Annotated in this window: 56 protein-coding genes and 2 pseudogenes; 48 read left to right on the plus strand and 10 right to left on the minus strand. The window is 34.6% G+C overall.

Annotated features, from left to right (window positions below; genetic code table 11):
• Nucleotides 1-52: 52 nt before the first annotated feature.
• From MHB74_RS11025 to adhP, 13 genes and pseudogenes are all read left to right on the plus strand, one after another.
• On the plus strand, nucleotides 53-1,408 hold the full coding sequence (locus tag MHB74_RS11025) for a transposase (protein WP_340844049.1): 1,356 nt from the start codon (nucleotides 53-55) through the stop codon (nucleotides 1,406-1,408).
• Nucleotides 1,409-1,696: 288 nt separating this feature from the next.
• Nucleotides 1,697-2,029: pseudogene (locus MHB74_RS11030) on the plus strand (phosphatase PAP2 family protein); the annotation flags it as partial.
• Nucleotides 2,030-2,162: 133 nt separating this feature from the next.
• Nucleotides 2,163-3,128, plus strand: coding sequence for an ABC transporter substrate-binding protein (locus MHB74_RS11035; protein ID WP_061678460.1), 966 nt, complete (start codon nucleotides 2,163-2,165; stop codon nucleotides 3,126-3,128).
• Between the two features lie 130 nt (nucleotides 3,129-3,258).
• Nucleotides 3,259-4,134: a D-amino-acid transaminase gene (gene dat, locus MHB74_RS11040; protein WP_061678459.1), complete on the plus strand. Its 876-nt coding sequence runs from the start codon at nucleotides 3,259-3,261 to the stop codon at nucleotides 4,132-4,134.
• A 98-nt stretch (nucleotides 4,135-4,232) separates the two neighbouring features.
• On the plus strand, nucleotides 4,233-4,880 hold the full coding sequence (locus tag MHB74_RS11045; RefSeq protein WP_061678458.1) for a nitroreductase family protein: 648 nt from the start codon (nucleotides 4,233-4,235) through the stop codon (nucleotides 4,878-4,880).
• Nucleotides 4,881-5,139: 259 nt separating this feature from the next.
• Nucleotides 5,140-5,628 carry a hypothetical protein gene (locus MHB74_RS11050; protein WP_061678457.1) on the plus strand — a complete coding sequence of 163 codons (489 nt, stop codon included), beginning with the start codon at nucleotides 5,140-5,142 and terminating at the stop codon, nucleotides 5,626-5,628.
• A 66-nt stretch (nucleotides 5,629-5,694) separates the two neighbouring features.
• Complete coding sequence (locus MHB74_RS11055) at nucleotides 5,695-5,949, plus strand: hypothetical protein (protein WP_270401656.1); 255 nt, start codon at nucleotides 5,695-5,697, stop codon at nucleotides 5,947-5,949.
• A gap of 114 nt (nucleotides 5,950-6,063) precedes the next feature.
• Nucleotides 6,064-6,612, plus strand: coding sequence for a cysteine hydrolase family protein (locus MHB74_RS11060; protein ID WP_061678455.1), 549 nt, complete (start codon nucleotides 6,064-6,066; stop codon nucleotides 6,610-6,612).
• A 296-nt stretch (nucleotides 6,613-6,908) separates the two neighbouring features.
• The gene (locus MHB74_RS11065; protein ID WP_061678454.1) at nucleotides 6,909-7,811 is read left to right on the plus strand and encodes a mechanosensitive ion channel family protein; all 903 of its coding nucleotides are present in this window, start codon (nucleotides 6,909-6,911) and stop codon (nucleotides 7,809-7,811) included.
• A gap of 321 nt (nucleotides 7,812-8,132) precedes the next feature.
• Entirely contained in the window at nucleotides 8,133-9,230 is a 1,098-nt protein-coding gene (locus MHB74_RS11070; protein WP_179885539.1) for a sensor histidine kinase, read from the plus strand.
• 14 nt (nucleotides 9,231-9,244) lie between these two features.
• The gene (locus MHB74_RS11075) at nucleotides 9,245-9,880 is read left to right on the plus strand and encodes a response regulator (protein ID WP_061678452.1); all 636 of its coding nucleotides are present in this window, start codon (nucleotides 9,245-9,247) and stop codon (nucleotides 9,878-9,880) included.
• A gap of 212 nt (nucleotides 9,881-10,092) precedes the next feature.
• Nucleotides 10,093-10,947 (plus strand): MurR/RpiR family transcriptional regulator, encoded by an 855-nt coding sequence (locus MHB74_RS11080; protein ID WP_061678451.1) that lies wholly within the window; start codon nucleotides 10,093-10,095, stop codon nucleotides 10,945-10,947.
• 352 nt (nucleotides 10,948-11,299) lie between these two features.
• A complete protein-coding gene (gene adhP / locus MHB74_RS11085; RefSeq protein WP_061678450.1) occupies nucleotides 11,300-12,337 on the plus strand; it encodes an alcohol dehydrogenase AdhP in 1,038 nt (345 codons plus the stop codon).
• Between the two features lie 129 nt (nucleotides 12,338-12,466).
• Here adhP and MHB74_RS11090 read toward each other — a convergent pair whose 3' ends face one another.
• Together MHB74_RS11090 and MHB74_RS11095 are read right to left on the minus strand one after the other, a co-directional pair.
• A complete protein-coding gene (locus MHB74_RS11090; RefSeq protein WP_061678449.1) occupies nucleotides 12,467-13,486 on the minus strand; it encodes an ABC transporter permease in 1,020 nt (339 codons plus the stop codon).
• The gene (locus MHB74_RS11095) at nucleotides 13,483-14,385 is read right to left on the minus strand and encodes an ABC transporter permease subunit (protein ID WP_061678448.1); all 903 of its coding nucleotides are present in this window, start codon (nucleotides 14,383-14,385) and stop codon (nucleotides 13,483-13,485) included. Before MHB74_RS11095 ends, MHB74_RS11090 begins: the two co-directional genes overlap by 4 nt.
• Nucleotides 14,386-14,895: 510 nt before the next feature.
• On the opposite strand from MHB74_RS11095, the gene gntK reads away from it, so the two are divergent.
• The 15 genes from gntK to MHB74_RS11170 all read left to right on the plus strand — a co-directional run bounded on the left by gntK (nucleotide 14,896) and on the right by MHB74_RS11170 (nucleotide 33,111).
• Nucleotides 14,896-16,434: a gluconokinase gene (gene gntK, locus MHB74_RS11100; RefSeq protein ID WP_061678447.1), complete on the plus strand. Its 1,539-nt coding sequence runs from the start codon at nucleotides 14,896-14,898 to the stop codon at nucleotides 16,432-16,434.
• Between the two features lie 14 nt (nucleotides 16,435-16,448).
• The gene (locus MHB74_RS11105; protein ID WP_061678446.1) at nucleotides 16,449-17,798 is read left to right on the plus strand and encodes a GntP family permease; all 1,350 of its coding nucleotides are present in this window, start codon (nucleotides 16,449-16,451) and stop codon (nucleotides 17,796-17,798) included.
• A gap of 18 nt (nucleotides 17,799-17,816) precedes the next feature.
• Nucleotides 17,817-18,713 carry a phosphogluconate dehydrogenase (NAD(+)-dependent, decarboxylating) gene (gene gnd, locus MHB74_RS11110; protein WP_061678445.1) on the plus strand — a complete coding sequence of 299 codons (897 nt, stop codon included), beginning with the start codon at nucleotides 17,817-17,819 and terminating at the stop codon, nucleotides 18,711-18,713.
• A gap of 272 nt (nucleotides 18,714-18,985) precedes the next feature.
• Nucleotides 18,986-20,206, plus strand: a complete 1,221-nt coding sequence (locus MHB74_RS11115) for a tetratricopeptide repeat-containing glycosyltransferase (protein WP_061678444.1) — start codon at nucleotides 18,986-18,988, stop codon at nucleotides 20,204-20,206.
• A gap of 34 nt (nucleotides 20,207-20,240) precedes the next feature.
• A complete protein-coding gene (locus tag MHB74_RS11120) occupies nucleotides 20,241-21,395 on the plus strand; it encodes a hypothetical protein (protein ID WP_061678443.1) in 1,155 nt (384 codons plus the stop codon).
• 146 nt (nucleotides 21,396-21,541) lie between these two features.
• Nucleotides 21,542-22,078, plus strand: coding sequence for an NADPH-dependent FMN reductase (locus MHB74_RS11125; RefSeq protein WP_000780350.1), 537 nt, complete (start codon nucleotides 21,542-21,544; stop codon nucleotides 22,076-22,078).
• 1 nt (nucleotide 22,079) lies between these two features.
• Nucleotides 22,080-23,309 carry an MFS transporter gene (locus tag MHB74_RS11130; RefSeq protein ID WP_061678442.1) on the plus strand — a complete coding sequence of 410 codons (1,230 nt, stop codon included), beginning with the start codon at nucleotides 22,080-22,082 and terminating at the stop codon, nucleotides 23,307-23,309.
• 63 nt (nucleotides 23,310-23,372) lie between these two features.
• On the plus strand, nucleotides 23,373-23,930 hold the full coding sequence (locus MHB74_RS11135) for a YdcF family protein (protein WP_061678441.1): 558 nt from the start codon (nucleotides 23,373-23,375) through the stop codon (nucleotides 23,928-23,930).
• Between the two features lie 102 nt (nucleotides 23,931-24,032).
• Nucleotides 24,033-24,980 (plus strand): ABC transporter ATP-binding protein, encoded by a 948-nt coding sequence (locus tag MHB74_RS11140; protein WP_061678440.1) that lies wholly within the window; start codon nucleotides 24,033-24,035, stop codon nucleotides 24,978-24,980.
• A 3-nt stretch (nucleotides 24,981-24,983) separates the two neighbouring features.
• The gene (locus MHB74_RS11145) at nucleotides 24,984-26,495 is read left to right on the plus strand and encodes an ABC transporter permease/substrate-binding protein (protein ID WP_061678439.1); all 1,512 of its coding nucleotides are present in this window, start codon (nucleotides 24,984-24,986) and stop codon (nucleotides 26,493-26,495) included.
• A 213-nt stretch (nucleotides 26,496-26,708) separates the two neighbouring features.
• Complete coding sequence (locus tag MHB74_RS11150; protein WP_061678438.1) at nucleotides 26,709-28,136, plus strand: basic amino acid/polyamine antiporter; 1,428 nt, start codon at nucleotides 26,709-26,711, stop codon at nucleotides 28,134-28,136.
• 75 nt (nucleotides 28,137-28,211) lie between these two features.
• Nucleotides 28,212-28,472: a hypothetical protein gene (locus MHB74_RS11155; protein ID WP_000391452.1), complete on the plus strand. Its 261-nt coding sequence runs from the start codon at nucleotides 28,212-28,214 to the stop codon at nucleotides 28,470-28,472.
• Between the two features lie 106 nt (nucleotides 28,473-28,578).
• Entirely contained in the window at nucleotides 28,579-30,399 is a 1,821-nt protein-coding gene (locus MHB74_RS11160; protein ID WP_061678437.1) for an AAA family ATPase, read from the plus strand.
• Nucleotides 30,389-32,239: a hypothetical protein gene (locus MHB74_RS11165; RefSeq protein ID WP_061678436.1), complete on the plus strand. Its 1,851-nt coding sequence runs from the start codon at nucleotides 30,389-30,391 to the stop codon at nucleotides 32,237-32,239. Before MHB74_RS11160 ends, MHB74_RS11165 begins: the two co-directional genes overlap by 11 nt.
• Before the next feature lie 275 nt (nucleotides 32,240-32,514).
• Nucleotides 32,515-33,111: a hypothetical protein gene (locus MHB74_RS11170; RefSeq protein ID WP_061678435.1), complete on the plus strand. Its 597-nt coding sequence runs from the start codon at nucleotides 32,515-32,517 to the stop codon at nucleotides 33,109-33,111.
• Between the two features lie 96 nt (nucleotides 33,112-33,207).
• Here MHB74_RS11170 and racA read toward each other — a convergent pair whose 3' ends face one another.
• On the minus strand, nucleotides 33,208-33,750 hold the full coding sequence (gene racA / locus MHB74_RS11175; RefSeq protein ID WP_061678434.1) for a chromosome-anchoring protein RacA: 543 nt from the start codon (nucleotides 33,748-33,750) through the stop codon (nucleotides 33,208-33,210).
• Nucleotides 33,751-34,104: 354 nt separating this feature from the next.
• On the opposite strand from racA, the gene MHB74_RS11180 reads away from it, so the two are divergent.
• The gene (locus MHB74_RS11180) at nucleotides 34,105-35,460 is read left to right on the plus strand and encodes a hemolysin family protein (protein ID WP_061678433.1); all 1,356 of its coding nucleotides are present in this window, start codon (nucleotides 34,105-34,107) and stop codon (nucleotides 35,458-35,460) included.
• A 132-nt stretch (nucleotides 35,461-35,592) separates the two neighbouring features.
• The gene (locus tag MHB74_RS11185) at nucleotides 35,593-37,017 is read left to right on the plus strand and encodes an aldehyde dehydrogenase family protein (protein WP_061678432.1); all 1,425 of its coding nucleotides are present in this window, start codon (nucleotides 35,593-35,595) and stop codon (nucleotides 37,015-37,017) included.
• A gap of 120 nt (nucleotides 37,018-37,137) precedes the next feature.
• Here the strand turns inward: MHB74_RS11185 and MHB74_RS11190 are convergent, their stop codons facing one another.
• Nucleotides 37,138-37,530 carry a YueI family protein gene (locus MHB74_RS11190; protein ID WP_000247570.1) on the minus strand — a complete coding sequence of 131 codons (393 nt, stop codon included), beginning with the start codon at nucleotides 37,528-37,530 and terminating at the stop codon, nucleotides 37,138-37,140.
• A gap of 232 nt (nucleotides 37,531-37,762) precedes the next feature.
• Between MHB74_RS11190 and MHB74_RS11195 the strand changes: the two genes are divergently transcribed.
• Entirely contained in the window at nucleotides 37,763-38,896 is a 1,134-nt protein-coding gene (locus tag MHB74_RS11195) for a BA2291 family sporulation histidine kinase (RefSeq protein ID WP_081110266.1), read from the plus strand.
• Between the two features lie 33 nt (nucleotides 38,897-38,929).
• Here the strand turns inward: MHB74_RS11195 and MHB74_RS11200 are convergent, their stop codons facing one another.
• Nucleotides 38,930-39,679: a DUF4397 domain-containing protein gene (locus tag MHB74_RS11200; RefSeq protein WP_061678431.1), complete on the minus strand. Its 750-nt coding sequence runs from the start codon at nucleotides 39,677-39,679 to the stop codon at nucleotides 38,930-38,932.
• Nucleotides 39,680-40,666: 987 nt separating this feature from the next.
• Here MHB74_RS11200 and MHB74_RS11205 point away from each other — a divergent pair.
• The 10 genes from MHB74_RS11205 to MHB74_RS11250 all read left to right on the plus strand — a co-directional run bounded on the left by MHB74_RS11205 (nucleotide 40,667) and on the right by MHB74_RS11250 (nucleotide 49,968).
• The gene (locus tag MHB74_RS11205) at nucleotides 40,667-41,977 is read left to right on the plus strand and encodes an aspartate aminotransferase family protein (RefSeq protein WP_001205889.1); all 1,311 of its coding nucleotides are present in this window, start codon (nucleotides 40,667-40,669) and stop codon (nucleotides 41,975-41,977) included.
• Entirely contained in the window at nucleotides 41,974-42,672 is a 699-nt protein-coding gene (atoD, locus tag MHB74_RS11210; protein ID WP_061678430.1) for an acetate CoA-transferase subunit alpha, read from the plus strand. Before MHB74_RS11205 ends, atoD begins: the two co-directional genes overlap by 4 nt.
• The gene (locus MHB74_RS11215; RefSeq protein WP_061678429.1) at nucleotides 42,657-43,319 is read left to right on the plus strand and encodes a CoA transferase subunit B; all 663 of its coding nucleotides are present in this window, start codon (nucleotides 42,657-42,659) and stop codon (nucleotides 43,317-43,319) included. The genes atoD and MHB74_RS11215 overlap by 16 nt, the downstream gene beginning before the upstream one ends.
• A 15-nt stretch (nucleotides 43,320-43,334) precedes the next feature.
• A complete protein-coding gene (locus MHB74_RS11220; protein ID WP_061678428.1) occupies nucleotides 43,335-44,603 on the plus strand; it encodes a peptidase in 1,269 nt (422 codons plus the stop codon).
• Nucleotides 44,600-45,445, plus strand: a complete 846-nt coding sequence (ablB, locus tag MHB74_RS11225) for a putative beta-lysine N-acetyltransferase (RefSeq protein ID WP_061678427.1) — start codon at nucleotides 44,600-44,602, stop codon at nucleotides 45,443-45,445. Before MHB74_RS11220 ends, ablB begins: the two co-directional genes overlap by 4 nt.
• Nucleotides 45,446-45,543: 98 nt before the next feature.
• Nucleotides 45,544-46,929 (plus strand): arginine utilization transcriptional regulator RocR, encoded by a 1,386-nt coding sequence (gene rocR, locus MHB74_RS11230; protein WP_081110265.1) that lies wholly within the window; start codon nucleotides 45,544-45,546, stop codon nucleotides 46,927-46,929.
• A gap of 210 nt (nucleotides 46,930-47,139) precedes the next feature.
• Complete coding sequence (gene ablA / locus MHB74_RS11235) at nucleotides 47,140-48,561, plus strand: lysine 2,3-aminomutase (protein WP_061678425.1); 1,422 nt, start codon at nucleotides 47,140-47,142, stop codon at nucleotides 48,559-48,561.
• Nucleotides 48,558-48,830 (plus strand): YokU family protein, encoded by a 273-nt coding sequence (locus tag MHB74_RS11240; protein ID WP_000995761.1) that lies wholly within the window; start codon nucleotides 48,558-48,560, stop codon nucleotides 48,828-48,830. The genes ablA and MHB74_RS11240 overlap by 4 nt, the downstream gene beginning before the upstream one ends.
• 72 nt (nucleotides 48,831-48,902) lie before the next feature.
• Nucleotides 48,903-49,118, plus strand: coding sequence for a YozE family protein (locus MHB74_RS11245; RefSeq protein WP_000750725.1), 216 nt, complete (start codon nucleotides 48,903-48,905; stop codon nucleotides 49,116-49,118).
• Nucleotides 49,119-49,305: 187 nt separating this feature from the next.
• Nucleotides 49,306-49,968: a hypothetical protein gene (locus MHB74_RS11250; RefSeq protein ID WP_000101496.1), complete on the plus strand. Its 663-nt coding sequence runs from the start codon at nucleotides 49,306-49,308 to the stop codon at nucleotides 49,966-49,968.
• A 4-nt stretch (nucleotides 49,969-49,972) separates the two neighbouring features.
• Here MHB74_RS11250 and MHB74_RS11255 read toward each other — a convergent pair whose 3' ends face one another.
• On the minus strand, nucleotides 49,973-50,140 hold the full coding sequence (locus tag MHB74_RS11255) for a DUF3930 family protein (RefSeq protein WP_000456535.1): 168 nt from the start codon (nucleotides 50,138-50,140) through the stop codon (nucleotides 49,973-49,975).
• A 149-nt stretch (nucleotides 50,141-50,289) separates the two neighbouring features.
• Here MHB74_RS11255 and MHB74_RS11260 point away from each other — a divergent pair, with 149 nt between their 5' ends.
• From MHB74_RS11260 to MHB74_RS11280, 5 genes are all read left to right on the plus strand, one after another.
• Nucleotides 50,290-50,469: a YozD family protein gene (locus tag MHB74_RS11260; RefSeq protein ID WP_000658451.1), complete on the plus strand. Its 180-nt coding sequence runs from the start codon at nucleotides 50,290-50,292 to the stop codon at nucleotides 50,467-50,469.
• Between the two features lie 110 nt (nucleotides 50,470-50,579).
• A complete protein-coding gene (locus MHB74_RS11265; protein WP_000473374.1) occupies nucleotides 50,580-50,762 on the plus strand; it encodes a hypothetical protein in 183 nt (60 codons plus the stop codon).
• Nucleotides 50,762-51,583: a serine/threonine protein kinase gene (locus tag MHB74_RS11270; protein ID WP_061678424.1), complete on the plus strand. Its 822-nt coding sequence runs from the start codon at nucleotides 50,762-50,764 to the stop codon at nucleotides 51,581-51,583. Before MHB74_RS11265 ends, MHB74_RS11270 begins: the two co-directional genes overlap by 1 nt.
• A complete protein-coding gene (locus MHB74_RS11275; RefSeq protein WP_061678423.1) occupies nucleotides 51,565-52,320 on the plus strand; it encodes a sporulation protein in 756 nt (251 codons plus the stop codon). Before MHB74_RS11270 ends, MHB74_RS11275 begins: the two co-directional genes overlap by 19 nt.
• A gap of 76 nt (nucleotides 52,321-52,396) precedes the next feature.
• Nucleotides 52,397-53,032 (plus strand): phosphatase PAP2 family protein, encoded by a 636-nt coding sequence (locus MHB74_RS11280; protein ID WP_061678422.1) that lies wholly within the window; start codon nucleotides 52,397-52,399, stop codon nucleotides 53,030-53,032.
• Here MHB74_RS11280 and MHB74_RS11285 read toward each other — a convergent pair.
• The 4 genes and pseudogenes from MHB74_RS11285 to MHB74_RS11295 all read right to left on the minus strand — a co-directional run bounded on the left by MHB74_RS11285 (nucleotide 53,022) and on the right by MHB74_RS11295 (nucleotide 55,908).
• Nucleotides 53,022-53,903, minus strand: coding sequence for a cation diffusion facilitator family transporter (locus MHB74_RS11285; protein ID WP_061678421.1), 882 nt, complete (start codon nucleotides 53,901-53,903; stop codon nucleotides 53,022-53,024). The two genes, MHB74_RS11280 and MHB74_RS11285, sit on opposite strands and share 11 nt — an antisense overlap.
• Before the next feature lie 295 nt (nucleotides 53,904-54,198).
• Nucleotides 54,199-54,513 carry a thioredoxin family protein gene (locus MHB74_RS11290; protein WP_000658777.1) on the minus strand — a complete coding sequence of 105 codons (315 nt, stop codon included), beginning with the start codon at nucleotides 54,511-54,513 and terminating at the stop codon, nucleotides 54,199-54,201.
• A 129-nt stretch (nucleotides 54,514-54,642) separates the two neighbouring features.
• Nucleotides 54,643-54,902: pseudogene (locus MHB74_RS29205) on the minus strand (site-specific integrase).
• Between the two features lie 397 nt (nucleotides 54,903-55,299).
• On the minus strand, nucleotides 55,300-55,908 hold the full coding sequence (locus MHB74_RS11295; RefSeq protein ID WP_061678420.1) for a hypothetical protein: 609 nt from the start codon (nucleotides 55,906-55,908) through the stop codon (nucleotides 55,300-55,302).
• 949 nt (nucleotides 55,909-56,857) lie between these two features.
• On the opposite strand from MHB74_RS11295, the gene MHB74_RS11300 reads away from it, so the two are divergent.
• On the plus strand, nucleotides 56,858-57,211 hold the full coding sequence (locus MHB74_RS11300; RefSeq protein ID WP_081110263.1) for a hypothetical protein: 354 nt from the start codon (nucleotides 56,858-56,860) through the stop codon (nucleotides 57,209-57,211).
• 58 nt (nucleotides 57,212-57,269) lie between these two features.
• Nucleotides 57,270-57,521 carry a DUF3947 family protein gene (locus tag MHB74_RS11305; RefSeq protein WP_061678419.1) on the plus strand — a complete coding sequence of 84 codons (252 nt, stop codon included), beginning with the start codon at nucleotides 57,270-57,272 and terminating at the stop codon, nucleotides 57,519-57,521.
• Nucleotides 57,522-57,671: the final 150 nt, after the last annotated feature.

Raw genomic sequence — 57,671 nt, forward strand, 5'->3', positions numbered from 1 at the left:
TTGCACCAAAAGGAATGAATAAGTTAATTCTTTAAGAAAGGTGGTGAAAACAATGGCTAAAAAGAAAGCAGTGAAAGTATTACGGAAACAAAAGAAAAGAGAAACGCTGCGACGTTTCACGCAGAAGCAAAATATCGGACGAGCTTGCCTAACTGCAAAAGAATTTCGCTTATTGCAACGCATGTCACATAGTTCAAAAGCATTACGAAATGTTGGATTGTACACGATTAAACAAAGTTATTTGAACCATAATAAAATGGCTACTGTAAAAGAAGTGGACACCGCCATGCAAGCTGATATGAACTACTGGGGCATTCAATCAAATTCTGTTCAAGCGATTCGTAGAGTCTTATTTACAGAAGTGAAGAGCTTTTTTAAAGCAATGGAACAGTGGAAGGGAAATCCTGAGAAGTTCACAGGGCGTCCGAAGTTTCCGAATTATTCTCGTTCAACGGACAAACGAATTATTGAAATCTATCAAGTACCCAAAGTGGATGAGAACGGGTATTGGATGATTCCGATGAGTGTTGTGTTTAGGCAAAAATTCGGTTCCATTAAAATACGTATGCCAAAAAACATAAGAAATAAAAAAATCTCTTACATTGAGATTGTACCGAAGCAAAAAGGTCGGTTCTTTGAGGTGCATTACACATATGAACTGCACGTTTCTCAAATGAAGAAACAATCCACGACTACGAGTAACGCTTTGAGTTGCGATTTAGGTGTAGATAGATTAGTAAGTTGCGTGACAAATACAGGTGATACATTTTTAATTGATGGGAAAAAATTAAAATCCATTAACCAGTACTTCAACAAAAAGATACGTAATTTACAGCAAAAAAATATTGAAAACGGAATTTCAAAACGCGTTGTAACGAATAAAATGGCTGCACTTTGGCATAAACGAGAAAAGCAAATAAATGGTTACATTTCACAAACGGTAGGCCTGTTGTTCAAAAAAGCGAAAGAATTCGATATAGATACGATTGTCGTAGGGTATAACGCTGGATGGAAACAAAAATCTGATATGGGAAAAAAGAATAATCAAACATTTGTACAAATCCCGTTTCATAAACTGATTGCAGCAATTGAGAATAAATGTATAAAAGAAGGCATCCGATTTTTCAAACAAGAAGAAAGCTATACTTCAAAAGCTAGTTTTCTTGATAAAGATCCGGTTCCAGTTTGGACTAAGGATGATAAGACATATTATCACTTTAGTGGCAAACGAATGACTCGTGGTCTGTACCAAAGTAAAGCTGGAAGATGTATTCATGCGGATATTAACGGTGCATTGAATACCTTGAAAAAATCAAAAGTTATAGAATTGGATGAAAATCTTAAAGTGAAAACGCCGATTCTATTAGAAGTGCAAAAACGTAAGGCTGTTGCTTCATGCATAGCTTAGTGGGTGCGTCAACCATCCATGTGTACTCGACTTGTCGGGGCTTGTAGCACACGCCAGATTCATCTGAGTGGTGGCTTCTTTCACAAGGAAGAACTGCTCTTTTTCGAAAGGGTGGTGCAAGTGGGAAAACAATCGTTCGTTGCCAGTACCAACCAAAAACATACTTGGGGTGTTACCATAAGGTGGCACGAATGCTAGAGCGTCAACTGTCTAGAGATAGACGAAAAGACCTAGCGTTCGAACTCAAGCCCCCACTGAAATGTTTCATCTCAGTGGGGGTAGTTGACATTGTTACAACGAATTGTAGTGGCTGCTTCACTCATTATGTATTTCATGACAGACCAAATAGATAATTTAAAGTTGCTTGGAGTTTTGACAGGTGCTACGATTGGTATCATATTATAGAATCGTTTTATCAAAATGAATAGAAATAATAATTTTAAAATACAAGTAGTAAAAACAGTAATAGGTTTTAGTTCTATGTTCATGATACAGCTCATACTAAAAAAAGTAATACCTGATATGTATTATTTACGTTATGTGCTCACTGGAATTACAATTACATTCTTATGTCCGTTTCTTTTTCATATGTTACGGTTAAAAAATATGGATAACAAATAAGTAATAGTTTGAATAAAAATAAGGTCTAAATTATATATATTGAAAAAGTTTTCTGATATATGTATTGACAATGTATGATATATACATTAGTCTTGTGAATGTAATTGAAAATCATTTTCAAATAGGGGGATTTATGACGCGCACTAAAAATATTCTTATGCTTGGCGTTATGTTACTAATGGTCATAATTGCAGGGTGCAGTAAAGAAGAAGAGAAGAAAAATAAAGGTACATCAGCTAAAGCAAAAGATTCATATACGATAAAACATGCAATGGGTGAAACGACAGTAAATGGTACGCCAAAAAGAGTTGTTGTTTTAACAAATGAGGGTGCTGAGGCACTTTTAACTGTTGGGGTAACGCCAGTTGGAACGACAAAACCACGTGCTGGTGATGAATGGTATCCTCATTTAGCGAAAGAATTAAAAAATACGAAAGTAGTAGGAACTGAGCGTGACATTAATTTAGAGGCGGTAATGAAGCTTCAACCGGATCTAATTATCGGAAATAAAATGCGTCACGAAAAAATATACGAGCAGTTAAAAGAAATCGCACCAACAGTATATACTGAAACATTGCGCGGTGATTGGAAAGAAAACTTTACGCTATATACAAAAGCTGTAAATAAAGAAAAAGAAGGGCAAAATGCTCTAAATGATTATAAAAAGCGTATTGCAGCAATAAAAGAACAATTAGGTGATAAAATTAACTCTAAAGTTTCCATTCTTCGCTTCGTACCAGGTGATGTTCGTATTTATCAAAAAAATTCATTCTCAGGCGTTGTATTAAATGATATTGGATTTAAACGACCACCACTACAAGATAAAGATGAATTTGCGATAAAAGGAATTACAAAAGAGCAAATTCCAAATATGGACGGGGACTATGTATTCTATTTCACATCTGATAAAGATGCGGATAAGAATAATGAAGGAAACACGTTAGCGAAAGAATGGACAGAAGATCCACTCTTTAAGCAGTTACAGGCTTCTAAAGATAATAAAGTATTCCAAGTAGATGAAGTGATTTGGAATACAGCAGGTGGTATTGTAGCTGCAAATCTTATGTTAGATGATATTGAAAAATATTTTCTAAAATAAATGAACGGTCGAGTACATCACTTTAAATGGGTGATGTGCTTTTTTATTTATAAAATACAGAAAATTCCTTCTTTTGAATGCGGATAAGTTGTACAATTAAACCAATCATGGAATAAAGGAGTGGGAATAAATGAAAGCTACTCATAAAGATTGGATTTTGTTTAACGGAAGAATGGTAAATACGAAGGAAGAACAGCCGATGATTCCATTAGAGGAGAGAGGCTTTCAATTTGGAGATGGTATATATGAGGTATTCAGACTATATGATGGGAAGCCACATTTATTAGATTTACATTTAGAACGATTCTTTAATTCTATGGAAGAAATAAAACTAATTCCGCCGTTTACTAAGGAAGAGTTAGTGGAAGAGTTACATCAAATGATTGAAAAAAATCAATTTCAAGAAGATGGGAATGTATATTTGCAAATATCAAGAGGTGCTCAAGCACGTAATCATGTGTATGAATCAAATATGGAGCCAACATATTTTGCAAATATAGTTTCGTTTCCAAGGCCAATTACTGCAATGGAACGAGGAATAAAAGTTACTGTAGAAGAGGATATACGCTGGAAGTTCTGTCATATAAAATCTTTAAACCTGCTACCTAATATTATGATTAAAAATAAAATAAACGAACAAGGCTATCAAGAAGCGATATTAGTACGAGATGGAATTGTAACGGAAGGGTGTCATTCAAATTTCTTTATGGTGAAAAAGAATAAATTAATTACACATCCGGCTGACAATTTCATTCTCCACGGCATTACACGTCAATTCGTTATTACATTAGCGAAAGAGTTACATATTGAAGTAGAAGAACGAGAATTTTCACTACAAGAAGTATTTGAAGCTGATGAGTGCTTCTTCACAGCGACACCACTTGAAATATTCCCAGTCGTTCAAATAGGTGATGAACAGTTTGGAACCGGGGGAAGAGGCCCAATTACAAAGAAACTCCAAGTTGCATATGAAGAAAGTATTCGTTTGTTTAAAGTTACGAACTAATATTGAAGAAAAAAGCTGGTATTCCTCCAGCTTTTTTTCATGATATAATTCAAGCATAGGACAAGATTTGAAAACGCTGTAAAAAGGGGATTTAATGTATGAATTATGAAGATTTTAAAGAAGTAATTCACGGTAGACGAAGTGTTAGGAAGTTCACAGAACAAGAAGTATCCACTAGTGATATAAAAGAAATTATTGATTGTGCTCGTTATGCACCGAGTGATACGAACTCACAAACTTGGGAGTTTTTGGTCATAATGAACCGAGAGAAAATTAAAGAAATTGAACAAATGACATGGGATGCATTACATAAACTTGCGGTAAAAGCGGCAGAAAACGGAGAAGAGAAAGCAGGGAAATTACTTACACGTTCTTTCGGACCATATGCGACAGCTTTCTCGGAGGCACCAGTATTAATCGTGTGTTTGGCAACACCATATGAATCAAAATTTCGCGAAAAGATATTTGATCCAATTGCTTTTGTTCCAGATTCAGTTTGGGAAGAAGAAGGGATTAAGAGTAGCTGTTTAGCAGCACAAAATTTAATGTTAGCTGCGCATGCGAAGGGGCTTGGTACTTGTCCGATGACAGGACCGGTATTGTTAGCTCAAGATGAACTACGACAATATTTACAAATTGAGTCTGAAAAACAAATAAATATGGTTATTTCACTCGGTTTCCCGAAAGATAAGCCGAAGAAACTTCCAAGAAAAGAAGTAGATGAGATTACAACATTTGTTTTTTAAAGCTCAAAATAAAAAGACATTGTATGAACAATGTCTTTTTATTTTGGACAGGTATGTAATTAATCTGTTGGGCTAAAATGATAGATAAGAGGGAATTACTATTTATTTCATAAAAAAAATTAATGTTCTATTAAGGAAAGTATGATACATTAATCGTGAGCAATATTCTATTTGTTCATGAAAGTGTTGAAAGTAGTCTTAAAATTTAAAAGTTATTTTTGTATAATAAATTATAATGAAATGACAGGGGGGATGAATTTTGAAAAAATTCATAATCACTGGATTGTCTGTATTGTTACTAGCTGGTTGCGGTACTCCACAGGAAAAAGAGGGTACACAATCAAAGCAGGAAGAAAAGGTTGTAAACGCGAGTAATGAGAATATAGTTTTATTTCCTGAGGGAGCAGTGCCAATTGGAGAAGGAAAAGTAAAAGTTATTACACCAGATGGCACGTCTGAGAATGGTAATATACCGGCTGTATTCATCAAAAAGGATACTTTAATTCAACATGTTGAATTAGAGCTTTCTAATTTTCAAAACGATAAAGAAACGTTTGTATTTGTAGATCAAGTATATGCAGATAAATATCAAGTCACTAGTACAACACAGACAACAGTACAATTAAAAGAAAAGATGCTTGAGACAGGTAGCCATACGATTACTGCAGTTCAGTATGAAAACAATGACCCGAAAGGAAAGGTTATTAGTTTTAATCAAGCAACATTTGAAACAAAACCTGCGACTTAAGTAAGGATAAAAAGCACATTACTCAAAAAGTAGTGTGCTTTTTTGTTTGGACTAGCGGATGTAATACTGAATAACTTGTTTCGTTTTCTAATAAGATTAAGTAGGAAGAACTCACTTGTTATTACTATGGCAGAGAAAGAGTTTGGAGGTGTGAATGGATGTATTCGTATCGCCTTGATTAGTATGATGATGTCAGTAATTTGGTTTTCGATACAAGGGGCTATTCAAATTACATTCAATTATCAAATTCATGATTTGTTAATAGGAGCTATTTGTTTTATCATTATTTATCCATTATATGATAAACTCGGATTAAGGTAAGTTTTAAAAGAGAAATGTAGGTATTTCATTTGAAATGTCGAATAGTACATACGATGTCGTAATAACAAATTTTCTATTGTTTACTGTGAAACAGAAGAAGGGGAGAGAGTAGTTATGAAACGAGCTCTTATTAATATTGATTATACATATGATTTTGTAGCTGAAAAAGGTGCTTTAACTTGCGGGAAACCAGGGCAAGAAATTGAGAAGGAAATTGTACATATAACGAAGCAATATATTGAAAATGGAGATTACGTTGTCTTTGCGATTGATAAACATGAAGAAAATGATGTATATCATCCAGAATCAAAGTTATTCCCGCCTCATAATATAGCAGGTACAAAGGGAAGAGATTTGTTTGGGGAATTACAAAATGTGTACGAAACATTTAAAAATGCAGAGAATGTATATTATATGGATAAAACACGATATAGTGCATTTGCAGGAACAGACTTAGAGATGAAGTTAAGAGAAAGAGGAATAGAAGAAGTTCATCTTGTTGGTGTTTGTACTGATATTTGTGTTCTTCACACAGCAGTAGACGCTTATAATAAAGGATTTAAAATTGTAGTTTATGAAAAAGCAGTTGCATCTTTTAATGCGCAAGGACATGAATTTGCACTTGGACATTTTAAGTCATGCTTACATGCAGAAGTAAAGTAAAAAAGAGGCCTTTAAAAAGGTCTCTTTTTACGTTATAGCCCATTGTAAGAAACCTCCGCGAGTCGAAATGTATTCAAATGAACAATTCGGCGTTGTGTTAATATTCCCCTTTTTGTTTAGGGAAGTATTGAAGTCTCAAAATAAAGTCACTTATAAAAAGTTGTATTGTTATCTCCCTTTAGTGGATGAAAAAGGGTATATTTATAGAAGAAAGTGTAACAAGTAATAAGGAAATCAAAAGGTATAACAATAAATTAGTTTTTCATGAAATTTTCATTAGTTAAGGGTGTGGATGGATGAGTTTATTAACGTATACTGAAGAATTTTTTAATTATGTAAGAGAGTTTTTACTTTTAAGATTTTTACTATTTGCTTTAGTTCTAATTATTATCTCATTTGTAATCAACCGTATTATTGATTGGTTTTTTAGGAAATCAAGCTTTTTTGATGAAGAGGTAGAGCAAACGATTCAAAGTGTGATTCGATCTATTTTTAGATATATCATTATCATCAGTCTAATCATATATTTAATTAGCCAATTTGTAGATATAAAAAGTATCATTGCAGGTGCAGGGATAGCGGGGGTTGTTATCGGTTTTGCTGCACAACAGATGCTAAAAGATGTTATATTAGGCTTTGCGCGATTAGCGGACAAAGAGTTTCGTGTTGGCGATTTTGTTACTTTTAATGGAACAAATTCAGGAACGATTGAGGAAATTAGTATTCGTTTTATGCAAATTCGTGAATGGTCAGGAAAACTCCTAACTATACCACATGGAGAGATTAGAACGATACAAAATTTTAATAAAGGATGGATGCGCGTAATTGAACGGATTACGGTAAGTTATCAGGAAGATCCTACAAGAGTTAAGGAATTGTTAGAAGAAGTTTGTGTAAATTGTAATGAAAAATTGGCTCCGAGTCTTTATAAAGTAGAGGATGAAGCTGTTGAGCCATTTAAATATGTTGGTGTTACAGATTTAAATCCGAATCTTAAATACGTTGGATATGAATTTTGTATTACAGGTTTAATAAAGCCAGAAGATTATTTTGAAACTTCTAGACAAGTAAGGTTTGAATTAATGTCTATGTTTCATAAGAATCAAGTGCAGATGCCAGCAGCAAATATGGTCATTACTGCTGAAAGCTTACAGCATGCTCGTGCTGGACAATCTTTATCCCACTTTAATGGGCAATAAGATCCCCACCTCAAAATTCAGCGAAAGCAAAGAATTTAGGTGGGGGATCAACTGCCCATAAAAGTCCGATTGGTGAGGGCTAATAATCAGTGGGGATGAAGAAAAACCCCACTGATTAAAGTTTCACTTTATCGGACAGTTAAAGTAGAACAGTTTGTTAACAAAAATTCTGCATCCAACATTGGATAGAAAAATATTAATAAAATGATTGAGATAAAGAAAGAGCCGAAGGAATTTGGCTCTTTTTAATTTGTAGAATTTAGAAATTTCTTAATGTTATAATGGTAGTTGGTGATGAGAATGAACTTTGAAGAAAAAGAGATGCATCGTTTAGAAGCATTAAAAGCAATTGCTGAATTATTAAATGAAGCAACAGACTTACAGGACATGTTAGAAAAAGTGTTACATACATTGTTACAAGTTATGAATTTAGAAACAGGGTGGATCTTTTTTATTGATGAAAGTGGAAAGCACCGTATGCTTGTAGATCAAAACTTACCTCCAGCTCTTACTTGGCAAGAGAAGAAGCCAATGTGTGAAGGAGACTGTTGGTGTGTAGAGCGTTTTGTGAATGGCAGATTGGAAAAAGCAACAAATATTATTGAATGTAAGCGAATAGAGGATGCGATTGAATGTAATTGGGGAGAGACAGAAGATGTAACGCATCATGCGACAATTCCTCTTAGGTCTGGATCGGAGAAATTTGGTCTATTAAATGTGGCTTCGCCTCAAAAAACACATTTTTCAGAAGAAGAATTAGCATTATTAGAATCGATTGCATTTCAAATAGGTACGACAATACAACGTATTCAGTTAGTAGAAAAAGAACGTAAATACGTAGTGGTAGCTGAAAGAAATCGATTAGCTCGTGATTTACATGATTCAGTAAAACAATTGTTATTTTCTATTATGCTAACAGCAAAAGGTACTCTAAACATGACGCAAGATAGAGACTTGCAAGAGATGTTAAGTTATATTGGAGAATTATCACAGGAAGCATTACAAGAAATGACACTTTTAATTTGGCAATTAAGACCGGAAGGGTTAGAGAAAGGTTTAGCAGAAGCAATTAAAAATTACGGGAAGTTGTTAGGGATTTTTGTGGAAGTTCGAATTGATGGAATGGTTTCAATTGGGGATGAAATAGAAGAAGTCTTATGGCGTATTAGTCAAGAAGCAATACATAATTGTAAAAAACATGCTTCATGTGAAAAGGTAAATGTTCTTTTAAAAATAGAAAATAACCAGCTATATTTTTACATAGAGGATAACGGAATAGGATTTATACAAGATAACGTAAGAGAGACAGCGCTCGGTTTAAAAAGTATGAAGGAACGTATTCAGTTAATGAAGGGATCGTTTCAAATAAAAACGGAGTTGAAAAAGGGTACGAAAATTGAAATTCAATTGCCGGTTTGAAGGGGAGAATAAGGTTGAAGATTAAATTACTTTTAGTTGAGGATCATCATATCGTTCGAAGAGGACTTGTATTCTTTTTGAAAACGAGAGAAGAATTTGAAATTATTGGGGAAGCAGAAAATGGGGAAGAGGCATTAACATTCGTCCAAACAAAAAGGCCAGATATAGTATTAATGGATCTATCAATGCCGAAGATGGATGGTATTGAAGCAACAAAACGAATAAAAAAGTATGATGAGACAATAAAGATACTTATATTAAGCAGTTTTTCAGAGCAAGATTATGTTTTACCAGCACTAGAAGCTGGAGCAGATGGTTATCAATTAAAAGAAGTACAACCTGAGCAACTTGTAGCTTCTATCATTGCAGTACAGGAAGGGAATGCGAATTTTCACCCGAAAGTAACACCAGCACTCTTAGGACGGTCAGCGGTTAAAAAAGAAAAAGAAAACCCTTTTTCCATGTTAACGAAAAGAGAGCAAGAAGTACTTCGTGAAATTGCGAAAGGGAGAAGCAATAAGGAAATTGCAGCAGAGCTTCATATTACAGAACAAACTGTAAAAACACATGTTTCAAATGTTTTAGCTAAGTTGGAAGTAGATGATCGTACGCAAGCTGCATTATATGCGGTGAAACATGAGAAGAAATAATATTAAGTATGAATAAAATAGTCATATGTTATGACAGAATACATAGAAGCAATTAAAAATGTATAGTGATTCTGAATAAAGGTTTTTCTTCTTTCAATAATTAGGTACAATAAGGTGAAACTTTAATCAGTGGGGGGCATTCCCACTGATTATTAGCCCGCAACAATTGGTTTTTTATGGGATAAGGATGCGATGGAAGGAGAAGATATGCTATGCCAGGTACAAGAAATGGGCTTGGAAAGATTCAGGCTTCGGTAAACGGTTTATCACCGAAATTGCGAAGTATTGCTGAACATATTTTGAAACATCCACAAGATGTTGTACATAAATCTATTACAGAATTAGCTGAAATTACGAATAGCTCCGAAGCTACGATATTCCGCTTATGTAAGCATCTTGGTTTTCAAGGGTTTCAAGATTTAAAGATTACATTAGCTCGTGAAATTGTACATACTCCAATGCAAAATATTCATGAAGAGGTATCGGCGGAAGATAGTATGGTAACTGTTGCTAAAAAAGTTTTTCATTCGCATATTACAGGACTGCAAGATACATTACATTTGCTAAACGATACAGCACTAGAGCAAGCGGTAAAAGTATTGCAAGATACAAGCCATATTGAGTTTTATGGAAATGGTGGTTCCGGAATTATTGCGATGGATGCATATCATAAATTTATGAGAACAGGTATTTCTTGTATTGCTCATACAGATTCACATTTTCAAATTATGGGTGCGGGTTTACTAACTAAAGAAGCAGTCGTCATTGCAATTTCTCATTCTGGTAGCAATAAAGGGTTACTGGAAGCGTTAGAAGTAGCAAAAGCAAGGGGAGCTCGCATTATTGCAATTACGAGCTATCAGAAATCAGCATTAAGTCAACTTGCTAATATTACTTTATATACTTCAACACGTGAGACGGAATTCCGCACAGAAGCAAGTTCATCAAGATTAGCACAGTTAAGTTTAATAGATACTTTGTACGTTGGATTATCGTTACAACGACAAGAAGAAACGTTGCAAAATTTACAAAGTATACGTGAAACAATTTCGATGAAACGAATATAAAAGGTCCTTCAATTGAAGGGCTTTTTATATTGGGCAATAGTCTTTTGTGAAAATTTGATGATTATAATTTCCTGTTTTAAAAAATCTGTATTAATGGAGTCTTATACTCCCACGTAGAGTTCTAATAAACTATAAATAAATGCAATTTCGGTTTTCCCCTCAAATAAACATTTGGTTAATAATTCAAATATTGTTCAATATTTAACAATATGCTTTTAAAATTACATGTTATGATGAACGTGTAATGATGATTGAACATTTAAATTTGGCATAATGATTAGCCAAATCAGTGAAGACAGAAGTTTTGAGATGTACTCATTAAAATTCTAAAACACTAAAGGGGAGATCACATATGAAAGCAGTAGTAGTTAATAAAAATAGTAAAGCAAACATTGAAGTTATTGAAAAGGAATTACGTCCGTTACACTCAGGTGAAGCGTTAGTAGATGTAGAGTATTGTGGAGTTTGTCATACTGATTTACACGTTGCAAATCATGATTTTGGAAACACAGATGGCCGTATTCTTGGTCATGAGGGTGTAGGTATTGTTACGAAACTTGCTGATGATGTTACTTCACTAAAGATAGGTGATCGTGTAAGTATTGCATGGATGTTCCAATCTTGTGGACGTTGTGAATATTGTGTAACTGGTAGAGAAACATTTTGCCGTGAAGTTAAGAATGCTGGTTATTCAGTAGATGGTGGTATGGCGGAGCAATGTATTGTTACAGCTGACTATGCGGTGAAAGTACCAGAAGGATTAGATCCTGCTCAAGCATCATCAATTACATGTGCGGGCGTAACTACATATAAAGCAATAAAAGTATCACATATTAAACCTGGTCAACCTATCGTCATCTATGGTTGTGGTGGATTAGGTAACCTAGCTATCCAATATGCTAAAAACGTATTTGGTGCTAAGGTAATTGCAGTAGATATTAATGATGATAAATTAGCCTTAGCAAAAGAGGTTGGCGCTGATATGACTATCAATCCAATTTCTCAAGGTCCTGCTGATAAGATTGTGCAAGACGAGTTTGGTGGTGCTTATGCTGCTGTAGTAACAGCTGTTTCTAAAGTAGCATTCAACTCAGCAGTTGATGCAGTACGTGCTTGTGGTAAAGTCGTTGCAGTCGGTTTACCAGTAGAAACTATGGATTTAAACATTCCGCGACTTGTATTAGATGGAATAGAAGTAGTTGGTTCTCTAGTCGGTACTCGTAAGGACTTAGAGGAGGCGTTCATGTTCGGTGCAGAAGGAAAAGTAGTGCCGGTTGTTCAAACTTGTTCTCTAGATAAAGTACAAAATGTATTCGAAGAAATGGAACAAGGTAGAATTCAAGGACGTATGGTAATCGATTTTAAACAGCATAATTGTGATTGTAAATAATTCACTTTAAATATAAAGAATATGAGTCTAGCAAAGGACATTAAAAAGTTAGATGGCATAAAGAAGCTGATCCCTGCATTCAACAAGGATCAGCTTTTTTTAATATCAATGCTGATTAATGAGAAATGATTAAAGGTTCACTTTATCTGCAAACGAAAAAGAATCTTTACTTTTAACAAATTTTTTATGATCTGGAACGGTTTGAATTGCTACTGCTTGCAAATCTCTTGCTTTCAGTGCATCTTGAATCCCGATTGTCATAAGTTTAATAAAAAGAATTGTAATAAAGAATGAAACGAGAGTATAAAAAATAATCCACCATGAAAGATTCATTTCATAACGATTTAATCCAATAAGGCCTGCCCAATCATTAGATAGAGAAACAGGTTTGAGCACTCCGTCATAGAGTTCTCGCATTTGAATCCCGCCAATTACAATGTCAAGCAACGCTAAATGGATAACGAGTATGAGTGCTTGGACGATATGCTCCATAAACAACACAAATAAGCGATCAAGTAATAAGACTCGTAAGTGTTTTTTGATAATATGAAAACGGCTAGCCCCTAGCAATTGGGAACTTAAAATGTAATCTTGTTTCATAAATTCATCAACCTCTGAGGATATATATAAAGAAAGTGTAGGCAGAGCGACGAAAATAAGTACGAGTACTTGATAAAACGCAAATGAAATATTTGGATCTAATCTATCAGCATTTGATACGATTACAATATTAACGGGCGTGATGAGTATAAATGCGATAAATAAAGTAGGAATGTAATAAAAAACTTCTGAGCATGACTGGAAAAATCTCTTGAATTTTGGAGCATATAAACTTAAGAGGATTCCTATACATGTTCCGAATAAAATGCGAAAGAAGCTAATTGCCACGGCTAATAAAATGGTGAATTTTGCTCCTTCTATAATTTGTAAGAAAACAGATTCTCCAAAACGATCCGATCCAAAAGGCGGTATTAACGATGGTGGAAAGGGGGCCTTTCCAAGTAATTCGTTATTGTCATTGTAAAGTAACTGAGGAGTTTTTGGGATGTTATCTTTAAAGAACCAGCTATAAATAAAACTCGCTGAAACAAGTATGAATAAATAAGTAAAGCCGATTAAAAAGCGTTTTGATTTCCAAATAGATTTCATAGAGCTGCTCCTTTCAATTGCTTTTGCCATCTATTCATGATGAGAGAGATTATTTGGAAAATGGCGTAAAACGGTAAAATAATCATGACAAGTATGATAAATGCAGCTGGAGGTGAAATAAACGCCTTTTTAAATAAAAATTGAATAATGCCTTGCATATTAAAAACGAATTCTAAAATGAATAAGTTAGAAAGTAAGAAAACAAAAATCGTTTTTAAATGGTGGAAGAAGTGGATAGATATATTTTTGAATAAATGAATACAAAGTATATAACTTGATGAAAGGCCTTTGCCATATGCAACCTCTACGTAATGTTTTCCATGTTCTTCTTTTATGTATAACACCATCATTCGAAACATTTGTAATGTAGGTAAAACAGATAAAGATAAAATAGGGAGTAAATAAGCTCGATTTTCATTATAGGAAATAATGGTGAAAGGAGCTTCTCCGAATTTCTGAAGTACCCATATGAAAAAGATTTGCAAACAAATCATCATCATCATATCAGGGACAGCTTCTAATATGAACACAATTCGGTTTATCCATTTTTTTATATAATCTTTTGCTAAAAAATAAAAAAATGCCATGCTAGATGAGATAAAGAGTGCAAGCAAAAAGGCTACAAATAATACAGTAAATGAATATAGATAAGGTTCTAAAACAGTTGGAAATAATGGTGTTGTTTTTAAATGACCATACTTTGGGTCTGATCCTATAACCAACAATGATTCAGGGGAGAAAACCTGTTTTAACAGAGTAACGATCTGGTCAAAAAAATAAATGGGTTGAAAGGTAAATCCTTGTTGAGTGATAAATAAATAAGGTAAATTTAATAATAGTAACAGTGATAAAAGAATGGATGAAAGCTTAATTGTGAATTGAGATATTTTATGTAACATTAAATCCCTCCGACATCTTTTTACAACATTATACAATAAAGTTTAAAATATTGTTTTATTTTTCTGAAAAATATAAATACTATTAGATTTTATAGTATGGAACATATATTTACAAGTTAATAAAGTGATAGTAGGATCCGCGTTCTAAGATTATTAGGATAAAAGCACGAGTGTACCTAATGCAATAAAAACAAACAAGGGTAAAAATTGCCATTGCGGAGGTAGTTGCTGTACAACTCCTTTTTCATGCAAATGTGTAGAGTGTATGGAAGGACCATGTATGTGGTGTTAATCAGAGGAAAGGAATGTTTTGCAAAACGAATATAATGCAACTTTAGCCCACGGATAAGCTAAAGTTAGTATGTAAGTGAAATGGAATGAGGGGATTTATTTTTTGTGATGAAAAAAATTTTCTTTTTAAAACTTGATTAAAGAAAAAATATTTTATATACTAATTCATGTAAACGGTTTACTAAATCGTATTTTGCTAGAAACGAAGGGAAGATTCGCATGGAAACAAGGGGGAGAGTTATCGGGATTGATATCGGTACCACAAGTACAAAAACGGTTGTGTTCACAGAAAAAGGAAAAGTCGTTGCATCACATGCAGTTGATTATCCAATTATTCAACCGAACGTCGGATGGGCTGAGCAAGATCCTGATGTAATATGTGCTGCTGTATATAAAACTGTAAGCGTTGCCATCAAAAAAGGTAACGTGTTACCAGAAGATATTTCTTCAATCGGTATTAGTTCAGCGATGCACGCATTAATTGCAGTAGATGAAAATGGTGCGCCATTAACGCGTTCTATCATTTGGGCAGATAATCGAAGTACGAAGCAATCAGAAAAATTATTACAACATATGAATGGGCATGACATTTATAGACGAACGGGTACACCAATTCATCCGATGTCGCCGCTTTCTAAATTATTGTGGATGAAAGAGGAAGAGCCAGAATTATATGCGAGTGCTTATAAATTTATTTCCATTAAAGAGTATGTTTTGTATCAATTATTCTCACGTTACGTAGTGGATTATTCGATAGCATCTGCAACTGGGTTATTTAATTTAGAAACATTAAACTGGGATGAAGATGTTTTAACGATGTTACATATGTCACCAGAACAATTATCCACACCTGTGCCAACTACATATATTTTATCGGGTATGAAGCCTGAATTAGCACAAAAGATGGGCATTCGTGAAGATACCCCAGTTGTTATTGGTGCAAGTGATGGTGTCCTTGCGAATGTAGGCGTTGGGGCAATATCTCCTGGATCGGCTGCAATTACGATTGGAACAAGTGGTGCGGTTCGAACAATTTCATCAAGTGTTAATACAGATGAAAAAGGAAGAACGTTTTGTTATGCATTAACAGACGAGCACTGGGTGATAGGCGGGCCAACGAATAACGGCGGAATATTATTGAGATGGTTACGTGATGAATTTGGTAGTCCAGAACAAGAAGTAGCAAGGAAACTTGGCATTGATCCTTATGATTTATTAATTAAATATGCGGAAAGTGTACCAGCTGGAGCAGGTGGATTGCTATTTTTACCGTTTCTTTCTGGAGAACGTGCACCTTACTGGAATGCAAATGCGCGTGGTACATTCTTTGGAATTAACCTTCAGCATAAACGAGAACATTTTATACGAGCAGTTATGGAAGGTGTTTGTATGAGCGTATATTCTGTTGCACTTGCAATTAGGGATTGTACAGGGCCACTTACTGAAATACGCGTTTCAGGAGGATTTGCGAAATCTGCATTTTGGAGACAAATGCTATCCGATATGATGGGAAAAGAATTGCTTGTTCCTGAAAGTCATGAAGCATCTGCGCTTGGGGCAGCGGCAGTTGCTTTATATGCTGTAGGAAAAATTGATTCTCTTGAAGAGGTAAAGGATTGGATTGATATTGTTCATCACCATGTACCGAATAAAGAAAATACGGCTATATATTTAGAAATGTTTTATATGTATGAACGACTTTACAATCGCTTGAAAGAAGAATTTGATTGTATAGCTGCTTTCCAACGTAAACAATAGGGGGATTGGGAGAAATGGTAGTTGGGATCGTACTAGCGGCAGTTGTCATACTACTTTTACTTATTACGGTAGTAAAGTGGCATCCATTTGTCGCGTTAATTTTAACAGCAATTGGTGTAGGGCTAGCAATGGGAATGCCATTGATTGGAACTTCACCAAAAGATCCAGGGATTATCGACTCTATTAAACTAGGGCTTGGTAATACGTTAGGTTTTTTAGCGATAGTTTTAGCATTAGGAACGATGCTTGGAAAAATGATGGCCGAATCTGGCGGTGCTGAACGAATTGCTACCACATTAATTGATCGTTTTGGGAAGAAACGTGTTCACTGGGCAATGATGTTCGTTGCATTTTTAGTAGGGATTCCAGTATTTTTCCAAGTTGGTTTTGTACTATTAATACCATTGGTATTTACAATTGCGTTAGAAACAGGGGTATCACTTATTACAATCGGTATTCCACTAGTAGCAGGACTATCTGTTGTACACGGACTTGTTCCACCGCATCCAGCAGCGATGGCAGCGGTAGGTATTTTTAAAGCAGATGTAGGGAAAACAATTTTATATGCATTAATTGTCGGACTTCCAACTGCAATCATTTCAGGTCCGCTTTACGGGAAATGGATTGGTGCCCGTATACATAAAGAAGTGCCATTAGATATAGCAGAGCAATTTATTGAAAGAGATAAGAAGAAGGAACTTCCTAGTTTCGGAAATACATTGTTTACGATTTTACTTCCAGTATTTCTAATGCTAGGTGCATCGATTGCGGAAGTCGCGCTAAGCAAAACAAGTCAACTTGCACAAGTATTGCATTTTATTGGAGATCCAATCGTCGCATTATTAATTGCAACGATATATTCTTTCTTTAGTCTTGGTTATGCAAAAGGTTTCTCAAAAGATAAAGTATTACAATTTACAAATGATTGTTTAGGGCCAATTGCGAACATATTGTTAGTTATTGGTGCAGGCGGCGCGTTTAATAAAGTATTATTAGATTCTGGAATTGGAACGACAATCGCAGAAATGGCGAAAGAATCTCATATTTCACCGATATTATTAGGTTGGGGAATTGCGGCACTTATCCGAATTGCGACGGGATCTGCTACAGTTTCTATGATGACAGCAGCTGGAATTGTAGCACCGATTGCAGCAAGTACACCAGGAGTAAACGTTGAACTGTTAGCACTTGCAACAGGTGCAGGATCATTAATTTTATCACATGTAAATGATTCTGGATTTTGGATGATTAAAGAGTATTTTGGAATGACTGTGAAAGAAACATTATTAACATGGACTGCAATGGAGACCATATTATCTGTTGTAGCACTTGGACTAATTTCGTTATTAAATATATTTGTATAGAATGGGAGATTGATTAATATGAAACTAGGTTTAATTGGATTAGGAAAAATGGGATTCCCATTAGCAGAACATTTATATGAAGACAAGCATGAAGTAGTTGTATACGATGTAAATAAAGAGCTTGTTGAAAAGGCTGGGGCTTTAGGGATTACTGCTCGTTATACATTAAAAGAAATGATTGCTGAACTAGAGGCTCCGCGTACAATTTGGGTAATGGTACCTGCGGGAGAAGTTGTTGAATCTGTATTAAAAGATGTGTATCCATTATTAGAGGAAGGCGATATCGTTATTGAAGGTGGAAATTCATTCTATAAAGATACGTTACGCCGTGCGGAAGAAGCGAAAAGCTTTGGTTTACATTACGTAGATATTGGAACATCAGGCGGTGTAGAAGGAGCTAGAGAAGGTGCTTGCTTAATGGTTGGTGGAGAAAAAGAAATTTACGATCAATTAGAACCTTTATTTAAAGATTTAGCAGTAGAGAATGGCTATTCTTATGCTGGCCGCGTTGGAAGTGGTCATTTCTTAAAAATGGTTCATAACGGTATTGAATACGGTATGATGCAAGCAATCGCTGAAGGATTTGAAGTGTTAGATAAAAGTGATTTTGATTTCAATTATGAAGATGTTGCAAAAGTATGGGCAAATGGATCAGTTATCCGCGGTTGGTTAATGGACTTAACTGAAAAGGCATTTGCAGATGATCCAAAACTAGATGGTATTAAAGGTGTAATGAACTCTTCAGGAGAAGGGAAATGGACTGTGGAAACGGCACTTGAACTTCAAGCGGCAGCACCGGTAATCGCAATGTCATTATTTATGCGTTACCGTTCTCAAGAAGATGATACATTCCACGGAAAAGTAGTTTCAGCTCTTCGTAATCAGTTCGGTGGACATGAAGTTGTGAAAAAATAGGAAATGATTTTTGAAAAGAAACTTGTGCAAAGGCGCAAGTTTCTTTTTTTATAGTGAAAGAAATTTCTCATTTGAAAATACCAATCAATCATTGTTTATTTGTACTGATTGTATCAAATATAAAGGGAAGTATGAAAGATGTCCCAACATAAAAATAAGAATAAATAAAATGAAGTTTTCATAAATAGTAAAAGGATGGTTATGTCATCAATGTAGCTATGAAATAGTGTTACATACGAGAAGAGCGTGTTAATAAAATATGAGGTGGTTAAATGGGAAATGAGCAAGTAAAGAATACAGGAAAAGAAAAAAAGTTATGTCTTTGTATGATTGTTAAAAACGAGTCTAGAATTATGGAAAGATGTTTAAATGCTACAAAATCAATTGTGGATTTTGTTTCTATTTGTGATACGGGATCAACAGATCATACACCTGAAATTATTGAAAATTGGTGTAAAGAAAATGAAATCCCTGGCACAGTTCATCATGAACCTTTTAAAAACTTTGGTTATAACAGAAGTTTAGCAGTTTCATTGGCACAAAAAACATATCCGGAAGCAGATTATTTATTAATATTAGATGCAGATATGATATTAGAAGTTGATCCAGAGTTTGATAAGACCAGTTTAACGGAAGACCATTATCTTACATTGCAATATGATATTCATATTAAGTATTGGCTTACACGCCTTTTGAAAGCTTCTTTACCATGGAAATCTGTCGGTGTTACTCATGAGTATTGGGATATAGATCGTTCCAAAGTTGGTGCGGATTACAATACGAGGGTAGCTAGGTTAGAGACACTTGTCGTTAACGATCCTGGAGATGGTGGTAGTAAAGCTGATAAATTCGAGAGAGATGAGAGGTTGTTGTTACAAGGGTTGAGTGATCCAGAAACAACGCCAGATTTGCATATAAGATATTTATTTTATTTAGCCCAAACTTATTTTCATTTAAGTCAATTTGAAGATTCGATTAAATGGTATAAAAAACGGGTGGAAGCAGGTGGATGGGTTGAAGAGGTGTTCTATTCGTTATTGCGAATAGGATTTTGTTATGAACAATTAGCAAACCGTTCAGCAAATAAACAATATGAAGTAACAGAAGCTGATGAAATAGAAAATGCAAAGAACCAAGAAGAACAATATACAGCATTAGCTATTCTTTATTTTCAAAAAGCGTGGGAATATAGACCAACTCGGGCTGAACCATTATACCAGCTTGCAAGAATGTATCGATTAAAATCTCAAAATAATATTGCTTTGATGTATGCGTTGCAAGGGAAGGAAATTCCTTTTCCGAAAAATGATCTTCTATTTGTAGATTATCATGTGTATGATTACTTATTTGACTATGAGATTTCTATAAGTGCTTTTTATATAACGCATAAAAAACATTTAGGTGCAGTATCACAAAAATATTTGGAATCGAAAAAAGAAGAGCTACCGTTTCATATAGCAAATATGGTAGAAAGTAATGCGAAATTTTATTAAATACAATTTCAGTTAAAGGAGTAGTGGAGTAATCATGGAATTAATACGATGGGCGCTTGAACTAGGTGAATCTGTGCATGGAAATACGTATGAAGAATTGATGCCACTACTAGATTATTATTATGATCGTGATCATTTAAAAGCGTATTGTGTCGCAAACCTTCTTTTAGACATGGACGTAGCGGATGAGCATCGGGAAAAAATCGAATTAAGAAGGTGTATTGCTGCTTATTATGCTGGAATGTATAAAGTAGCAAAAAAACATGCAAATGAGCTTTTACTGAAATATCCAGATGTGGATTTATATAAAAATAATTTAAGACTAATGGAAGCATATTTGAATAAAGAATATGATTATTGTCTTTTTATATGTCCAAAGACGTATGGTAGTTTTATAGATGTCGCGCGAGCATTGAAATGGCGATTGGAGCAAGAAGGAAATACAGCAATTATATCAGAAACAATATTAGAAAATGTGAAAAATATAATTGTTTTTGGAGCCCATACGTATGCACATAACCCAAATCTACTACCGAAAAATGCAATTATTTATAATTTAGAACAGCTATATGAAGGAAGCCCTTATGCACATCCATTTTATTTAATATTATTAAAAGATAAGGAGATTTGGGATTATAGTAAACAAAATATAGAATGGTTAAAACAAAAAGGGATAGGAAAAGAAATAAAACATGTAGGAATGAACTATGCTCCAACTTTAGAAATAAAAAAAGATGCATTTGATGATGAGATCACTGAAGACATTGATATACTGTTTATAGGTGCTCTTAATTCGAGGCGGCAAGCTATTTTAGATCAATTAAAAGCAGTTGCTCCAAATTTAAATATAGTTTTTAAAAATAATGCGTGGGGAATTGCTAGAAATGAGTTGATTGCTAGGTCTAAAATTATATTAAATATTCATTTTTACTTGTCAGGCATTCTTGAAACACCTCGGGTATCTTATGCAGTGGCAAATAAAAAGTTTATTATTTCGGAAAATAGTAATCCAGAGGACGAAATGGAGTGGCCAGGAATTGTGTTTACTTCGTACGAAAAAATAATAGAAAATATTTTGAAATATATATCTTTACCAGAAGAACGTATTAAATTAGCAGAAAAAGCGTATACCCATTTTGAAGCGAATGGAAGCAGAGGTATACTGAGTCAAAATGGTGGAGAATCGTAATTGTAAAGAACTCATACTTTCGTATGAGTTCTTTTTTTTGCCTATCATACTATTTTATCAAGCTAGTTCCCTCTTTATATTGTGTTTTGTATAGAAATTTCTGATAATATATAAGTATAACTTGAAAACAAAGGGGAGAAATAGTTATGAAACTAGTCGTTATTAACGGTACACCAAGAAAATTCGGTAGAACGCGTGTGGTGGCAAAATATATTGCTGATCAATTTGAAGGGGAGTTATACGATTTAGCAGCAGAGGAACTGCCTTTATATAATGGGGAAGAATCACAACGTGAATTAGAAGCGGTAAAAAAATTAAAGGCGTTAGTGAAAACTGCAGACGGTGTAGTACTATGTACACCTGAATATCATAATGCAATGAGTGGTGCGTTGAAAAATTCGTTAGATTACTTAAGTAGTAGTGAATTTGTTCATAAACCTGTCGCATTACTTGCAGTTGCAGGAGGCGGTAAAGGTGGAATAAACGCATTAAACAGTATGCGCACTGTTGCAAGAGGGGTATACGCGAATGCCATCCCAAAACAAGTGGTGCTTGATGGACTTCATGTACAAGACGGTGAACTGGGAGAAGATGCAAAACCATTAATTCATGATTTAGTTAAAGAATTAAAAGCATATATGGGTGTATATAAAGAGGTGAAAAAACAACTAGGAGTTGAGTGATATGCCATCTCTGTATAAAGATTCACGCTTGTATTTCATTCTAGGGGCCAATAGTTTATCAGCTATTGGTTCCGGAATTGTTATGATAACGATTCCGTGGTTGTTAATTAAAGAGAGTGGTGGAGATACAACGTTTGGCTATGTTTCCATCATCGCAACTCTGATTATGTTTTTATTAACACCGTTTATTGGGCAAAGTATTGATCGCTTTTCAAGAAAATCTTTATTATTATGTAACGAAGGTATCGGGATAGTCGTTATAGGAATGATGGCTATATGGGGATTTACTGGACAACCTTATCATTCAATTCACTATATTCTTATTTATATAGCAGGGTCATTTTACTATTTATTATTTTATCCTACAATATTTGCGTTCAACCAAGAGATATTTCAAGCAGAACATTATAAAAATTTAAGTGGAACAATGGAAATACAAGGACAGTTAACGCAAGTTATTTCAGGAGCGGCTGCTAGCTTCCTTATTGAAATCATCTCTTTAAAATGGATTTTGTTAGTAGATATGTTAACTTTTGCAGGAGCTTTCATCCTTTTCTTATGTATACCGTACGTAAAGAAAAAAGAAGTAAAAAAGAAAGTAACATTTAAGAAGCAATTGTTCGAAGGGATTCACTTCATGCAAAAGCGTCCGAAGTTCTTTTGGTTTTTACTTGCGACTTATATGCCTTTTATCGGTGTTATGATGGCAAATTATTTAATCCCGGTATATATTTCAGATATATTAAAAGCCAGTGCCTCAGTATACGCAATAGAAGGTATGATGTACGGTGTCGGAGCGGTTCTTGCGGGAATAGGTATTCCAATTATGATGAAATATATAAAGATAGAAGTTTCAATCGTCATGACGATGCTCATATATGTAATTTCAATTACCGCAATGATTATTGAACCTTCCGTAATGTTGTTATATGGACTTGCAATTTTTCATGCAATTGGAAATGCGGGTACAAGGGTGGCAAGAAATGTATTGATGATGGAGGAAATTCCAAACGAAGTAATGGGACGTGTAGACAGTTTATTTCGATTAATTGGTACAGGAATACGAATTGTATTATTAATGTTGTTTACAGCTGGTGTTTCTAAAACTGGGGTAATGCTCCCGTTTTACGTACTTAGCTGTATATTGATTCTATCATTAGGAATTGCTCTTTATTATGTGATATCACAACGTAAATTCGGAGCGGATGTTCCGAATAAATCACTCGTTTAAAAAATACTTCTGCCTCCCTTTCTTTTTCTATATAATAAAGAGAAAGGGAGTGTTAACTTATTTATGAACAAATGGATCTTGCTTATAATCTTATTATTACCACCACTATACATTCTTTATATGACGTTTCGAATGAAAAATGTTGCTCGTGAAAAATTGAGTAATCACTCTCCATACGTTCTTATATTAGGCGCAAAGTTATTTGGAGATAGACCGTCTTTATCTCTTCAAAACCGTTTGGATGTAGCGTTGGAATATTTATATTCCCATCCAGAAGCGAAAGTAATTGTTTCAGGTGGTCAAGGGGAAGATGAAGATATACCGGAAGCTCATAGTATGAGAAACTATTTAATGGTACATGGTATAGAGGAGAGTCGTATTTTAATAGAAGATCAATCTACAAATACGTATGAGAATGTAAAGTTTAGTATGGATTTATATAATGTGAAACATGCGGTAGTTGTAAGTAATACGTATCATTTATATAGAACGAAAATAATTGCAAAGCGTTTAGGCATGAAGATGGAGGCACTAGCTGCTGAAACACCAATGCGATCTAAGAGGAAAATGTATGTACGTGAATATGCTGCAATAATGAAAACAATATTGTTCGACCGTTAGAGCTCAAATGGGAGCTCTTTTTTTGTAGAATAATGCGTATCATTTGAAATGAATTCCATCTTCCATCAAAATAAAGGAAACAACGATAAAGGAGTTGTATTTGTGATTCAATTTAATCATGTGTCAAAAGCGTATGAAGATGGCACGAAAGCAGTGGATTCATTGCATTTAGAAATTAAAAAGGGAGAGTTTTTTGTCCTTATTGGTCCGAGTGGTTGCGGGAAAACAACGACAATGAAAATGATTAATCGTTTAATTGAAACGACTGAAGGATCGATTTTAATCGATGGAAAAGATATTCAACAATATAATATAAACGAGTTACGTTGGAATATAGGATACGTGTTGCAACAAATCGCTTTGTTCCCGCATATGACAATTGCAGAAAATATTGCAGTTGTTCCTGAAATGAGAAAATGGAGCAAAGAAAAAACAAAAGCCCGTGTCGATGAATTGCTACAGATGGTCGGGCTAGATCCAGACGTATATCGCGATCGTATGCCTGATGAATTGTCAGGAGGTCAAAAGCAGCGCGTTGGTGTTGTACGGGCATTAGCCGCAAATCCGAAAATCGTTCTTATGGACGAACCATTTAGTGCATTAGATCCACTAAGTAGGGAGCAGCTTCAGAAGGATATTGTACAATTGCAAAAAAAGATTCAAAAAACAATTGTATTTGTAACGCATGATATGCAAGAAGCGTTATCGCTTGGCGATCGTATTTGCATTATGAAAGAAGGAAAAGTTGTTCAATTAGATACACCAGAAGGAATTGTACATAATCCGAAAAATGAATTTGTAGAGGAGTTCATTGGAAATCGTGGACGACCTTGGTATGAGGGCATGAATATAGGAGAGGTAATGCCGCTAGACGAGCGCACACGAGTTGAAGGGATTGCTTTATCTTTGCATTCTCCTTTACAAGAAGCACTTATTCGCTTACAAGCTGAAGAATCAGTGCCAGTTGAAGAAAATGGTCAATATGTTGGAACTTTAACAAGTCGTCATATTGTCAATTACATAGTTGAACAAATGAAGGAAAGAGGCTAAACAGTGACTGATTTTATACAAACGTTCCAAGAACGAAAAATAGAATTACTTACTGCATTAAGTGAGCATTTACAAATATCGCTTATTTCATTATTTTTTGCAGTAATTATTGCAGTGCCGCTTGGCATTTTATTAACGAGAAAAGAACGAATGGCGGAGTTTATTATAGGAACTTCTGCAGTTATGCAGACGGTCCCATCACTGGCATTACTCGGACTTTTAATTCCGTTAGTAGGAATTGGGAAACTCCCAGCTATTATTGCATTAGTTGTGTATGCACTATTACCTATTTTACGAAATACATATACAGGAATAAGGGAGTTAGATGAATCTTTAATCGAAGCAGCGAGAGCTATGGGAATGAATAGCTGGAGAAGACTGTGGAAGGTAGAGCTTCCTCTTGCATTACCAATTATTATGGCCGGTATTCGTACGGCGATGGTATTAATTGTTGGAACGGCTACATTAGCAGCTCTTATAGGTGCTGGTGGGCTCGGTAAACTCATATTGCTAGGTATCGATCGAAATGATCATGCACTTATCATTTTAGGGGCCGTACCAGCCGCGTTACTCGCTTTATTCTTTGATGTAGTACTTCGAGTACTTGAGAGTCCAAAACGCTCTTCTAAGCGTGTTATATTGACGATATGTATTGTTTGTATAATGATTGCTTCTCCATTTCTTTGGAATACACAAAAGAAAGATATTGTTATTGCTGGCAAACTTGGATCAGAACCTGAAATTTTAATTCAAATGTATAAGCAACTTATCGAACAAGATACCGATTTACATGTAGAATTAAAACCAGGTCTTGGAAAAACAGCATTTGTATTTGAAGCATTGAAATCAGGTGAAGTAGATATATACCCTGAATTTTCGGGAACAGCTTTATCTACTTTCGTGAAAGAAGAGCCAAAAAGCACAAATCGGGATGAAGTATATGAGCAGGCACGTACTGGTATGGAAAAGAAATATGATATGGTGATGTTGAAGCCGATGGAGTATAACAATACGTATGCACTAGCTATGCCAAAAAAAATAGCAGATCAAAATAATATAAATACAATTTCTGATTTAGGAAAAATGGCACAGGATGCGAAAGTAGGATTCACATTAGAATTTGCTGATCGTGAAGATGGTTATAAAGGAATGCAAAAATTATATAACTATAAGTTTTCAAATGTGAAAACGATGGAACCGAAACTACGTTATAGTGCAATTCAATCAGGGGATGTTAACGTAATTGATGCATATTCAACTGATAGTGAACTTGAGCAATACGGACTTAAAGTGCTAAAAGATGATAAAGGATTATTTCCACCATACCAAGGTGCACCGTTATTAAGAAAAGAGACGTTACAGAAATATCCTGAACTTGAAAAAGTATTAAATAAATTATCTGGGAAGATTACAGATGAAGAAATGCGAAAAATGAATTATGAAGTAAATGTGAATGGTAAAGGTAGTGAAGAAGTAGCAAAACAATTTTTACAAAAAGAGAATTTACTTCGGTAATTTTACAAGGAATATACAAATTTATATGTATGAAATGACCGTTCATTACAAAATGAACGGTTTTTTTGTGCATACTTATACATTTTTTCAAAAAAGTATTCCATTTTTCTTCATTTTCTTTTAGAATAAGTAATGTTTTCCTGAAAAAATATAAGAGAAACGTCTATTAGAGAAAAAGGTGACTTTAATAGTTGAACGAACATAACACCTAGAATGACAGATGGGGTGGTACAAATAGAAAAGAAGTTAGGATTTTTTCCATTAATTGCATTAGTAGTCGGAACAATGGTTGGTGGCGGTGTTTTTAGTTTACCGCATGATTTAGCAGTAGGAGCAAATAGCGGCTCTATAATAATTGGCTGGTGTATTACAGCGATGGGAATGATTCCACTCGCGCTCGTATATCAAACGTTAGCAAGACAAAAACCAGAGCTTGAGGGCGGAATTTATAGTTATGCACGTGCTGGTTTCGGTGAATATATTGGATTTAACAGTGCTTGGGGATACTGGTTAGCAGGAATTTTAGGAAACGTTGCAACAATCATGTTACTGTTTAGTACATTAGGTTATTTCTTCCCAATTTTTAAAGGTGGAAATAATGTTGCGTCTATCGTAGGAGCATCACTTTTATTATGGACACTTCATTTTCTAATTTTATTTGGAATTCGTGAAGCATCTATTATGAATGTTATTGCAACGATAGGGAAATTAGTTCCAATCGTATTATTTATTGTTGTAATGGTAACAGCGTTTCGCTGGGATACATTTACACATGATTTTTGGGGAGAAGGAACGATCTCAGTTTCCTCTATACTGGGCCAAGTGAAAAATACAATGCTTGTAACTCTTTGGGTTTTCATTGGGGTTGAAGGAGCGGTTGTATTATCTGGTAGAGCGAAAAATAGCCGAGATGTTGGTAAAGCGACAGTACTTGGACTTATTTTAGTAATGTCTATTTATATTTTAATTTCTGTCTTGTCAATGGGAGCGATGTCAAGAGGAGAGCTTTCCGTGTTAGAAACTCCGTCAATGGGACATGTATTAGAGCATGTTGTTGGGACATGGGGCGCAGTTGCGATTAACATCGGATTAGTTGCTTCACTTGTAGGTACATTAATAGGCTGGTTTTTACTTGTTTCTGAAATTTCCCACGTAGCAGGAAAAGATGGCGTGTTTCCGAAAGTCTTTACGAAAACAAATAAAAAACAAACGCCACATATGGCATTATGGATCTCAAATGGCGTTGCCCAAATTATATTTATAATCGTTCTGTTTTCAGAATCGACATATCAAATTATGTATTTCATAGCGTCAACATCAATTTTAGTACCATATTTATTATCAGCGTTATTCCAATTCAAATTAGTTATTACAAACGAACTAAAAGATGCAAAAGTAAAAAACGGCTCGTTAGCTTTAATTGCTTCTATTTATTCTGTATGGCTTCTATATGCAGCAGGTTTGAAAAATTTATTACTTGTTTCAATCGTATATGGAATCGGGATTATTGTTTACGTGTATGCAAGAAAAGAAAAAGGAAATCGTTGTTTTAGAGGTATTGAGAGATATGTAATGTGGGCAATTGTTATTGCAGCTATCACATCAATCTATATGTTATTGACTGGAAATATAAAAATGTAAAAGTCCTTTTAAATAAAGGGCTTTTTTCTTTGTCTAGAGAATATTTAATACATAAGATATTCAGGAGGGATGAAAATGGAAGAAAAAGAACAGTTAACCAGAATTGTTGATTTAGCGAGTGAAGTAAGGAAAGTATTAGTGCAAGAATCCTTTTTTAATCATCATCCTGAACTACGAGGAGTGATTGAAAATTTAGCAAGTGCTGTAGAGAATTTGGCGGAATTACAGCAAAATACAGATGAAAACGCTGAAGATCGATTACGATATGTACTTGCTAAAATGAAAATTGCACATAATGCCATTTTACAAGAGAAAAAAGCATTTCCATCTCATTAATATACGTTTTCATTTTGAACCTGGCGGATAACGTCAGGTTTTTTGTTTCTAGTTTTTCGTTTCTCTCATACACTAAGAATAGTATGAAAAAAAGAAGGTGACGAAGGTGAAATTACATAAAGCTCTTCAGCCAAGTTTTATAAAAAGAATGTACTATATGAGGTTTATCGGAAAGTTTACAAAAGCAGAGAGAGAGAAGAATGGAGAGAACTTCTTTGTACAATGCCTATCGCCAATACCATTCACGTTACAAGAGCAATTAAAAAATGAACCATACGTATTTGAAGGTTTATGTAGCAATAAAAAGAATGAAAAAGTCTTTTCGGAATTAAAGAAAAGAAAATTAGAAAAGCAACTGGTTATGTTTCGTCTCTATTACGAGAGAGGACATATATATGTGGAGTTAATTTGTGCAGAAGAACCGCGAGAAATGGCTAATGGCTATAAAATGATTCCAGTACCTAAAGTTTCTGAATACAAAAAAGGAGAGTCTTTAGAAAGAAAACTTGGAAATGGCTATTTGTCATTTCTAATGCCAAAATATCCGAAAGACTTTGAGCCTCCTGAATTATTGTGGCACGATGGAAGGTTATATGGAAATATATCTTTAAAGTCATCATCAATTAGCTCAATTGCCTATTTTGAACAGCAGCGGGAATGTAAGTATATAGACTTTAATGACTGGGTGAAGCATGTAGAAATAGCGGTAGAAGATCAATTGTATTTTGTAAGTAATCACATGTATGAGCAATTAAAAAAACGAATGACTGAAGAAGGTAAGCGTGTAGAAGTAGAGGAAATAAAAGTGCACAAGGATGAATGGGAATGGGATGAGCGTGAATCCGTCTTTTTACAGTATGTAAAAAGTTTTGTACGTAATAAAGGGCTATATTTGGATGAAACGGACATTTATAATTTTCATATAAGTGCGAAAACAAATATGTTGACGATTCTTGGTGGTATACCAGGCGCCGGGAAATCCCGTTTTGTGCAAGCTTATGCAGAAGCACTTGGATTACAGTATGGGGAAGAATTGGTGTGGATTCCGATTTCACCATCGTATCAAGAACCACATGATTTACTTGGTTATCTTCACCCAAATGGTACTTTTATTGAAAGTGAAACAAAATTAGTTCGGGCGTTAATGAAGGCAAAAGAAAATCAAAATCAGCTTTATATAATCGTTTTTGATGAAATGAATATGTCACATATTGAGCATTGGTTTACTCCATTTCTATCTGTTCTTCAACTTGAAAAGCAAAACCGTATTTTAAATTTGTATGAAGGTGTACAAGAAAAAGAAAATCCAATTCCACCAACAATTGAAATTGGTGAAAATATTATATTTGTAGGTACAGTAAATTTTGATGAAACAACGAAAGAGCTCTCAGATCGATTATTAGATCGGACGAATTTAATAACGTTACAAAAGATTCCGTTTTGTGAGATGTGTATGGAACAAGAGAAAATTGTATTACAACCACCTTTGAAAGTAACTGCAGGAGAATTTCGTATAAGTTGGGTCAGAAATAAAGCGATGATCGAGGTGTTTTCTGAAGAAGAGTTAGAGCTATTAGATAAGTTACATGTTGTATTGTCATCACACGATATGTCAAAGGGAATTTCATTTCGATGTGCAAACGCAATCGCTACTTATTTGCAAAATATACCGTTTCAAAATAATCATTCCTATATGATCAGTAGAGAAGAAGGATTTGATTTACAAATCAAGCAGCGTGTATTGACGAAAATAAGAGGGACTGAAATGATGGTGGGCTCTTTACTTTCTGAAGAAGTAAAAAGGGGGGCGACATTAGTACCTCTTTTACAATCGCAACTTGCAAACAGAGTATCTACATTTGAACACTCTTTAGCATATATAAGAGAAAAGCGTAGAGAACTGGAGTTGTATGGCTATGCAAAATGAAGGGCGATATGAAACAGAAATCGTTGATACGAAAGAAACACTCCCTTTTGTATTAAAGTTAATCATTGGATCGGAGGCAAAAGGGGAAAATATATTATTAAATCGTCTTTGTACATCTACTACAGCATTAGTTCAATGTATTTATAAAGTACAAGAATTAAAACCAATAAGATTGCATTACCATTATGAAAGTCCAATGAATATTACTTTTATATGGAATAAAGTATATGAGGGACAGAAAAATATAAAGGAATCAAAATATGAAATAAATGAAAAAAAACAAAAGGTATTAATATATGAACATGGAAAAACGGAATTCTTTTATCCATGGCGTTGTGGCTTATATCATTTTGAAGTGAATATAGAAGATAAAACGTATTATGGCGCTTTTCAAGTCGTTCCAAAAAATTTTTTTGATGATCAATTTGAAATGATTCAAAACTATGTAAAGTCAATTTTAAATGAGTTGATTTTAGATAGAGGTTATTATAAAAAGACTTTCTCTGCACTCAGTGATATTGAAGATTCTTCTTATTTAGTGTTACTTAGAAAGTTGCCGCAAAAAATGAAAAAGATAAAGCAAATTTTTAAGAAAATAGAATTGAGTTCAAATTTTATACATGAATATAAATGGGAAGAAAAGGAGCGGAAAGCAACGAGAAAAGGAGCCATAGTGGCGGAAAGAAAACCTTATGCAAAAAAATATAATCGTAAGTTTATAGAACAAAAAAATAGTAAGGAAAATGCTTTTCTTAAATTTAAAGCGATGCAATTTAATCTCTATTTACTTGAAGCTGAAAGTTTTTTACGTCAAACAATTGAAATATTAGAAAGAGCAAAAAAGAAGAAATCAGAAGAATTTCAGGCTGTAAAAACGATTATACAAACAATTGAGCGTAATGGATCAGTGACTGATAGAGAGAAACAAAAATATAAAAATATACATTTACTAAAAGAGGCGGATTTGCGAAAAAGTTCTATGAAGATACAAGAATATAAAATATTAGCGCATTTTGTACATGAAAGTGTACAATACTTTCAAACTTTAATGCATTCTCCATTTTGGAGAGAAGTTTCCGAAACGGGTAACATGAACTCACATAATTTACCGATACCACATCAACAACTACTACAGCATTTAGATTTACTTCCACAATATACAGATCAATCTCCATCTTTATTATTTGTTTATAAACCAACATTTTTAGTGTATGAATATTACGCTTTTTTTATCGTTATTTCCATGCTAGAGCAAATTGGTTTTGAGGCTATAAATTCCATCCGTGAACAAATACAAGAACATTTTTATGTAGATGGATTACAGGATGGAACGACAGTTGTTTTACACCGAGAGGATATGAGAGTACATGTCGCATTCAATGATTTAATTGAAACACATCCTCTTATTGCATTAAGTAAAGGGAGTAATTTTTATAATGGAGAAGATACGAAGAAGCCAGATATTCGTTTAGACTGTTATATAAAGGAAGAAGGGAAATACGTATATCAATCTTCTATTATTATTGAAGTGAAGTATAGCCCGATGTACAATATTTTTCAGCACGTTGGAAATACGAAAGCAACTGAGCAAATGTATAAGTATTGGTCTATCAAATATGTAGAAGAACAGGATGGAAAGAGAGTCTATTATCGAAGGGCCATTTATGAAGTTATTTGTGTATATCCAGGAAGTCATATGCATAGTAAAAAAATTGAGTCCGGGTGTGGTGTGTTCTTACAATTATATCCATATAAAACGAAACAAGGGGAAGAGAAATTAGCCGGAAAACATGGGATGGTACAAATTTTTGAGAAGTGGTTAAAAAGCATGAAGAAGTAAAAGAAATCCTTTTTTATAAAGGATTTTTTTAGATTAAGAAGAATTATATGCAGTATAGAAGGAAGCTTCATATGATTTGAATTTGAAAGTAATATAAACATGGTGTTAGAAGAACGGTACATGAGGGATAAAAGACGATTAAGATGGAATTTAATTCATTTTGCAGAATATAATAAGTCGTAAATATTTTTAGTTGCATACGAAGATGTGTTCTTATATGATAGATAGTGAAAGCGTTATCAAAAACAGAGCGGCGATGGGAAAGGCGGGGAAATATGTTCCAGCGGGTTCAAACAAAGGAAGAACATTTTTGGTTCGAGCAACTATGGGGAGATTTTTGTGAAGAAAGAAACTTAATGTTCGTAGAACGTAATTTAAATCCATCACGATTTTTATTAATAGAAGATGAACATCATATCGGTACAGTAGAATGTATTAAGTATACGGTACCAGAGCAATCAAATTCTGAGTTTTTCTATCCGTTTTCTAAAAATGATTTAGTAAAAGATTTGAAAAATGTATATGAAATAGGCAAGTTAAGTATTGCGAAAACGTCTCGTGGGAGAGGACACTTCAAAAGACTAACAGCTATTTTATTTATGCATGCATTAGAAACGAAAGCAGAATGGTATATTGCAGCAGTTACAAAAAGAATGTATATGTATTTAGTAACACTTGGTTTTCCAATTGAACCGATAGATAAGCCATTTCAGTTTCATGATACTTTACAAGGTGTACCAGTACGAATTCATGCCCGGAAAGGGGCTACGCATTTGTATTCTTTAAAAGAATTTCGAGATGTAATTCAAGGGAATGCTCATGCACAGGCATTAATAGCAGAATACAGTAAGAATATTATGTTAACCAAATAAAGCGAAATAAATATGTATAATAAAGAGAATGCAATTTTAATATGAAATCATTCTTCATGAAAAAAGACCCTTATTATTGTAATAAGGGTCTAAAAGTTATAATCCAAATATACTAAAAATCATTTTGCGGCGCTTCGGTTTCTTCTCACGTTCATATGTTGGTTTAGTATCTGGAGTTATATATATTGGCTCTTCTTTCTTGAGTGTAGCCTCTAGCTTTTGAATTCGCTCTAACATTTCCTCCATTTCACGGCGATGTTGTAAAAGTTGATACGTAACAACATCATTTGCCTTATCTTGCATCTGTTCTTCCATTCGATCTAGCCTTCTTGTAATTGTGTTTAATTGAGCTGCTAATTGCTCAAAATCATGCGATGATATGTTTTGAACAATTGTATTTACTTGCGTTTTTAATTCTACAACATCGTTTGATGGTGTTTTTGGAGTTGGGTGAGAGTTTGGAGACTGCTCTATTTGTGAAAGATGGTATTCTAACATTCGATCTAGATCTTCTTGTGTGAAAATAAAGTGACCATATTTATTTTTTTCTATCGTAAGATTTAATTGTTGTGCAATCCGGACAACAGCCTTTGGGCTAACACCTAATTTTTTTGCGATAAATGGTGTTTTATATTCCAAAATAATCCCTCCTATATATATCCTGTTGAATGATTTCGATCTATGAAGGAAGTTCCCTTCAAGTGTGACAAAAGAAGTGTGGAATCGGCAAAGAAAGTGTTTTTTCACGAAATGAAGCTATGAAGAATATATCGTGTATATAAAAATGTTTTATCGTAAGATTTAGAATCATTTGACTAAGGGAAATGAATTAGATTATCATAATGATAAATATCTTTTTTATGTATGCATATAATATATAAAAAGGTGGTTGCTAATGTAGAATTTTGTTAGAGTATTAGAATGCTTACTTCACTTGAATAAAATTAAGTAGGAGGTGGCTTCCTTGCTTACAATGTAAGTAAGGAGAAGTATTTGGACATATATAGTATAAGTATAGTGATTGTTTTAATTGCCTTAACGGCATTTTTCGTTGCAGCAGAATTTGCAATTGTTAAAGTGCGAAGTTCACGAATTGACTATTTAATTGCAGAAGGAAATAATCGCGCAACATCTGTCAAAACAGTCATTACAAACTTAGACGAATATTTATCTGCTTGTCAACTAGGAATTACAGTTACAGCTCTGGGGATTGGGTGGTTTGGTAAACCTGCCTTAAAGCAAATGTTTGACACGCTTTTTGTGAATTTGAACATTTCTACTCAACTGGCAGACATTTTTGCTGTAATTTTAGTATTTTTGTTTATTACATTTTTACATGTTGTAATAGGGGAATTGGCCCCAAAAACTTTCGCGATTCAAAAAGCTGAACAAGTGAGTTTATTTGTTGCTAAACCGTTAATTTTCTTTTATCGTATGGCGTTTCCATTTATTTGGATCCTAAATGGATCAGCTCGAATTATTACAAAATTGTTAGGGCTGAAACCACCGAAAGGGCACGATGAGGTTCATTCAGAAGAAGAATTACGGTTGTTAGTTTCAGAAAGTTACAAAAATGGTGAGATTAATCAATCTGAATATAAATATGTAAATAAAATCTTTGAATTTGATGATCGTATCGCAAAAGAAATAATGGTACCTCGAACTGAGATGCATATTATTAGTAAAGAAATGCCTGCTGAAGAAGCTTTGCAAAAAATGTCTCGGGAAAAATATACGAGATATCCAGTTGTAGATGGAGACAAAGATCACGTAATAGGCTTTGTAAACTTTAAAGATATTTTCACAGATTTTGTGCAGCATAATGCAGTAAGTAATAAGAAAGTAGAGCAGTATATTAGGCCAATCATTTTAGTTATCGACTCTATCCCAATACACGACTTATTTGTAAAAATGCAAAAAGAAAGAACGCATATTGCCATATTGATAGATGAATATGGTGGTACATCTGGACTTGTTACAGTTGAAGACATTTTAGAAGAAATAGTGGGAGATATTCAAGATGAGTTTGATACAGATGAACAGCCAGAAATTCAACAAGTTAGTGAAACGAAAACAATTCTAGAGGGAAAAGTGCTTGTTAGTGAAGTGAATACGTTATTAGGTTTAACGATTGATGATAATGGTGTTGATACAATAGGTGGCTGGATTTTAACGAAAAATATAGAAATTGCTGAAGAGGATTTCATTGAAATTGAAAATTATAAGTTTTGTGTGAAAGAATTAGATGGACACTATATAAAGAGACTAGAAGTTACAAAAACTGTAGAATCAATTGTTATGTTAGAAGATGAAAAACAAATTAAATTTCAAGAACAAATTAGTTCGTAGACTCTGCTATATGGCAGAGTTTTTTTGAGCATAATGTTTTTGGCAGTATAAGGGCTATGATACAATGGCATAAGTCATACCTTTCACTAGGTGAAGTATTGTTGTATACATATATTTGGAAGGAGAAGAATTATGAAAAAGCATTTATATATAAATGGAGATTGGAAGTCTGTAAACACGTATAAACCATTATACGCACCATATTCTGAAGAAACGTTAGCGGAAATTGCACAAGGAACGGAAGAAGATGTACAAGAGGCTGTTACTGCTGCAAAAAATGCAATGAAAAAAATGAATACATTATCTGCATATGATCGTGCGACTATTTTAGAGAAGGTTGCACAAAAAATGGATGAAAGAAGAGAAGAATTTGCAGAAATTATTGCAAAAGAGGCTGCAAAACCAATTCGTGCTGCGAGGGGAGAAGTAGATCGTACCGTTCAGACATACAAATTTGCGGCGGAAGAAGCGAAGCGTATATACGGCGAGACACTGCCACTTGATGCAGCACCTGGTGCAGATGGACGTATTGCATACACAATACGAAAACCGATTGGGGTTATAGGAGCTATTACACCATTTAATTTCCCATTAAATTTAGTGGCACATAAAGTTGGCCCTGCAATTGCTGCTGGAAATACAGTTGTGTTAAAACCAGCTGATCAAACGCCATTATCGTCTTACGCATTAGTTGAACTATTTGAAGAGGCAGGATTGCCAAAAGGGGCTTTAAATATTATTTCTGGTCCTGGTTCAACTGTAGGTGAGGCACTAGTTACAAATGATGATGTTGCTTCCATTACTTTTACGGGAAGTCCGAAAGTTGGAATCGGAATTAAGGCAAAGGCTGGGTTAAAGCGAGTTACGTTAGAACTAGGATCAAACGCTGCTGTTATTATTGATGAAGATGTAGAATTAACAGATGAATTAATTGAACGTATAAAATGGGGTGCATTTGTTAATAATGGACAAGTTTGTATTTCGGTACAACGTGTTTTTGTACATGAAAAGAGAATGGATGAATTTCTTTCAAAGCTAAAGAAAGCGATGGAAACAGTTGTTGTTGGTGATCCATTACTTGAAGAAACGGATGTATCGGCTTTAATTTCGAAAAAAGATGTAGAGCGAATTGAAATGTGGGTGCAAGAAGCTATTAAGGAAGGGGCAGCTGTTTTATCCGGTGGTAAGAAACATGATGCAAGGATTTTTGAACCAACTGTATTAACAAATGTTCCAGAGTATGTATCTGTACAGTGCCAAGAAGTATTTGGTCCACTTATGACAGTAAATACATTTAAAGAATTTGATGAAGCAATAGAGCAAGTAAACCATTCACGTTATGGTCTACAAGCAGGTGTATTTACAAATAATTTGTTTAAAGCAATGCGTGCAATTGATGAGTTAGAAGTTGGTGGTGTCATGATTAATGACATTCCAACGTTTAGGGTAGATCATATGCCATACGGTGGTGTGAAAGAAAGCGGCACAGGGCGTGAAGGAATTAAATATGCAATAGAAGAGATGACAGAAATGAAATTAGTGTGTATTAAAAAATAAAGTAGATCGAGCTAAAACATCGTAATAAAAAACGAGTAGGAAATGTTTACGATTCCATACTCGTTTTTTATTGTTTGTTTTACGTTTCTCGATACGATTTCATTTAATCAAGTGTACCTTTTACTTCATTTCTTGTTTGAAAATAGCATCTTCTACATAAATTTGTTCTTTGTCAACAGCTGTACTATGGGATAATACTAAACCGATGGGTGTTTCTATACCTTTATTTTGAACAATTGTAAAAGGAACATTTTTTTCATTTGCTAATTTAATGTATTTTGATAAATGTGGGTAAGCAATGCCACCATTTAGGAATATTTGTAATGATTGAGAAGAGCGCATGCTACTAGCTACTTCAGAATATACATTACTTTGCATTACTTGACCGATAGTTAAAGCGATTTCTACACGCTCACGTAATGTAGTTAAATACATATTACGTTCTTCTGGTTTGTTCTGCTTTTGGCCGTAAATGCCTTCTTGGAGATAATCTTCCACATTTTTATTTACCATATTTTTCACACCTTTCATTTTCTATTGTACGAAAGAATGAGGCAGGATGCAAAAAAAGTCGCATCGAATGTAAAAAAATTGAATGAAAGGAAGGAAAATAGAATGTATCAATCTAAACAATTAATAAAGGCATTAAAAATTTTATCAACACATATTAACAAAATGTGACAATAATCTATTAACGAATCGCATTTTTTGTGTTAATATTCAAAATATAAAGGGTGTTCGTCGTATGGAAATGGAGGGAATGGGGGTTTTTCCAATCGATAAGGATATTAAAGAAGTATTTTGTTCGCACTTGAAAAACAACAGGCACCAATTCGTTGAGAACTGGAAAAACAAAATGATAATTTCCGATAAAGATCCATTTAAACTAGAAGCAGTTCAAAATGGAGAGGATTTATTAGAGTTAATTATCGAACTTACAATGGAAGAAAAAGATATAGATTATCTTCAGCCATTATGCGAGAAAATTGCTATTGAACGTGCAGGAGCAGATGCGAATATTGGAGATTTTGTTTATAATGCAAACGTGGGAAGAAATGAGCTTTTTGAAGCGATGTGTGAATTAGAGGTTAGCGCACGTGAATTGAAACCAATTATGGCTCAAATACATACTTGTTTTGACAAATTAATTTATTATACTGTTTTAAAATACTCGGAAATTATATCAAGAAATTTAGAGGAAAAACAGCAATATATTAACGAAACACATAAAGAAAGGCTGACGATATTAGGGCAAATGTCAGCTAGTTTTGTACATGAATTTCGTAACCCACTTACTTCGATTATGGGATTTGTCAAATTATTAAAGGCAGATCATCCGAGTTTATCGTATTTAGATATTATTTCGCATGAATTAGACCAATTAAACTTTCGGATTTCGCAATTTTTACTCGTATCGAAAAAAGAAATGTGGACGGAATCAGAACAATTTTGGCTTAATGATTTGTTTCAAGATATTATACAGTTCTTATATCCGAGTTTGGTTAATGCAAATGTATCGATTGAAAAGAATTTGCCGTACCCAATTCCGCTTGTTGGTTATCGGAGTGAAGTGAGACAAGTATTTTTAAATATATTAATGAACTCAATTGACGCTCTTGAATCGATAAAAGAAGAACGAAAAATTATCGTTGATGTATTTGAAGAAGATCAGGCAATTCGAATTGTAATAAAAAATAATGGACCAATGATTCCAGCTGAAAATGTAGAAACGATTTTCGAACCATTTGTAACTACTAAAAAGTTAGGAACTGGTATTGGGTTATTTGTATGTAAACAAATTGTAGAAAAACATAAAGGGTCCATCATGTGTCGTTCAGATAACGATTGGACAGAATTTCAAATTGAGTTTCAAAAATAAACAGTCTACACCAAATGAATGGTGTAGACTGTTTTAATTTGTAAGGATAACGGCTTCTAATTTAGGATCCTTCGTTGAATAACCTAAAATTGAAATGGTATAAATGATGTTCGGTTCGACTTTGAAATTCGGTATAGTTAGCAAGACACTTGCATTATCTGCGAGTGAAACTTCAATATCTGCTGTACCAGGGCTAACTTCTAAAAAATCTGTAATTTGTTTAAAGAGTACATTTTCAAATAAATGATCTCCACCTTTTAAACTTACATTTACAACAGGGGTATCCGGAGAAAAATGTGCAAAGCGTATTTTTGCTTGACCAGCTGGTAAATGTGTATTATCAAGCATAGGTTGTAATTGTAGATGATTGTCACTATTTATTGCGGCAAAAGTATAAGAGTGATTTCCCATTATCGGTACTAAAGCTGAAAAGATGGGAGTTTCATTGTCGACAGGAACAATATCTATACGGTATTTACCTTGTACTAATGTTAAATAGGGACTAAATTGTTTAAATGAAATATTTTTAATAACCTTTTGTCCGTTTACTAAAATGTCAACCGCAGGTGTATTGGAGGCTGAGTGAAAAAACCTTATATGTGATGGTAAAGCAGCTTCTTGTGAATCTCTTTTTTCATATGCCTGTACAAGTTTCGTAAGCGCATCATAATATTTCATATATAGTTCTACATATTTTTTCGGATTATGAAATTGATAGTAACGAGCGAGCTGTTCGTAACGTGCAGCTTCTTGTCCATATTTTTCGATTTCAGATTGAGACATGAACATTCCTCCTTTGTCATCATTAACACTATATGCTTAGCAAGAAAGAGGTTATGCAAAAAAGTTGTTTCTAAAAGGAGGAAAGTTGAAAATAAGTAAAAAATATTGCTTATGGTAAGTGTAGTTTAGGTGAACGAGAGTTATAAATTTCTAGAGGACACAATAATATTTCCTCCAAATGAGCTGATGAAGTTCGGATTATGAAATGAAGACTTAAGAGTGAAATAAGTGAAATATCGAAAACATGTCCAAAATTCTTAGAAAACTAGGGATTTTTTAAATTATGGGCGAATACACATACAAAGTGATAATTGTCCTACATAAATTATAAAGGAAAGGTAATTTGAAATTGAGGAAAGGAATGAAATATTGGGATGGGGATATCCCGCAAGGATTTGTGAGTGGAGTTATGGACGATTTTGTGCTTTAGGCTGTAGGATGAAATTTGAATTTGTAATGCTATTGTTTCTATTTACGTTAGCAAGTGAAGGTATTAACTGATAAAAGAGCGTCGTGCCGAACTGATTAATGTGGTTAATCGGTTCTTTTTTTAATGTATAAAACGGATGATGATGTATGTGAAATCTTGGTTTCTTTAAAATAATTGCTATGCATTTAGTGGGATTAATTGTCGAGATTTGTTTGAAAATATGCAATATAAAGTAGGAGAATAGGAAGGAGTTTAAAGGGAGTTTCGTCGAAGTTTACACAATGTCGGCAATTGAAGGAAGCTGACATTATGTTAAGAAAACATGTAGTGAAACATTTATTTTATATAAAGGAGGGTTAGTTGAGCGTATAAATAAGGGTTGGTCTTCGAATTTAGTTCTGAATTTTCTGTTTTTAAAGTTGATATTAAGCACTCATTTGTATATTTTATAATAGTTTTTTGATAAAATCACTGCTTTCGCAGAGGGTTCTTTTTTTATGAAAGAAACGTCAATTTTCTTCATATATATATACAAATTGGAGAAATGGGGGAGCGCTATGCGCGATTACTTAATTAAACCACTTGTTGGTCAGCCGTATCCAATGATTTCACATGGAAAAGGTGTGTATTTGTATGATCAAAACGGAAATAAATATTTTGATGGCTCGTCAGGGGCAATTACGGCAGGTATTGGGCATGGCGTAAAGGAGATTGCGGACGTTATCAAAAAGCAAGCAGAGGAGATTGCTTTCGTTTATAGATCACAGTTCACGAGTGAACCAGCTGAAAAATTAGCGAAGAAATTAAGCGATTTAAGTGTAGGAGATTTGAACTGGAGCTTTTTTGTGAATAGTGGTACGGAAGCAAATGAAACAGCTATGAAAATTGCAATCCAGCATTTTCAAGAGCGAGGTATTCAAGGGAAACATAAAATTTTGTCACGATGGATGAGTTATCACGGTATTACGATGGGAGCCTTATCAATGTCTGGGCATCCACTGCGCAGACAACGTTTCGTGTCAATTTTAGAAGATTATCCAACTATTCCAGCTCCATATTGTTTTAGATGTCCGGTGCAAAAGGTATATCCAACTTGTCAGCTTGCTTGTGCGACTGAACTAGAAAGATCAATTGAAAGAATTGGTGCAGAACATATCGCAGCTTTTATCGCTGAACCGATTATCGGAGCAGCTGGAGGCGCAGTTGTCCCGCCGAAAGAATATTATAAAGTTATTAAAGATATTTGTAGTCATTACGATATTTTATTTATTGCCGATGAAGTAATGACTGGACTTGGTCGTACTGGTGCTTGGTTTGCGATGGAGCATTGGGGTGTAGAACCGGATATTATGACTCTTGGTAAAGGTTTAGGAGCTGGATATACACCGATGGCAGCGACGATTGTAAGTGACCGTGTTATGGAGCCAATTTTACGAGGATCACGTTCAGTTATGAGTGGGCATACGTTAAGTGCAAATCCATTATCAGCAGCAACAGCTCTAGCTGTTATTGAGTATATGGAGAAACATAATCTACCTGAAAAAACAGCAGAAAAAGGAGAGTATTTAATAAAAGGACTACAAAAAGTTCAGCAACAATCGACAATCATTGCTGATGTACGCGGAAAAGGTTTGCTGATTGGAGTAGAATTGCAACCGTTTACAAAGGCGTCAGAACTTATTTCGGTTGCAGCTAAAAATGGTCTTCTTTTATACCAAGCTGTTTCAGGGCAAGCAGGAAAAGAAGATAGTGCACTGCTTGTAGCACCGCCAATGACAACTACATATTCCGAGTTAGATGAATTACTTTCAATTTTTGCAAAAAGTGTAGAAGAAATGATGCAAAAAGGAGGGCATAGTATCGCATGACAACTATTACGAATACATTCGGTAAATTAAAAGAAATAGAGGAAGTAATTTCTTTGTTCCACGATGATATGACATTAATGTTTGGAGGATTTGGGGGGATTGGATCCCCTCCATCTTTAATACAGGCGATTTTAGAAAAAGAAGTTACAAATTTAAATTTAATAGGAAATGACACGGGATTTCCTGATGTAGGAATCGGTCGTCTTGTTACGAATGAAAGAGTAAAATCATTAGTTACCTCACATATTGGTTCAAATCCAAATGCAGGAAGACAGCTAAACGAAGGAAGGTTACAAATCGAGTTTTCCCCTCAAGGAACATTAGCAGAGCGTATTCGCGCTGGTGGTGTAGGACTTGGAGGCGTAATAGTTGATGTAGGTGTTGATACAATTGTAGAAGAGGGAAAACGTACAGTTGAAATGAATGGTAAGACATATTTAGTTGAAACAGCATTAACTGCTGAGGTTGCAATTGTATATGCGAAAAAAGCGGATCCGTTTGGTAATCTTGTGTTTGATAAAAGCGCTCGTAACATGAACCCTCACGTAGCAATGGCAGGGGATATAACGATTGTAGAAGCAGAGGAGATCGTTCCACTTGGAAGTTTAGATCCAGAAGAAATTGTTGTCCCAGGAGTATTTGTAAATTATATCGTACCGTCGGAAGGAGTGAATTGGAAATGGGTATGGGCGTAGAAGTGAGAGATAAGATTGCTAGGCGTGCAGCGAAAGAAATACAAAATGGTATGATTGTAAATTTAGGTATTGGTATACCATCGCTTGTACCGAATCATCTTCCTGACGATATAAACGTTATGTTTCATGCGGAAAATGGAATTGTAGGTATGGGACCTACGCCAAGCAAAGGGAATGAAGACGAAAATTTATGTAACGCAGCAGGTTTACCGACTTCTCTAATTACAGGAGCGAGTTATTTTGATAGTTGTACAGCGTTTGGGATGATTCGAAAAGGTTTATTAGACATAACGATTCTTGGTTCATTACAAGTAAGTGAGAATGGTGATTTAGCGAACTGGATTGTCCCAGGAAAACGCGTTCCAGGTATTGGGGGAGCGATGGATTTGGCACAAAAAGCGAAGCGGGTCGTTGTTGTAATGAATCATGTCGATAAATACGGAAATGCAAAAATTGTTTCGGAGTGTACGTTACCATTAACTTCAAAGAAATGTGTAGATTTAATTATTACGGATATGGCAGTTATGGAAGTGACGGAGGGTGGACTCATTTTACAAGAGTTAATGAGCCCATACACAGTGGAAGATATAAAACAACATACAGAAGCTGATTTCAAAATTGGCTCTAACTTACTAGTAATTGAATGAAGGGAGATGTAATATATGGAGCAATTAAAAAAGAAAATTTGTGATTATATCGAGAGTCATGAAGAGGAAAGCGTAAAATTTTTAAAACGATTAATTCAAGAAAAGAGCGTATCTGGTGATGAGAGTGGTGCGCAGGCAATTGTGATTGAAAAATTACGTGAGCTAGGTTTAGATCTAGATATTTGGGAACCATCCTTTTCTAAAATGAAAGATCATCCTTATTTTGTATCACCGCGTACAAGTTTTTCAGATAGCCCGAACATAGTGGCAACCCTTAAAGGAAGTGGCGACGGAAAATCTATGATATTAAATGGACATATTGATGTCGTACCAGAAGGAGATGTGAATCAGTGGGACCATCACCCTTATAGTGGTGAGCAAATAGGGAATCGTATATATGGTCGTGGAACAACGGATATGAAAGGCGGAAACGTCGCACTAATGCTTGCGATGGAAGCCATTATTGAATCTGGTATTGAATTAAAAGGAAATATTTATTTTCAAAGTGTAATAGAAGAAGAAAGCGGCGGGGCAGGAACATTAGCGACTATATTACGAGGATATAAAGCGGATGGTGTCATTATTCCAGAACCGACAAATATGAAGTTTTTCCCGAAACAACAAGGGTCCATGTGGTTTCGTCTACATGTGAAAGGCAAAGCAGCACATGGTGGAACGCGTTATGAAGGAGTAAGTGCAATTGAAAAAAGTATGTTTGTTGTAGATCATTTGAGAAAATTGGAAGAGAAGAGAAATGGTCGAATTACAGATCCATTATTTAAAGGAATCCCGATTCCAATTCCAATTAATATTGGGAAAATTGAAGGCGGGAGCTGGCCAAGTTCTGTTCCTGATTCGTTAATTTTAGAAGGAAGATGTGGTATTGCGCCGAATGAGACTATAGAGGCAGCAAAAGAAGAGTTTGAGAATTGGATCGCTGAATTAAATGATGTGGACAAGTGGTTTGTTGAAAATCCTGTAGAAGTAGAATGGTTTGGGGCGAGATGGGTACCTGGTGAACTAGAAGAAAATCATGAGTTAATTACGACACTCGAGCATAACTTTGTTGAAATCGAAGGGAACAAACCGATTATTGAAGCGTCTCCTTGGGGGACTGATGGTGGTTTATTTACACAAATCGCAGGCGTACCAACGATAGTATTTGGTCCAGGAGAGACAAAAGTAGCACATTATCCAAACGAATATATAGAAGTTGATAAAATGATAGCTGCCGCAAAAGTTATTGCATGTACATTACTAGATTGGTGTGAGGTGAAAAAATGAAATACTATGAATCTTTTAGCGAACAGACGAATGGCTATACAGTAGAAGGCGTTGTAGACTATTTTAATAAACGTATTCGAGTAGACCACTACACAGGAAATATTGAGAGGATTGTAAAAACAATTGACGAATTAGCAGAGAAGCATTCTTTCACTAAATGTATTATTAAAGGAAAGGGAGAGCATGTTTCTACATGGCTCTCTTTCGGTTTTTTATTGGAAGCAACAATACCGCATTATTTTCAAGGTCATGATGCATACTTCTTCGTGAAATTTATTAATGATGAAAGACGAAATAGTATTCATTGGGCTGAGGAAGATACCATTTTAAGCGGAGTTAAAGCAAAAGAAGTAAAGGAAAAAATAGTTCCAGAGAAATTTCTATTAAGAAAAGCGACCGAAGAGGATGCGGAAGAATTAGCGGTCGTCTTTGGAAAAGTATTTGAAGTTTATCCGACTCCTTTAAACGAAGCAAGTTATGTAAAACAAACGATGAAAGAAGACGATACAATATACTATGTGTATGAATTCGAGGGAAAAATAATTAGTACAGCATCTGCAGAAATGAATATAAAAGAAGGAAATGCAGAATTAACGAATTGTGCTACGTTACCCGAATATCGTAAGCATGGGTTTATGAAAAGTTTACTAATTAAGTTAGAAGAAGAACTGCAAGAAAAATCGATTTTCTGCTCCTATACAATTGCTCGATCACTTTCTTTCGGAATGAATGCGGCCTTTCATCAGTTAGGTTATACGTATACAGGAAGACTGGCGAACAATTGCTACATTTTCGATAAGCTGGAAGATATGAATATATGGGTGAAAGATTTGTCTAAATAGTACGGTATAAAAATAGAACGGAATCGTCATGCTTATAATCGCATATAGGTATGCCGGAAATTCGGCACGTGATTGCTGAATTTTCGGCAAAAGGGGGGATGACATTGCTAGCAGTTTCGACACAAGAAGTCATTGAAGCGATTTTGGGCAGTATTGATGAGGCTATACACGCAGTAGATGAAAATGGTATTACAATTTTTTATAATACAGTAGCTGCAAAACACGATGGATCAAAAATTGAAAAAGTGTTAGGTAAACATTTATTAGAAGCGTTTCCTTCTTTATCTAGGGAAACAAGTACGTTGATGAAAGTGCTAGATACAAAAAAGCCAATCGTTCATCAAGTGCAACATTATCAAAATTTAAATGGGGAAGACATTTGTACAGTAAATACGACGTTACCTATTTTTATAGATGGAAATATTGCTGGGGCTGTTGAAATTGCTAAGGATTATTCCACAGTTCAAAAACTTACGGATACAATTGTCGATTTGCAGTCGAAAATAAAGCGGTCATCTAGAAAAAAAGCAATTAAAAAGCATATTGCATTTGAGACGATCGTGACGAATGATGCTCGGTTTAAACAGACGAAAGAATTAGCACAAAAAGTAGCCCCAACGGATGCAAATGTTTTAATATATGGGGAAACAGGAACAGGGAAAGAGCTATTTGTACAAGCGATTCATGAAGCTTCTAAACGGAAGAACAAGCCGTTTATTGCACAAAACTGCGCAGCTTTGCCAGAATCGCTATTAGAAAGTTTATTGTTCGGAACGACGAAAGGTAGCTATACAGGGGCAATTGAACGAGCGGGATTATTTGAACTTGTAGATGGAGGGACATTGTTTTTAGATGAACTGAATTCAATGCCACTCGATTTACAAGCGAAAATGCTACGTGTATTAGAAGATGGTGTTATTCGTCGTATTGGTGATAATAAGACGAGAAAAGTAGACGTTCGCGTTATTACCGCAATGAATCAGCCACCAGAAATATGTTTAAAAGAGAATAAAATTCGCACTGATTTATATTATCGATTAAATGTCTTTTCATTATATATTCCGCCGCTCCGTGAAAGAACTGAGGATGTATTATTATTAGCGTCTTATTTTTTGAAAGAATATAATAAAAGTTATAAAAAAGGTGTACTTCAAATGGATAAGGAAGCGAAAGAACGACTAGAAGCTTACCAATGGCCTGGAAATGTTCGGGAGTTAAAACATACGATTGAACATGCTGTCATAATTGCAGAAGGTAATACATTAACAGCCAATTGTTTACCGCGTATATTTCGGAAAGAGAATCTTCCGAAGAAGAGGAGCATATTGCCTCTTAGAGAAGCACTTCATCAAACGGAAAAAGAATTAATAGATCAAGCGTTAATTGAAACGGAAGGGAATATACTACAAGCTGCAAAAATGTTAGGTATCCCTCGTCAAACGCTGCAATATAAGCTGAGTAAGTACGACAAAACCGCCGAATAATTGGCGGTTTTTGTGTATTTGCACCAATAAAAGAGCGTTTACATATATAAAAAGTAATGAATATGATAGTATGTATGGATTTCATACAATGCTTAAAAATATTTTTTTGCTTATGTAATAGCGTTCTCCGTACATTTACTTATCAATAATGTAAAGTTGGCATAACTATTGCTTATATAAAGGGTGAGCGTATAAAAAGGGGGAATAGCAATGTTACATGATGTATACAAACCAAATCGTCACTGGAAAGATATCGAGTTGTGGAAGGATGTTACTGAAGAACAATGGAATGACTGGGTTTGGCAATTAACGAATACGATCAAAACGTTAGATGACTTAAAGAAAGTGATTAATTTAACACCTGACGAAGAAGAAGGCGTTAAAATTTCAACGAAAACGATCCCGTTAAATATTACACCGTACTATGCTTGGCTAATGAATCCTGATGACCCACGCTGTCCGATTCGGATGCAATCTGTACCGATCTCGGAAGAGTTATATAAAACAAAATATGATTTAGAAGATCCGCTTCATGAAGATGAAGATTCACCAGTTCCAGGGTTAACACATCGTTATCCTGACCGCGTATTATTCTTAGTAACGAATCAATGTTCTATGTATTGTCGTTACTGTACACGCCGTCGTTTTAGTGGACAAATTGGAATGGGTGTGCCAAAGAAACAATTAGATGATGCAATTGGTTACATTCGTGATACACCACAAGTACGAGATGTATTAATTTCTGGTGGTGACGGTCTTCTTATTAACGATAAAATTTTAGAATATGTATTAAAAAATTTACGAGAGATTCCGCATGTCGAGATTATTCGTATCGGAACGAGAGCGCCGGTAGTATTCCCGCAGCGTATTACAGAAAACTTATGTAACATTATTAAAAAATATCATCCAGTATGGTTAAATACACATTTCAATACTTCTATTGAAATTACAGAAGAGTCGAAAAAAGCATGTGAAATGCTAGCGAATGCTGGTGTTCCAATCGGAAACCAAGCAGTAATTTTAGCTGGTATTAACGACAGCGTTCCAATTATGAAAAAACTTATGCATGACTTAGTAAAAATCCGTGTACGTCCATACTACATTTATCAATGCGACTTATCTGAAGGTATTGGTCATTTCCGTGCACCGGTATCTAAAGGTCTTGAAATTATTGAAGGTTTACGCGGTCATACGTCTGGTTATGCGGTTCCAACATTCGTTGTTGATGCACCAGGAGGAGGCGGCAAAATTGCGCTTCAACCAAACTATTTAATTTCGCAAAGTGCAGATAAAGTTGTGCTTCGTAACTTTGAAGGTGTTATTACAACGTATCCAGAGCCAGAGAGCTATATCCCAGGAAGAGCAGAAGGGTACTTTAAAGAAATCTATCCAGACTACGAAGAAAAACGTTCAGATGTTGGCATTGCAGGTCTTATGAGTGATAAGAAATTTAACCTTGTTCCAGATGACTTACAGCGTATGAACCGTCGTAAAGACTATGAAGATAATGACACTCATGCATCACTAAAAGATAAACGTGATAAGCGCGATCAACTGAAAGATAAAAAGTATCAATCGCAAATGGCTAAATTAGAAGAAAACGACAAAAAAACTGAGGGTGATGCAGTATGAATTGTATGTGGTGTGACAGTACAGAAGCGAAAGAAAGCTTGAATACTGTATATTGGGAATTGCCAGATGGTACGAAAGCCATTGAAATCCAAGAGACACCATGCATTTCTTGTTCCTCATGTGGTATGGACTATCAAGCAGATCAAACAGTGAAAGAAATAGAAGATCAATTGTTTCTAATTTATACGAAAGATTTACCAAAACAACTAACATATGAAGAATTAATGGGAAGACCACGTCTATTAAAAAGAAATTATTTCGACTTTTAACCAGCTTTTATGCTGGTTTTTTTCTATTTTGCCTTGTATAATGTATCCAAGTTAGAAAGGTAGGGAATATTTTTGAAAAAGACATTTTACCACTATATGATGAAGCATCGTGCCGCTCTATTTAGTAATGAAATTTCGAATTTAGCAGAGGCAATGTACGATGATTTAAGCTTTCCGAAGCAATCTGAAGATTACGATGAAATTAGTTCATACTTAGAATTAAGTGGAATGCTAGAAAGTATGTCTATATTTGATGAAGCTTGGGATTTATACATACAAGAGAGATAAAACAATATGAAAATTTTGACGTGAAGCTAGTCTATTTGCTAGCTTTTTTTACGTTGCAAAAAAAATTTCATATGGTGATATTTTTTATTGAAAAAATTTATGAATATACGCTTCTGTGATAAGCGTTTTTATGTAGGTTGCATATACTGTTATCAAAATCACGACGTCAAAAAAAGGAGAGATATAGATGGCAAGGAAAAAGCAACCTAAATATAACGTAGGGGACATAGTCGTGATTACGCTATATGGAACCGTTGGTAAAATCACAAATATGAAGGTTTTAGATGGAGTTTACGTTTACGAAGTCAATAATCACGATGGCTTTTACGTAGAGCAAACGTTGCAGCACGTTTCAGAGCAAGATATGAAAAAAGGTGAAACTGAGTGGATTGAATTAAATTATAATTTCACATTTGGTGATCTCGTTCAAGTAACAGGATATGATAAAGATGTGTTTCGAATTGTTGGTTTTCGTACAGAAGTATGGAGATATAAAAATGACGCATGGGAAGATACTATATACGAATTGTCACGCATTACGGATGGTGAATGGTTAGAAGCGGATGAATCAGATTTAACGTTACTTGCCAATGCTCAAACGGCAAATGCAATTTTGAAGAAAATGAAACAAGATAAAGCTGGTATGAATAAATTAGATTTAGGAAAATTAAAGTCAATTAACAACTCAAAAAAAGTGAGTGTTAAGACAAATCGTCAAGAAATCATTGATGGATTACTTGATATTTATAACGATTATCAATTGTTATTCGATACATTTAAAGATGAAGAATATAAAATTGTTATGGATGTTGTTCATAATTATTTAGTTAAATTGACAGAGAAAAAATAGTTAACTAGAAAGAGAGAATGAATTGAACAACAACATATGCAGTATAAGGTATGCCTACAATTATTAAAAAAATAAAAAGCCATTTAATAAGAGAGTCTGCCCATTGATCTTCATGCATGAACTCTTCTTTTGTTTGTCCTACTTCTTGTTCTACCTCATATTGGTATTCCATAATTAAATCCCCCTTTTTGATAGCTTGTACTACCATCGTATGCATCTCGTCCAAAGGATATGACCTATAAAAAAGAAAAACTATTTTTCTAATCTCATATACATATTTTTGAGATTTTTTCATAAAACAGAAATAAAGGAGTGATGCTCATGAAGGAAATTGAAGTCGTAATTGATACGGAAGAGATTGCGGAGTTTTTTTATGAGCAACTAATTGAAAGAGGATACGTCCCAAAACGAGAAGAAATTGAAGATCTCGCAGACATTACATTCGAGTACCTATTAGAGAAATGTATGATTGATGAAGTGTTTGATGAAGAGGATGAGTGAAAGTAGCGACGGGGTTTACTCGTCGTTTTTTACTCTTTACAAACTTGTCACAAATATAGTCGGTAATAGTTGGTATAATTAAAAGAAAATTTTACTCAAGAGGTGAAGGGATGTTCAAAAAAATTATTGATTCTTTATTAGGTAGGAAAAAATATCGTTCGTATTCTAGTAGTGATTATCGCCATAGAGGTCGCTCTTATTCAAGTAGCGATTATAAACGACGTTCATCTGGTTATGGCCATCAGCATTATAAAAGAAAGCGTAAAAGCCGTAGCTTCTTTTCAAGTAGCTGATGAAATGGCATCGTATACTAGCTTTATTTGATAGACCACTTCGAAAAAATACAATCGTTGCAGAACGTTATAAAATTGAATCAGTAATTGGAATGGGCAGTTATGGGGTTACATATGTCGTTAATGATTTACAAATAAATAGATATAAAGTCTTAAAACAATTAAGACAAAGTAAACAAAGGTATGAGTCTGGTAGAAGATCATTTGAACAAGAGAAAATGATCTTACAAAAATTAGATCATCATGCAATTCCTAGTTTATATGATCATTTCGTATGGGAGAAAAAAAGCTTTTTTGTGATGGAATATATGCCGGGTGAGAATTTCGAAGATTATATTTTCTTAGATGGGTATGTATATACAGAACGTGAAGTTTTTAAAATTTTATACGATATATTAGAAATTGTATCGGTGTTTCATAGTAAAGGTATTATTCACCGAGATTTACGTATTCCGAATATATTAATGAAAGAAAATCGAATTAGTATTATTGATTTTGGTTTGGCTAAATTGAAGGGTGAGGGTGATGAACGAGCTACAACTTATGAAGGTGAACAAGCTTTGATGCGAGAAGTTCAGTTTCGTAGCGATTTTTATGCGCTTGGTCATTTCTCATTATTTTTATTATATGCAGGCTATGAATCTAATGAAAAATATGAAAAACCATGGTATGACGAATTAACTTTAGAAAATTATAACCGTGAAATGCTTATGCGAATGTTACAAATAAAAACGCCGTACTATGAAAATGTACAAGATTTAAAAAAAGATGTAGCTTTTGCTTTAGAAAGGATGGAGGATCCATGTTTCAAAAGTTTTTAGCAAGCGTTGGTATTGGTAATGCAAAAGTAGATACAGTTCTTGAAAAAGATGAGTATATTGTTGGAGAAGAGATACTAGGAAAGGTTCATATAACTGGAGGTTCAGTTAGCCAACAAATTGAAAGCATTTACTTAACGTTATCAACATCGTATGTACGAGAAGTGGATGATAAAAAAGTAACAGCAACATATGATCTAGAGCGAGTTCGTTTAACAGAACCTTTTTCTGTTGAGCCGAATGAAAAAAAGGAAATTCCATTTTCATTTATAATGCCAGTTGAAACACCGCTTACACTTGGCATGAAAACAGTTTGGGTGCATACAGGCCTTGATATTAAACGTAGTATAGATCCAAGTGATCGTGATTACATTCAAGTGTTGCCAAATGCATTATTAAATAGTGTGTTAGAGGGTGTACAACAATTAGGTTTTAAAGCGCGTCATATAGAATGTGAAGAATTACCGTATCAATTTCGTAAGCAAGTTCCATTTGCGCAAGAATTTGAGTTTGTTCCGGTTTCCGGAGAGTATTATGGGAAATTAGATGAACTAGAATTATTAATCTTGCCAAGCGCCTACGATCGACTAGAGGTTATTATGGAAGTAGACAGAAAATCCCGCGGATTAGCAGGTTTATTTGCAGAAGCACTTGATCTTGACGAGAAAGTGATTCGCTTTACAGTAACGAATGAAGATATTCCAGCAATGAAAGAAAAAATTAACAATTATATTTTTTAATAAACTATGCATAAAAAAGAAATGGAGAGGAAAACTAAAACAACCGCTCCATTTTTTGCATAGTGAGGTTATGTATGTGAAACGATATCGACATTTATACTTGTTAAGTTCTACGCTACTCATTTGTTTTGTCGTATTATCACTTTCGTATCATACCGCTTGTATTGAGAAATTTGACAATATAGTCGCGCATTTTATTCAAAGTTTTCGAAACGATTATTTGACAGCCTATTTTACTTGGGTGTCATTTATCGGTTCCAAAAGAATATATTTTCCGTTGCTCATTATTCTTGTAATGTATTTTCTCGTTAGAAAAAAATTGCTTAGTGCATTACTTCTAACAATTAATTATTATGGATCTCGTTACTTAAACAGTATGCTTAAACTATGGTACGAACGAGCAAGACCTGATGTAACACAGCTTGTTACGGCAACTGGATATAGTTTTCCGAGCGGTCATACGATGAATGCTACTGCTTTTTTAGGATTTATTGCCTACGTCACCATTACTGAAGAACGAATTACATTGCATAAAAAATTGTTGATTATTTTTATAGCGAGCTTTGTTGTATTATCTATTTCAGTTAGCCGAATTTATCTTGGCGTGCACTATCCATCTGACATATTAGCAGGATGGGCGGCTGGGGGTAGCTGGCTCGTTTTATGTGTTATATTTCATAAAACGTTCATGAAAAAAGAACCTATGTCATAATAGGTTCTTTTTTCATTGGTTCAACATGAATGTGTGCATGGTAAATGCCAAACTTTTTCCGAAGCATAGCCTCGATGTTGTCAGTAATACAATGGCTTTCCCCAACATCCATATGAGCATCAACCTCAATTGTAATATCAACGTACGTTTGATTCCCGTACATACGCGCGCGAATGTCTACGATGTTTTCCACGCCGCCAATATGTTCAATAGCACCAGCGTACTCTTCCATCTTATCTGGATCGATTCCATCCGTTAACATATGAGAAGCTTCTACGAAAATCTCCCATGCAGTTTTACAAATAATAAGGCCGACAAGTAAAGCAGCAATAGGATCTAAAATAGGCATTTGGAACTGCGAACCGACAATACCTACTACTGTACCGATACTTACGAGAGCATCTGATAAATTATCTTTCGCAGCGGCTTCTAATGATTTACTTTTTGTGCGCGCTGCAATTTTTTTCGTATACAAATATACAAAATACATAACGACAGCAGAAAATAAGGCTACCCATGCAGCAAGTACATTAGGCGCTGTTTGTTTCGGATTGAAAAAAGATTGAATGGCACTAATAACAACCTCTAATCCGACCGTTGCCATAATAAAAGAAGCAACAAGTGATGCAATTTGTTCTGCGCGCGAATGCCCGTAAGGATGATCTGGGTCACGAGGTTTACGAGAGATTTTTAGACCAATTAATATCGCTAAAGAAGCACCGATATCCGTTAAGTTATTTAAACCGTCAGCACGTAATGCGCTAGAGAGGGTAATATAACTGATGATGATTTTCATAGAGGATAAAAATATGTAGGCCATAATGCTGACAATTGCACCTTTATCAGCTTCTTTATGAGAAAGAGTATCCATTTTAATCACTCACCTTTCTACAAGGAATTTCTTTCTATAAATAGAGTACCAAACGAAACTCGTGTGGGTCTATACAAACATTGTTGACGTTTTTTAGCTTTTTAAGAAGGGGATAACAAAGTTTCGCGAAGGAAAAATATGTTGTAAAGTGCAAAGTTAGGATATAAATGCGATTTGGATCGAGGGGATAGGGGAAAGGATACATGTATTATGGTGAATTCGTATATTACACCGCTGAAAGATGATTGGGAAAAATAAAAACCCTCTAGAAAATATTTTTCAGAGGGTTTTCATCTTAGTATGCTTCTAAAAACTCAGTAACTTGCTCTTCAGTTTTTGCATTAGCACTATGTAAGTGGCCTAGCTTCTCACCATTTTGATATACAAGTAAACTTGGAATACCCATTACTTGATACTCTTCAGCGATACTTGGGAACTCATCTTTATTAATAGAATACCATTCAAACTTATTGAACTCTTCCATTACATCTCCGATAAAGTTGTCCATACGTACGCAATCTGGACACCATGTAGTAAAGAACTTAACAACTACTGGCTCCTCACTTGCGATGATGTCTTTGAATTCCTGTTCTGATTTGATTTCTTTCATGTTTTGTTTCTCCTTTTTCACTATCAATATTTTTGGTTGTTTAGTTGGTGTATTTGCTGTGAAACGAAAACTTCTAACGAGAGTTTTCTTTCCGGATAATTCGTTTGCAAATTGATTCACCGCAGTTTCTTAAATTCCTGGTACAACATCTTGGTAAGTGCCCAGTGTGATACCTACTAAACGTTTACTTGTAATCTTTTAGATCATAGAAACGATTATTAGGAACCTTACTTTTCTTTATAAGCTTTTTCATGAGCTGTGTCAAACTTCTGAATTTTAAGGTATAAGTAGGATAGATCAAATTGTATTCATGATAGCCATCGTTATAACGTTCTTTTCCTCAGATGTTTATGAAGCGCCTGTAATGTAATGTCGGATAAAACAAGCAATCTCTTTCCGGTACTTAGAGAAGGAAAACGGTGGATAATCATTACTCATAAATTTTATGAGTGAATGAAACAACAAGCAGGAAATTCAAAAAAGATGTAGGGGATGCATATATGAATTTAGAGGAATTGTTATAAGAACTTATTCGTGAAGTTGTGAGAGAAGAGGTTAGGGCGGGGTTATATGAGTTCTAGCAATAATCACAACCAAATAAAGTGATGTGGGTGAAAGAAGCGTGACTAACAGATGGTGAAAGAAATTGTTTTCAAAAAACGCCCACCCTGCATTGTTTGTGAGAAACAAGAAGGTGAGCTTCACTTAAAAGAAACGAATTGGATTTGTGAAAATTGTGCCCAAATTACGCATGAACAATGTATTGAAATAGATACCTATACCCTTTTACACCTTATTCCATAAATAAGAAAGCTGGTGGGCTTCTGATTCAAGGGCTATTAAATGATCATTATTAATAGAGTTATTCGTATACATTCTGTTCTTTTGGATGTTAAGGACTGTATAATTCACATCGTTATATTCATTTGAAAATGTTGATTCATTTAATAATGTCAGTGTTGAGTTGATGTTATATTTATCAATTCGTTCTTTTTTTCCTTTGAAAAACAGTTTAATAAGATGCGGCTCATCGTTAATGAGCAAACCGAGTTCAGGTGATGAGCGGACGATTAAATTATCTGATAACCAATGTGATTTACCTGGATCAAACCAAGAGACGTCTTTGTTTTTAATAAATTTTTTGTACTGCTTTATAACATCAATGTAGTTTTGCTTTTTCTTCTGGTCAACAGTTTGTACTAATGTTTCAAAACAGTCAAAAGGTAGTTCGTTTTTATGAAATTTAATAAGAGTTTCTCGTAATTGTTTCCAGTAATCAAAAACTGGGTGATATTCAGGTTGAGATTTTAAATTCTTTACAAAATTTGTTTTAGCTGCACTACTTTTTAGTGTGAAGTCTAAAAATTGTGTAAGTCCCACTTTAATTTCCGCCATGTTACACCCCCTTTCTAAACGTTACCAATTCGATATTGGAAAGGGAAATCCTGCATTTTTAAGGCGGTGAACTAGATGCTAGAAAAAACGATGTTCATACACAATGGCTATTGTAAAGCTGATCCGCAAGAATGACGAAAATACCAATTCATTTTATGTAATCAGCAACGGTGCATGAGTGCCGTTGCTTTTGTGTTTCTTATTGAGCTTGGTAATCATGGAATACTTTCTAAGAGGAGGTGATCTATCCTCACTAAATGATAATAATACGAAAAAGAATTGGAAGTGTTTTTAAAAGCAGTGGAGAAAGCTCAGAAAGAAGAGAATGAAAAATCAAAGAAACCAAATAAAGAAGAGGAGTGAAGCGCGCTATCGTTAAAACGACGAAAAACGTGCTTGTTTATTTTCTTTGTAAAGGGCATGCATATTCATTGATTTACAGATGTATGATACGTGAGCATAGTGTTTTTGATAAATAATGAAATAGTTATAAGGCGGAAATAAATGAAAATGCAATTATACGAAAAAAGGTCCTGTTGTTTCCAACAGGACCTTTCCTAAAATGGCAAAGAGTAACTCTTACCTTACTCTTCTCGTATATAATACCTGAAAAAGATAGATGTGTATACAGCAAGAAATTCCGATATAATTATTCGGATATAGTGTTTAAGGATAAAGGGGTGGATTTCTGGATAAGGAATTAATTTACAAACGCTGATTTATCAAGGTGTTTAAATGGATTCTTATTAAAGTGTAGTTAATAAAGTGATATTGAGATAATAAGATATGTAATTTTGCATATCAGATTGTTAAAAGTGAACAAGGTTATAAAAGATCTAAATGTCATGCAAGTTGCGGGAGTTGAATACTAAAAATTTATTTGTTTTTTACTTTAATAAATAAATTAATTTGAATAGAAGTGAAAAATAGAGATTTGCCTTAGACATTTATGAAAGTAAAGAATATTTATAACAATAGGAGTAAATACACAGGTCCGATTTTTGTAATGATGGAGGGAATTGATGTGGACATAACTCAAAGCATGGCACGAATAGTCGTTAATGGGAAAGATCTTCCGTTTAATTCAGTTAGAACTTCTGTATGGAATCAAGGGCCTGTAAATGATCTAATTGTTTCAACAAACCAGAGAGTCGAGGAGTTTTATCAATTTATGTGGTCACAAGTACCAGTTACGCTTGCGATGTATTTTCTTCAGGGGGCGGACTTAATGAGGTTTGCTAGAATTATTGGGATTAATCAAAGTGTAACGGGGGAATATATTTATCATTTCTCTTGGGGATAAGACGAAAGTAAAGTAGCTTAACAGTTTTTAATAAATGAAATGGAAATGAGTGGGGAGAATGTTTTATTCATATTATGTTTCTCAAGCTGGTATACGCCCAGCGTATGGTACATCAATAACGTTTAGTGGAGCACAAAGTACAGTTCAAGCTGTTCAACAAGCGTTACAAATGCAACAACAAATGCAAATGCAGCAACAAAGTATCCAGCCATATTATTCATCCATGGAATATTTTTATCCAGTGCAACCTATTACACCGTATGGAAGTTCTTTTCTTACTATCCCATATGGAACTGTATTTAATTTATAAATGGAAAGTTCAATCAGTATGGGGCGGGCATCCAAAATCGGTTATTAGCCCTCACCAATCGAATTTTATGAGCAGCGCGGTTCCCGCCTAACTTTCTTGCAAGTGCCGAATTTTGAGGTGTGAGTCTTATTGCCCGTAAATGGCGGGGAC

Origin of the sequence: Bacillus sp. FSL K6-0069 (genome assembly GCF_038007785.1) — a bacterium.
Classification (GTDB): Bacteria; Bacillota; Bacilli; order Bacillales; family Bacillaceae_G; genus Bacillus_A; species Bacillus_A mobilis.

Coding starts and splice junctions, on each gene's coding strand:
- MHB74_RS11025 (WP_340844049.1), top strand. CDS start 53: ATGGCTAAAAAGAAAGCAGTGAAAGTATTACGGAAACAAAAGAAAAGA.
- MHB74_RS11035 (WP_061678460.1), top strand. CDS start 2,163: ATGACGCGCACTAAAAATATTCTTATGCTTGGCGTTATGTTACTAATG.
- dat (WP_061678459.1), top strand. CDS start 3,259: ATGAAAGCTACTCATAAAGATTGGATTTTGTTTAACGGAAGAATGGTA.
- MHB74_RS11045 (WP_061678458.1), top strand. CDS start 4,233: ATGAATTATGAAGATTTTAAAGAAGTAATTCACGGTAGACGAAGTGTT.
- MHB74_RS11060 (WP_061678455.1), top strand. CDS start 6,064: ATGAAACGAGCTCTTATTAATATTGATTATACATATGATTTTGTAGCT.
- MHB74_RS11065 (WP_061678454.1), top strand. CDS start 6,909: ATGAGTTTATTAACGTATACTGAAGAATTTTTTAATTATGTAAGAGAG.
- MHB74_RS11070 (WP_179885539.1), top strand. CDS start 8,133: ATGCATCGTTTAGAAGCATTAAAAGCAATTGCTGAATTATTAAATGAA.
- MHB74_RS11080 (WP_061678451.1), top strand. CDS start 10,093: ATGCCAGGTACAAGAAATGGGCTTGGAAAGATTCAGGCTTCGGTAAAC.
- adhP (WP_061678450.1), top strand. CDS start 11,300: ATGAAAGCAGTAGTAGTTAATAAAAATAGTAAAGCAAACATTGAAGTT.
- MHB74_RS11090 (WP_061678449.1), bottom strand. CDS start 13,486: ATGAAATCTATTTGGAAATCAAAACGCTTTTTAATCGGCTTTACTTAT.
- MHB74_RS11095 (WP_061678448.1), bottom strand. CDS start 14,385: ATGTTACATAAAATATCTCAATTCACAATTAAGCTTTCATCCATTCTT.
- gntK (WP_061678447.1), top strand. CDS start 14,896: ATGGAAACAAGGGGGAGAGTTATCGGGATTGATATCGGTACCACAAGT.
- MHB74_RS11105 (WP_061678446.1), top strand. CDS start 16,449: ATGGTAGTTGGGATCGTACTAGCGGCAGTTGTCATACTACTTTTACTT.
- gnd (WP_061678445.1), top strand. CDS start 17,817: ATGAAACTAGGTTTAATTGGATTAGGAAAAATGGGATTCCCATTAGCA.
- MHB74_RS11115 (WP_061678444.1), top strand. CDS start 18,986: ATGGGAAATGAGCAAGTAAAGAATACAGGAAAAGAAAAAAAGTTATGT.
- MHB74_RS11120 (WP_061678443.1), top strand. CDS start 20,241: ATGGAATTAATACGATGGGCGCTTGAACTAGGTGAATCTGTGCATGGA.
- MHB74_RS11125 (WP_000780350.1), top strand. CDS start 21,542: ATGAAACTAGTCGTTATTAACGGTACACCAAGAAAATTCGGTAGAACG.
- MHB74_RS11130 (WP_061678442.1), top strand. CDS start 22,080: ATGCCATCTCTGTATAAAGATTCACGCTTGTATTTCATTCTAGGGGCC.
- MHB74_RS11135 (WP_061678441.1), top strand. CDS start 23,373: ATGAACAAATGGATCTTGCTTATAATCTTATTATTACCACCACTATAC.
- MHB74_RS11150 (WP_061678438.1), top strand. CDS start 26,709: ATGACAGATGGGGTGGTACAAATAGAAAAGAAGTTAGGATTTTTTCCA.
- MHB74_RS11155 (WP_000391452.1), top strand. CDS start 28,212: ATGGAAGAAAAAGAACAGTTAACCAGAATTGTTGATTTAGCGAGTGAA.
- MHB74_RS11165 (WP_061678436.1), top strand. CDS start 30,389: ATGCAAAATGAAGGGCGATATGAAACAGAAATCGTTGATACGAAAGAA.
- MHB74_RS11170 (WP_061678435.1), top strand. CDS start 32,515: ATGTTCCAGCGGGTTCAAACAAAGGAAGAACATTTTTGGTTCGAGCAA.
- MHB74_RS11185 (WP_061678432.1), top strand. CDS start 35,593: ATGAAAAAGCATTTATATATAAATGGAGATTGGAAGTCTGTAAACACG.
- MHB74_RS11190 (WP_000247570.1), bottom strand. CDS start 37,530: ATGGTAAATAAAAATGTGGAAGATTATCTCCAAGAAGGCATTTACGGC.
- MHB74_RS11195 (WP_081110266.1), top strand. CDS start 37,763: ATGGAAATGGAGGGAATGGGGGTTTTTCCAATCGATAAGGATATTAAA.
- MHB74_RS11200 (WP_061678431.1), bottom strand. CDS start 39,679: ATGTCTCAATCTGAAATCGAAAAATATGGACAAGAAGCTGCACGTTAC.
- MHB74_RS11205 (WP_001205889.1), top strand. CDS start 40,667: ATGCGCGATTACTTAATTAAACCACTTGTTGGTCAGCCGTATCCAATG.
- atoD (WP_061678430.1), top strand. CDS start 41,974: ATGACAACTATTACGAATACATTCGGTAAATTAAAAGAAATAGAGGAA.
- MHB74_RS11215 (WP_061678429.1), top strand. CDS start 42,657: ATGGGTATGGGCGTAGAAGTGAGAGATAAGATTGCTAGGCGTGCAGCG.
- MHB74_RS11220 (WP_061678428.1), top strand. CDS start 43,335: ATGGAGCAATTAAAAAAGAAAATTTGTGATTATATCGAGAGTCATGAA.
- ablB (WP_061678427.1), top strand. CDS start 44,600: ATGAAATACTATGAATCTTTTAGCGAACAGACGAATGGCTATACAGTA.
- rocR (WP_081110265.1), top strand. CDS start 45,544: ATGACATTGCTAGCAGTTTCGACACAAGAAGTCATTGAAGCGATTTTG.
- ablA (WP_061678425.1), top strand. CDS start 47,140: ATGTTACATGATGTATACAAACCAAATCGTCACTGGAAAGATATCGAG.
- MHB74_RS11240 (WP_000995761.1), top strand. CDS start 48,558: ATGAATTGTATGTGGTGTGACAGTACAGAAGCGAAAGAAAGCTTGAAT.
- MHB74_RS11250 (WP_000101496.1), top strand. CDS start 49,306: ATGGCAAGGAAAAAGCAACCTAAATATAACGTAGGGGACATAGTCGTG.
- MHB74_RS11255 (WP_000456535.1), bottom strand. CDS start 50,140: ATGGAATACCAATATGAGGTAGAACAAGAAGTAGGACAAACAAAAGAA.
- MHB74_RS11260 (WP_000658451.1), top strand. CDS start 50,290: ATGAAGGAAATTGAAGTCGTAATTGATACGGAAGAGATTGCGGAGTTT.
- MHB74_RS11265 (WP_000473374.1), top strand. CDS start 50,580: ATGTTCAAAAAAATTATTGATTCTTTATTAGGTAGGAAAAAATATCGT.
- MHB74_RS11270 (WP_061678424.1), top strand. CDS start 50,762: ATGAAATGGCATCGTATACTAGCTTTATTTGATAGACCACTTCGAAAA.
- MHB74_RS11275 (WP_061678423.1), top strand. CDS start 51,565: ATGTTTCAAAAGTTTTTAGCAAGCGTTGGTATTGGTAATGCAAAAGTA.
- MHB74_RS11285 (WP_061678421.1), bottom strand. CDS start 53,903: ATGGATACTCTTTCTCATAAAGAAGCTGATAAAGGTGCAATTGTCAGC.
- MHB74_RS11290 (WP_000658777.1), bottom strand. CDS start 54,513: ATGAAAGAAATCAAATCAGAACAGGAATTCAAAGACATCATCGCAAGT.
- MHB74_RS11295 (WP_061678420.1), bottom strand. CDS start 55,908: ATGGCGGAAATTAAAGTGGGACTTACACAATTTTTAGACTTCACACTA.
- MHB74_RS11300 (WP_081110263.1), top strand. CDS start 56,858: ATGAAAGTAAAGAATATTTATAACAATAGGAGTAAATACACAGGTCCG.
- MHB74_RS11305 (WP_061678419.1), top strand. CDS start 57,270: ATGTTTTATTCATATTATGTTTCTCAAGCTGGTATACGCCCAGCGTAT.